This is a genomic window from Arthrobacter sp. NPDC093128 (assembly GCF_040683875.1).
In the GTDB taxonomy this organism is placed as follows: Bacteria; Actinomycetota; Actinomycetes; order Actinomycetales; family Micrococcaceae; genus Arthrobacter.
Genome location: NZ_JBFBEY010000009.1, coordinates 57550 through 113311, shown reverse-complemented (window position 1 = coordinate 113311; position 55762 = coordinate 57550). Strand labels below are relative to the sequence as shown.

At 66.6% G+C, this 55762-nt stretch carries 57 protein-coding genes (1 of these 57 cut by a window edge); 33 read left to right on the top strand and 24 right to left on the bottom strand.

All coding sequences use genetic code 11. The annotated features are described in order from the left end of the window. From AB0N24_RS12485 to AB0N24_RS12475, 3 genes are all read right to left on the bottom strand, one after another. Nucleotides 1–419, bottom strand: the 5' portion of a protein-coding gene (locus AB0N24_RS12485; protein WP_364124367.1) for a hypothetical protein. Its footprint begins 10 nt before the window's first position; only the first 419 of its 429 coding nucleotides appear in the window; its start codon is at nucleotides 417–419; its stop codon lies beyond the left edge, outside the window. A gap of 137 nt (nucleotides 420–556) precedes the next feature. Continuing rightward, nucleotides 557–1564 carry an NAD(P)H-hydrate dehydratase gene (locus AB0N24_RS12480; protein WP_364124364.1) on the bottom strand — a complete coding sequence of 336 codons (1008 nt, stop codon included), beginning with the start codon at nucleotides 1562–1564 and terminating at the stop codon, nucleotides 557–559. After that, a complete protein-coding gene (locus AB0N24_RS12475) occupies nucleotides 1548–2321 on the bottom strand; it encodes a histidine phosphatase family protein (protein WP_364124361.1) in 774 nt (257 codons plus the stop codon). Before AB0N24_RS12475 ends, AB0N24_RS12480 begins: the two co-directional genes overlap by 17 nt. Nucleotides 2322–2502: 181 nt before the next feature. Between AB0N24_RS12475 and AB0N24_RS12470 the strand changes: the two genes are divergently transcribed. The 3 genes from AB0N24_RS12470 to AB0N24_RS12460 all read left to right on the top strand — a co-directional run bounded on the left by AB0N24_RS12470 (nucleotide 2503) and on the right by AB0N24_RS12460 (nucleotide 4776). Continuing rightward, nucleotides 2503–2724 carry a DUF6480 family protein gene (locus AB0N24_RS12470; protein WP_364124358.1) on the top strand — a complete coding sequence of 74 codons (222 nt, stop codon included), beginning with the start codon at nucleotides 2503–2505 and terminating at the stop codon, nucleotides 2722–2724. Nucleotides 2725–2758: 34 nt separating this feature from the next. Continuing rightward, complete coding sequence (locus AB0N24_RS12465; protein ID WP_364124355.1) at nucleotides 2759–3571, top strand: alpha/beta hydrolase; 813 nt, start codon at nucleotides 2759–2761, stop codon at nucleotides 3569–3571. A gap of 80 nt (nucleotides 3572–3651) precedes the next feature. Continuing rightward, complete coding sequence (locus AB0N24_RS12460; protein WP_364124352.1) at nucleotides 3652–4776, top strand: glycerate kinase; 1125 nt, start codon at nucleotides 3652–3654, stop codon at nucleotides 4774–4776. Between the two features lie 13 nt (nucleotides 4777–4789). Here the strand turns inward: AB0N24_RS12460 and AB0N24_RS12455 are convergent, their stop codons facing one another. Together AB0N24_RS12455 and AB0N24_RS12450 are read right to left on the bottom strand one after the other, a co-directional pair. Beyond that, a complete protein-coding gene (locus AB0N24_RS12455) occupies nucleotides 4790–5452 on the bottom strand; it encodes a DUF6766 family protein (RefSeq protein WP_364124349.1) in 663 nt (220 codons plus the stop codon). 55 nt (nucleotides 5453–5507) lie between these two features. Then, nucleotides 5508–5999 (bottom strand): DUF6328 family protein, encoded by a 492-nt coding sequence (locus tag AB0N24_RS12450; protein ID WP_364124347.1) that lies wholly within the window; start codon nucleotides 5997–5999, stop codon nucleotides 5508–5510. A 200-nt stretch (nucleotides 6000–6199) separates the two neighbouring features. Here AB0N24_RS12450 and AB0N24_RS12445 point away from each other — a divergent pair, with 200 nt between their 5' ends. Beyond that, complete coding sequence (locus AB0N24_RS12445; RefSeq protein WP_364124344.1) at nucleotides 6200–7099, top strand: SDR family oxidoreductase; 900 nt, start codon at nucleotides 6200–6202, stop codon at nucleotides 7097–7099. A gap of 81 nt (nucleotides 7100–7180) precedes the next feature. Then, entirely contained in the window at nucleotides 7181–7696 is a 516-nt protein-coding gene (locus AB0N24_RS12440; RefSeq protein WP_364124341.1) for a hypothetical protein, read from the top strand. A 174-nt stretch (nucleotides 7697–7870) separates the two neighbouring features. Here AB0N24_RS12440 and AB0N24_RS12435 read toward each other — a convergent pair whose 3' ends face one another. Beyond that, a complete protein-coding gene (locus AB0N24_RS12435; RefSeq protein ID WP_364124338.1) occupies nucleotides 7871–9226 on the bottom strand; it encodes a solute carrier family 23 protein in 1356 nt (451 codons plus the stop codon). 203 nt (nucleotides 9227–9429) lie between these two features. Here AB0N24_RS12435 and AB0N24_RS12430 point away from each other — a divergent pair, with 203 nt between their 5' ends. After that, nucleotides 9430–10035, top strand: a complete 606-nt coding sequence (locus AB0N24_RS12430) for a malonic semialdehyde reductase (RefSeq protein ID WP_364124335.1) — start codon at nucleotides 9430–9432, stop codon at nucleotides 10033–10035. A gap of 208 nt (nucleotides 10036–10243) precedes the next feature. Then, nucleotides 10244–10768: a 2'-5' RNA ligase family protein gene (locus tag AB0N24_RS12425; protein ID WP_364124332.1), complete on the top strand. Its 525-nt coding sequence runs from the start codon at nucleotides 10244–10246 to the stop codon at nucleotides 10766–10768. Here the strand turns inward: AB0N24_RS12425 and pgm are convergent. Further along, nucleotides 10758–12419: a phosphoglucomutase (alpha-D-glucose-1,6-bisphosphate-dependent) gene (pgm, locus tag AB0N24_RS12420; protein WP_364124330.1), complete on the bottom strand. Its 1662-nt coding sequence runs from the start codon at nucleotides 12417–12419 to the stop codon at nucleotides 10758–10760. The two genes, AB0N24_RS12425 and pgm, sit on opposite strands and share 11 nt — an antisense overlap. A 260-nt stretch (nucleotides 12420–12679) precedes the next feature. Here pgm and AB0N24_RS12415 point away from each other — a divergent pair, with 260 nt between their 5' ends. Next, complete coding sequence (locus tag AB0N24_RS12415) at nucleotides 12680–13573, top strand: nuclease-related domain-containing protein (protein WP_364124327.1); 894 nt, start codon at nucleotides 12680–12682, stop codon at nucleotides 13571–13573. A 111-nt stretch (nucleotides 13574–13684) separates the two neighbouring features. Then, complete coding sequence (locus AB0N24_RS12410) at nucleotides 13685–14107, top strand: DUF4190 domain-containing protein (protein ID WP_364124325.1); 423 nt, start codon at nucleotides 13685–13687, stop codon at nucleotides 14105–14107. Nucleotides 14108–14114: 7 nt separating this feature from the next. Here the strand turns inward: AB0N24_RS12410 and AB0N24_RS12405 are convergent, their stop codons facing one another. The 4 genes from AB0N24_RS12405 to AB0N24_RS12390 form a co-directional block, all read right to left on the bottom strand. Next, complete coding sequence (locus AB0N24_RS12405) at nucleotides 14115–14987, bottom strand: phosphotransferase (protein ID WP_364124322.1); 873 nt, start codon at nucleotides 14985–14987, stop codon at nucleotides 14115–14117. Between the two features lie 4 nt (nucleotides 14988–14991). Continuing rightward, nucleotides 14992–16461 carry a peptide MFS transporter gene (locus tag AB0N24_RS12400; protein WP_364124320.1) on the bottom strand — a complete coding sequence of 490 codons (1470 nt, stop codon included), beginning with the start codon at nucleotides 16459–16461 and terminating at the stop codon, nucleotides 14992–14994. Nucleotides 16462–16599: 138 nt separating this feature from the next. Next, nucleotides 16600–18111, bottom strand: a complete 1512-nt coding sequence (locus AB0N24_RS12395) for an amidase (RefSeq protein ID WP_364124318.1) — start codon at nucleotides 18109–18111, stop codon at nucleotides 16600–16602. Continuing rightward, nucleotides 18104–18838: a peptidase E gene (locus AB0N24_RS12390; RefSeq protein WP_364124316.1), complete on the bottom strand. Its 735-nt coding sequence runs from the start codon at nucleotides 18836–18838 to the stop codon at nucleotides 18104–18106. Before AB0N24_RS12390 ends, AB0N24_RS12395 begins: the two co-directional genes overlap by 8 nt. Nucleotides 18839–18953: 115 nt before the next feature. Here AB0N24_RS12390 and AB0N24_RS12385 point away from each other — a divergent pair, with 115 nt between their 5' ends. The 3 genes from AB0N24_RS12385 to AB0N24_RS12375 all read left to right on the top strand — a co-directional run bounded on the left by AB0N24_RS12385 (nucleotide 18954) and on the right by AB0N24_RS12375 (nucleotide 20692). Beyond that, on the top strand, nucleotides 18954–19280 hold the full coding sequence (locus AB0N24_RS12385) for a rhodanese-like domain-containing protein (protein WP_364124314.1): 327 nt from the start codon (nucleotides 18954–18956) through the stop codon (nucleotides 19278–19280). 126 nt (nucleotides 19281–19406) lie between these two features. Then, nucleotides 19407–20390: a prephenate dehydratase gene (pheA, locus tag AB0N24_RS12380; protein WP_364124312.1), complete on the top strand. Its 984-nt coding sequence runs from the start codon at nucleotides 19407–19409 to the stop codon at nucleotides 20388–20390. A 92-nt stretch (nucleotides 20391–20482) separates the two neighbouring features. Continuing rightward, nucleotides 20483–20692: a hypothetical protein gene (locus AB0N24_RS12375; RefSeq protein WP_364124310.1), complete on the top strand. Its 210-nt coding sequence runs from the start codon at nucleotides 20483–20485 to the stop codon at nucleotides 20690–20692. A 36-nt stretch (nucleotides 20693–20728) separates the two neighbouring features. On the opposite strand, the gene AB0N24_RS12370 is transcribed toward AB0N24_RS12375, so the two are convergent. Continuing rightward, nucleotides 20729–21820 carry a diacylglycerol kinase family protein gene (locus AB0N24_RS12370; protein ID WP_364124308.1) on the bottom strand — a complete coding sequence of 364 codons (1092 nt, stop codon included), beginning with the start codon at nucleotides 21818–21820 and terminating at the stop codon, nucleotides 20729–20731. A 77-nt stretch (nucleotides 21821–21897) separates the two neighbouring features. Between AB0N24_RS12370 and serS the strand changes: the two genes are divergently transcribed. Continuing rightward, on the top strand, nucleotides 21898–23181 hold the full coding sequence (serS, locus tag AB0N24_RS12365; RefSeq protein WP_364124305.1) for a serine--tRNA ligase: 1284 nt from the start codon (nucleotides 21898–21900) through the stop codon (nucleotides 23179–23181). A gap of 15 nt (nucleotides 23182–23196) precedes the next feature. Here the strand turns inward: serS and AB0N24_RS12360 are convergent, their stop codons facing one another. Further along, nucleotides 23197–24288: a hypothetical protein gene (locus AB0N24_RS12360; protein ID WP_364124302.1), complete on the bottom strand. Its 1092-nt coding sequence runs from the start codon at nucleotides 24286–24288 to the stop codon at nucleotides 23197–23199. A gap of 280 nt (nucleotides 24289–24568) precedes the next feature. On the opposite strand from AB0N24_RS12360, the gene AB0N24_RS12355 reads away from it, so the two are divergent. Further along, on the top strand, nucleotides 24569–25429 hold the full coding sequence (locus tag AB0N24_RS12355; RefSeq protein WP_364124299.1) for an HAD family hydrolase: 861 nt from the start codon (nucleotides 24569–24571) through the stop codon (nucleotides 25427–25429). A 45-nt stretch (nucleotides 25430–25474) separates the two neighbouring features. Here AB0N24_RS12355 and AB0N24_RS12350 read toward each other — a convergent pair whose 3' ends face one another. The 5 genes from AB0N24_RS12350 to AB0N24_RS12330 are packed head-to-tail and all read right to left on the bottom strand — an operon-like array spanning nucleotide 25475 to nucleotide 28890. Further along, a complete protein-coding gene (locus tag AB0N24_RS12350) occupies nucleotides 25475–26074 on the bottom strand; it encodes a helix-turn-helix domain-containing protein (RefSeq protein ID WP_364124297.1) in 600 nt (199 codons plus the stop codon). Between the two features lie 13 nt (nucleotides 26075–26087). Continuing rightward, on the bottom strand, nucleotides 26088–26654 hold the full coding sequence (locus AB0N24_RS12345; protein ID WP_364124294.1) for a hypothetical protein: 567 nt from the start codon (nucleotides 26652–26654) through the stop codon (nucleotides 26088–26090). Between the two features lie 4 nt (nucleotides 26655–26658). After that, nucleotides 26659–27150 carry an RDD family protein gene (locus AB0N24_RS12340; protein WP_364124291.1) on the bottom strand — a complete coding sequence of 164 codons (492 nt, stop codon included), beginning with the start codon at nucleotides 27148–27150 and terminating at the stop codon, nucleotides 26659–26661. 1 nt (nucleotide 27151) lies between these two features. After that, nucleotides 27152–27934, bottom strand: coding sequence for a hypothetical protein (locus AB0N24_RS12335; protein ID WP_364124288.1), 783 nt, complete (start codon nucleotides 27932–27934; stop codon nucleotides 27152–27154). After that, complete coding sequence (locus tag AB0N24_RS12330) at nucleotides 27931–28890, bottom strand: hypothetical protein (protein WP_364124285.1); 960 nt, start codon at nucleotides 28888–28890, stop codon at nucleotides 27931–27933. Before AB0N24_RS12330 ends, AB0N24_RS12335 begins: the two co-directional genes overlap by 4 nt. Before the next feature lie 241 nt (nucleotides 28891–29131). On the opposite strand from AB0N24_RS12330, the gene AB0N24_RS12325 reads away from it, so the two are divergent. Next, nucleotides 29132–31618, top strand: coding sequence for a phosphoketolase family protein (locus tag AB0N24_RS12325; RefSeq protein WP_364124282.1), 2487 nt, complete (start codon nucleotides 29132–29134; stop codon nucleotides 31616–31618). Between the two features lie 5 nt (nucleotides 31619–31623). On the opposite strand, the gene AB0N24_RS12320 is transcribed toward AB0N24_RS12325, so the two are convergent. From AB0N24_RS12320 to AB0N24_RS12310, 3 genes are all read right to left on the bottom strand, one after another. Continuing rightward, a complete protein-coding gene (locus AB0N24_RS12320; protein ID WP_364124279.1) occupies nucleotides 31624–32376 on the bottom strand; it encodes a DUF429 domain-containing protein in 753 nt (250 codons plus the stop codon). 77 nt (nucleotides 32377–32453) lie between these two features. Further along, a complete protein-coding gene (locus tag AB0N24_RS12315) occupies nucleotides 32454–33779 on the bottom strand; it encodes a carboxylesterase family protein (RefSeq protein ID WP_364124276.1) in 1326 nt (441 codons plus the stop codon). 150 nt (nucleotides 33780–33929) lie between these two features. Further along, on the bottom strand, nucleotides 33930–34418 hold the full coding sequence (locus tag AB0N24_RS12310; protein WP_364124274.1) for an inorganic diphosphatase: 489 nt from the start codon (nucleotides 34416–34418) through the stop codon (nucleotides 33930–33932). Between the two features lie 150 nt (nucleotides 34419–34568). Between AB0N24_RS12310 and dacB the strand changes: the two genes are divergently transcribed. The 15 genes from dacB (at nucleotide 34569) to AB0N24_RS12235 (ending at nucleotide 50150) form a co-directional block, all read left to right on the top strand. Next, a complete protein-coding gene (dacB, locus tag AB0N24_RS12305; protein ID WP_364124271.1) occupies nucleotides 34569–36161 on the top strand; it encodes a D-alanyl-D-alanine carboxypeptidase/D-alanyl-D-alanine-endopeptidase in 1593 nt (530 codons plus the stop codon). Nucleotides 36162–36397: 236 nt separating this feature from the next. Then, nucleotides 36398–37513 (top strand): zinc-dependent metalloprotease, encoded by a 1116-nt coding sequence (locus AB0N24_RS12300; protein WP_364124268.1) that lies wholly within the window; start codon nucleotides 36398–36400, stop codon nucleotides 37511–37513. A gap of 69 nt (nucleotides 37514–37582) precedes the next feature. Then, complete coding sequence (gene tilS, locus AB0N24_RS12295; protein ID WP_364124265.1) at nucleotides 37583–38644, top strand: tRNA lysidine(34) synthetase TilS; 1062 nt, start codon at nucleotides 37583–37585, stop codon at nucleotides 38642–38644. 29 nt (nucleotides 38645–38673) lie between these two features. Further along, nucleotides 38674–39225 carry a hypoxanthine phosphoribosyltransferase gene (gene hpt / locus AB0N24_RS12290; RefSeq protein ID WP_011690021.1) on the top strand — a complete coding sequence of 184 codons (552 nt, stop codon included), beginning with the start codon at nucleotides 38674–38676 and terminating at the stop codon, nucleotides 39223–39225. Between the two features lie 206 nt (nucleotides 39226–39431). Next, a complete protein-coding gene (gene ftsH, locus AB0N24_RS12285) occupies nucleotides 39432–41501 on the top strand; it encodes an ATP-dependent zinc metalloprotease FtsH (protein WP_364124261.1) in 2070 nt (689 codons plus the stop codon). Between the two features lie 9 nt (nucleotides 41502–41510). Beyond that, nucleotides 41511–42164 (top strand): GTP cyclohydrolase I FolE, encoded by a 654-nt coding sequence (gene folE / locus AB0N24_RS12280; protein WP_214951803.1) that lies wholly within the window; start codon nucleotides 41511–41513, stop codon nucleotides 42162–42164. An 11-nt stretch (nucleotides 42165–42175) separates the two neighbouring features. Continuing rightward, on the top strand, nucleotides 42176–43111 hold the full coding sequence (folP, locus tag AB0N24_RS12275; RefSeq protein ID WP_364124258.1) for a dihydropteroate synthase: 936 nt from the start codon (nucleotides 42176–42178) through the stop codon (nucleotides 43109–43111). Between the two features lie 13 nt (nucleotides 43112–43124). Further along, nucleotides 43125–43484, top strand: a complete 360-nt coding sequence (gene folB, locus AB0N24_RS12270) for a dihydroneopterin aldolase (RefSeq protein ID WP_104175608.1) — start codon at nucleotides 43125–43127, stop codon at nucleotides 43482–43484. Further along, nucleotides 43481–44035 (top strand): 2-amino-4-hydroxy-6-hydroxymethyldihydropteridine diphosphokinase, encoded by a 555-nt coding sequence (folK, locus tag AB0N24_RS12265; protein ID WP_364124255.1) that lies wholly within the window; start codon nucleotides 43481–43483, stop codon nucleotides 44033–44035. Before folB ends, folK begins: the two co-directional genes overlap by 4 nt. A gap of 3 nt (nucleotides 44036–44038) precedes the next feature. Continuing rightward, entirely contained in the window at nucleotides 44039–44566 is a 528-nt protein-coding gene (locus AB0N24_RS12260) for a DUF3180 domain-containing protein (RefSeq protein WP_364124252.1), read from the top strand. Next, nucleotides 44547–45059, top strand: coding sequence for a PH domain-containing protein (locus AB0N24_RS12255; protein ID WP_364124249.1), 513 nt, complete (start codon nucleotides 44547–44549; stop codon nucleotides 45057–45059). Before AB0N24_RS12260 ends, AB0N24_RS12255 begins: the two co-directional genes overlap by 20 nt. A gap of 50 nt (nucleotides 45060–45109) precedes the next feature. Beyond that, entirely contained in the window at nucleotides 45110–46693 is a 1584-nt protein-coding gene (locus tag AB0N24_RS12250; protein ID WP_364124654.1) for a PH domain-containing protein, read from the top strand. Then, nucleotides 46686–47606 (top strand): DUF2520 domain-containing protein, encoded by a 921-nt coding sequence (locus AB0N24_RS12245; protein WP_364124246.1) that lies wholly within the window; start codon nucleotides 46686–46688, stop codon nucleotides 47604–47606. The genes AB0N24_RS12250 and AB0N24_RS12245 overlap by 8 nt, the downstream gene beginning before the upstream one ends. A 1-nt stretch (nucleotide 47607) precedes the next feature. Further along, nucleotides 47608–48537 (top strand): pantoate--beta-alanine ligase, encoded by a 930-nt coding sequence (locus AB0N24_RS12240; RefSeq protein ID WP_104175613.1) that lies wholly within the window; start codon nucleotides 47608–47610, stop codon nucleotides 48535–48537. A gap of 128 nt (nucleotides 48538–48665) precedes the next feature. Continuing rightward, the gene (locus AB0N24_RS12235) at nucleotides 48666–50150 is read left to right on the top strand and encodes a DHA2 family efflux MFS transporter permease subunit (RefSeq protein ID WP_364124243.1); all 1485 of its coding nucleotides are present in this window, start codon (nucleotides 48666–48668) and stop codon (nucleotides 50148–50150) included. A 59-nt stretch (nucleotides 50151–50209) separates the two neighbouring features. Here AB0N24_RS12235 and AB0N24_RS12230 read toward each other — a convergent pair whose 3' ends face one another. The 3 genes from AB0N24_RS12230 to AB0N24_RS12220 are packed head-to-tail and all read right to left on the bottom strand — an operon-like array spanning nucleotide 50210 to nucleotide 52965. Further along, nucleotides 50210–51046, bottom strand: coding sequence for an alpha/beta hydrolase (locus AB0N24_RS12230; RefSeq protein ID WP_364124240.1), 837 nt, complete (start codon nucleotides 51044–51046; stop codon nucleotides 50210–50212). Between the two features lie 60 nt (nucleotides 51047–51106). Then, on the bottom strand, nucleotides 51107–51961 hold the full coding sequence (locus tag AB0N24_RS12225; RefSeq protein ID WP_364124651.1) for an alpha/beta hydrolase: 855 nt from the start codon (nucleotides 51959–51961) through the stop codon (nucleotides 51107–51109). A gap of 26 nt (nucleotides 51962–51987) precedes the next feature. Beyond that, nucleotides 51988–52965 carry an alpha/beta hydrolase gene (locus tag AB0N24_RS12220; RefSeq protein ID WP_364124237.1) on the bottom strand — a complete coding sequence of 326 codons (978 nt, stop codon included), beginning with the start codon at nucleotides 52963–52965 and terminating at the stop codon, nucleotides 51988–51990. A gap of 183 nt (nucleotides 52966–53148) precedes the next feature. Between AB0N24_RS12220 and lysS the strand changes: the two genes are divergently transcribed. The 3 genes from lysS to AB0N24_RS12205 all read left to right on the top strand — a co-directional run bounded on the left by lysS (nucleotide 53149) and on the right by AB0N24_RS12205 (nucleotide 55395). Further along, on the top strand, nucleotides 53149–54678 hold the full coding sequence (lysS, locus tag AB0N24_RS12215) for a lysine--tRNA ligase (protein ID WP_364124235.1): 1530 nt from the start codon (nucleotides 53149–53151) through the stop codon (nucleotides 54676–54678). 2 nt (nucleotides 54679–54680) lie between these two features. Further along, nucleotides 54681–54899 carry a hypothetical protein gene (locus AB0N24_RS12210; protein WP_364124232.1) on the top strand — a complete coding sequence of 73 codons (219 nt, stop codon included), beginning with the start codon at nucleotides 54681–54683 and terminating at the stop codon, nucleotides 54897–54899. A 169-nt stretch (nucleotides 54900–55068) separates the two neighbouring features. Beyond that, nucleotides 55069–55395 (top strand): Lsr2 family protein, encoded by a 327-nt coding sequence (locus tag AB0N24_RS12205; protein ID WP_104175619.1) that lies wholly within the window; start codon nucleotides 55069–55071, stop codon nucleotides 55393–55395. Nucleotides 55396–55762: the final 367 nt, after the last annotated feature.

Sequence of the window (55762 nt, the reverse complement as noted above, 5' to 3'; positions counted from 1 at the left end):
CCCATGCTCGTCGAAGGGTCGCCGTCCGCTTCGGAGGGATCGGCCCGCAGGTCCCCGGGATCCGTGGCGGGAAGGCCCCCGGGACCCGGTACGTCCTGCTGGGCGGCGGCGGTTGTGCCCAGGTCCGGACTTTGACCGGGTTCCGGGTTTTCGCCCGGCGGGGTCCCGCGCGGGTCATCGAGCGGCGGAACGTCGTCCGGACGGGCCGGCGGCTGCTCCGGCGGCGTACCCGGCGGGTTTTCCGTCGGATCCACCGGGTCCGTGGCGTTGGAACCCTCGCTAATGGAGGAATGGACCCGGATTTCCTCATCCGGATCGCCGGGATCCGGCGCATGGCCGTCGTCGGTCCTCTCGGCGGTGCCAGCTAAGTCCTTCATGGCATTCCTGGCAGCTTCTTCGATGCTGTCTCCGATTCCCATCGGCCTACTCCTCCCTTTCGCCTCCGGCGCAAGCCTGAGGGCGCCAGTCATGCATCCAGATTAGTCAGTATGCTTATGATTAGTCCAGAGTCCGACGGCGGGTCGGGGCGGCGTTGCCCGCCGGCCCGCGGCGCCCCTCAGGTCCCGAGTTCCATCATCAGGGCCGGCAGCTCATCGGCGAGTTCCCGGGCCAGGTACCCGAGGCTCCCCAGGCGGCTCGCCAGCCGGTCGCCGGCGGCTGCATGGAGGTGGGTGCCCCAGCAGGTGGCCTGCGCATCCGTGGTGCCCCTGGCACGCAGTCCTGCGATGGCACCGGCCAGGATATCCCCGCTGCCGGACGTACCCAGGCCGCCGTACCCGGTGGTGATCTCCCACAGGCCGCCGTTCGCCCGGCCACCCTCATCTCTCGGGTTGCCGGTGGTGTGCCCGGCGGGGACGGCGATGACACCCTGGCAACTCACCACCGCACCGTAACGCCCGGCGATTTCCGCGACGTCCTGGTGCAGGTCGCCGACGTCCCGCCCCAACAGGACCCCGGACTCGGTGATATTCGGGGTCAGGATGAGCCGTCCCGCCCACGCGCCGAGCTCGTCGAGGAGCTCCGGAAGGCAGCCTAGAGCGTAGGCATCGAGTACAACAGCCGGTCTGTGGCCGGAGTCGCCGCTGCCGTCCCTTCCACGTCCGTCTCCTCCCTCTCCGTCTCTTCCCCTTCCGTCTCCGACGGCCCTCCCGGACTCCAGTTTCAGCAGCTCCCTGAGGAGGGACTCGGCTTCGTCCATGTCGTCCAGGCCCGGTCCCACCAGGACTGCCGCTGCGTTCTTCAGTTCTTCGGCCACGGCGGAAACTCCGGAGCCCTGGACGGCGCCGCGCTCCGTTTCAGCGAGGCCCACCACCCCCGCTTCCGGCAGTGCCACCGCAACCTGTACCGCCGTCGAGCCCGCCACTGCCAGCGTCAGGCGGCCTGCCCCCGCACGCAGCGCCGCCGTGCCGGCCAGGAGTGCGGCTCCCGGCGTCTTCCGGGCGCCCCCGATCACCAGGACCGATCCGCGGTCGTCCTTGCCGGACCCGCCGCCCGGAAGGGGCCAGCCCCGCAGCAGCGTGGGGGTGACGGGTATGGCTGCGTCGGCCCTACCTCGGGTGGACATTCGCGTCTCCCGCATGTTCGGTCACTGGAACGCCCTCGCTCACCAGATGGTCGGCCATGTTGAAGCTCTCCAGGATCCACGGCCCTGCTCCGTCCGGCCGGACGAACCGCGTGAGGGAGGCGTTGAGGACGGTGGATGTGGCGGCAATATCCAGGATTTCCGGTTCGGTGAGCCCTTCGAGAATGTAGCGGAAGAGCAGGATCAGGGCGTCGTGGCACACCAACACCACCCGGTCGGCGCCCGGTTGCCTTTCGAGGTCGGCCAGCAGGGAACGAAGACGAAGCACGACGTCGGCCCAGGACTCACCGCCGGGAGGCCGGTAGTAGAACTTCCCCAACCAACGACGTCGCGCCGCTTCCTCCGGGAGCCGGGCTTCCACACCCGCGGAGGTCAGCATGTCCAGGATGCCCAGTTCCCTGTCCCGGAGCCGTTCGTCGATGAGGATGACTGCGGGCCAGCCTCCGGTTTTCACGGCGAGCTCGGCCGTCTGGCGGGCGCGGACGTACGGCGAGGACCATACTGCCGCGGCACGCTGCTCCTCGGGAAAATCAGCGAACAACCGGCCTAGGGCCAGGGCCTGTTCACGTCCGGTGGCGGAAAGCTCCACATCGGCGTCCCGGGCCGGGACCTCTATGACGTGTACTCCGGCCTGTCTGGCCAGAGTGGCGGCCACGTTGCCCTGGCTCTCGCCGTGGCGCACCAGTAGAAGCTCGGTCAATCCGGTACTCACAGGACTTCGGTCATCGGATTGCGGCATTGCTACCCCCTTGGTCCGGGTCCGTTCCACGTGCGCAGTTCACGCACTGGTTGGCTGTTGATCGCTCGGGAAGGCCCACGTTACTACTGCGCGGGCGTCCTTGTCGCGGCAATCAGGGAAGGCTAGGCTGGCCATCCACCAGGTGCACGTCTCCACATTTCCCCGACGAACGGACGAAACCATGAGCAGCTATCACCCGGAGAGCGACCCCTCGAATCCGGACAAGCCCGGCGCGGACGAAACGGAAGAAAAAGACCGAACGTCCAAGGATCCTGCAGCCACCGCGAATCCTGACCCGTTGGAAGGCAACGTCACCGGGTTGGAGCCCGGCGGCGGTGTTCCGCCCGGCGAAACGCCTCCGGCTGAAGATTCGATGAGCGGGGATCAGGGCCACGAGGAATAGCTGATTCGCCGTCGGAGAGGGCTATCCTCGACGGATGAAGGGTGCCGTAGCAACAGACGTCGAGGCCGGAGGCTTCCGTGGACGAATGTATGCCTCGCGTGGCGGCGCAGCTGTCCAACCGGAGGGCCCTGCAGAGACCCCTACGATTGTCCTCATCCATGGGATTGGCGTCTCCCATCGGTACCTTGTCCGGCTGCACCAGGTCCTGGCCAGGAGCGCAGATACGATTTCACTCGACCTGCCGGGCTTTGGAGCCACGCCGCATCCCGAACGCCAGCTCACTGTGGCCGACCATGCGGCGTTCATCCATGGCGTACTGGACCGGGCCGGGGTGGGGCCGCGTGTCCTGGTTGGGCATTCCATGGGGGCGCAATTCGTCCTGGAGGCAGCTCTTCAGCGGCCGGACCAGGTGCCGCACGTGGTGCTGATGGGACCCGTCGTGGACGTCCGGCGCCGGACGGTGCTCCGGCAGATGCTTGCGCTGACCAGGGACGCACTGCTGTACGAAACGCCGCGGTCCAACGTTGTGGTGTTCAGCGACTACCTGCGCTGCGGCCCGCGCTGGTACCTCAAGCAGCTGCGCGTCATGATGAATTACCGGACCGAGGACCGGATCCGCAGTCTGAACACTCCCGTGATGATTCTCCGCGGCGCTTCGGACCCTATCGCAACAGGCGAGTGGTGCCGGATCCTTGCCCGCCGGGCACCGGCAGGGAAGCTGGTGGAGGTCCCGGGCTGCGGGCACGTGGTCCAGTACACCGGAACATCGCAGGTGGCCGACGCAATCACCGCCTTCACTGGGCTGCCCGGTTCCGGTACCGCGCAGCAGGCCCTGAACCGTCATTAGCCGTGGCCTGTCCGGGCCGTTTCATCACTGGTCCGCCATGTAGGCAAATGCTTTCCGATGGAGGCTGGCAGGATGGACCCATGCGCATTCTTATTGCTCCGGACAAGTTCAAAGGATCACTGACCGCGGCCCAGGCCGCAAGCGCCATCGCGGAGGGGGCGCTGCGCGTCTATCCGGACGCCGTCGCCACCCAGTTTCCCGTGGCCGACGGCGGGGAAGGCACCCTCGAAGCCGCCGTTGCCGCCGGATACGAGGAGCGGCTGAACGCCGTCGTCGGTCCCATCCTGGCCCCAATCGGCGCGGCCTGGGCCATCCGCAAGGATGCCTTCGGCGGTGCAACCGCTGTCCTCGAAACTGCCCAGGCCTCCGGTCTGGCGCACATGGAACCGACGCCAGCTAACGCGCTGCGTGCCCACAGTTACGGCTGCGGCCAGCTGATCGCCGCCGCCCTGGACGCCGGGGCTACGGAGATCGTGCTGGGCGTCGGCGGATCGGCAATGACCGACGGCGGCAGCGGCGCGTTGCGTGCACTGGGCCTGAAGCCGTTGGACGCCGCCGGAAACGTGGTTCCCCTGGGCGGTGGTTCGCTGGCGGACGTTGTGCGCGTTGACGTGTCAGGAGTCGATCCCCGGCTCGCCGCGGTAAAGATCCGGATCGCCGTGGACGTCCAGAACCCGCTGTTCGGCAACGACGGCGCAGCGCACATCTTTGGCCCCCAGAAAGGGGCTGATGCGGACGCCGTGGAACTTCTGGACGCGGGCCTCCGCAACTGGGCGTCCGTGCTCCGACAGGCCACGGGACGCGACGTCAACGTTCCCGGAGCCGGCGCGGCCGGCGGGTTCCCGGCGTCGTTCCTTGCTTTCAGCGGTGCCACGCTGGAAGGCGGCTTTGCCTTGGTGGCGGACCTGACGGGTCTGGCCGGTCAGTTGGCCGAGTCCGATCTGGTGATCACAGGCGAGGGTTCCATGGATTCGCAGTCGCTGACGGGGAAGGCTCCGATTGCCCTCGCGGATGCGGCACGCGAACGGGGCATCCCCGTGATTGTGGTGGCGGGGCGGATCCTGGTCACCCCGGAGGACCTCGCCAGGCACGGAGTGGTGGCCGCGGCGCAGCTGCTGGACATCGCAGTCAGCCCCGAAGACGCCATCGCCAATGCCGCCAAGTACCTCGCCTGGGCTACCAGCCAGGTCCTCGAAGGCGCCTGACGGTGCGAGGCCGCTAAGCCCCGGTTTCGTAGTGCGGTTCAGCCACGGGCTTGGACTCGGGCGAACCCCGTTCGCGCAGATAGACGGACGCGCCAACCAGGACGGCGACGGCCAGGAATTCGCTCTGCCAGTTCTGGAACGACTCGAACCAGAAGCGGCTGGTCGCGAGGTATCCGAGCAGCGTGACCCCGGGCTGGCCGTGGCTTTGCTGTTCCTCGCTGTACTCCTCACTGCCGCCAACGGCGTGGAGGGCGAAGGAGGCCAGGAACAGCAGTAGGAACAGGATGGATAGCGAGTGCTCGTAGAGCTTGAGCACCAGGCCCCCGCGGCGCACCGGCCAGGGAGTGGCGGCCTTCACCGTGGCGTCCCGCGGATCCTGGTCCTGCGGCGCCGTGCGGCCCATCGGCTTGGATTCGGAGGAGCCCTTTTGGAAAAGAAACACAGTCAAAACGACATACATGCCCATCTGCAGGAATTCCGATTCCCAGTTCTCGAACGTGGCTTCGAGGAAGGCCCCGGTGGCCAGGTAGCCCGCGATTCCCACCGCAGGCTGGCCGTGGGCCATCTGGTCTTCGCTGTAGTCGCTGGCACCGCTGATAATCATGCCGCAGAAAAACACGGCGAAAAGCCCGATGTTGGCCAGCAGCAGCCCGTGTTCCTTAGACCACTTCTTCATGATGCCTCCCGGTGGGATGAATAACTTTGGTGGAGTTCGGGTTTCGGCATACGGGCTACTTCTTCGTTGCCCGTTTGTGGAGCCAGATCGGAACGAAAACGAGAAGCAGGATCATCACCGCGAGGAGTCCTCCGCCTGCGAGGAGCCCGGCATTCCTTCCGGCGGTTACATCGAAGACGAGCGACGCCGTCCCCGCGCTGAGGAGCGCGACGCCGCCCAGTGCAACCTTCGCAATCCGGTCCGCGCTTGCCACGAGCGTTGATTTCAGCTGCTTCCGGAAGAGCCTGCGGTGCACGCTGACCGGGAGGAGGATGACGGCGGTGACGAGCGCGGCGAGCAGTACGTTGGTCAGGTACAGTCCCACCTGGTAGTCATCCAGTGACTCGAACCGTTCCTGGAAAGGAATGGTCAGGAGGAACCCCGCAAGGATCTGCACACCTGTCTGCAGTACCCGGAGTTCCTGGAGTAGCTCTCCCCAGTTGCGGTCCATCTGCTGATTGACGGACTCGTTCCTGCCGTCCCCGGCTACTGCGTCACCGTCTGACATGGGCTCACCTCCGGGCCTCGCACGCCACGGCGCGCAAACTAACTCTCAACCTAGGCTTGAAGCCTGACAATTACAAGCAATGCTAAGTTTGCTGACTAATTTTTCCAAAACGGTGGACTTGCCCATTCCGCTGGGATAGTTTCGAAGGGCCGGTTGCGCACCGGAACCGATGGAAAACCGACATGCAAGTGAGGTGGACTATGACTGATCCCGGTAAGAAGCAAGACCAGCCGAGGGACCCCCGAAACGGTTACCATTCAGGCCCTTTCCCGGAGCAGGTGCAGGAGCAGCCGGGACTCACGGCGCCCATGGAACCCCAGCCGGACCACGGTGAGGAAAGCTATGCCGGAAGCAATGCGCTCGCAGGCAAGGCGGCGCTGATAACCGGCGGCGACTCCGGCATCGGCAAGGCCGTGGCCATCGCCTTCGCCCGTGAAGGCGCCGACGTCGCAATCTCCTACCTCCCCGAAGAGGAAGCCGACGCGCAGGACACTGCCGCATGGATCCGCAAAGCCGGACAGCGCCCGTTGCTGCTGCCCGGGGACGGCCGCTCCGAGGAGTTCAGCATCAAAATCGTCGAGGACACGCTCGCGGAGTTCGGCCGGCTCGACGTCGTTGTGCTCAACGCGGCCTACCAGAAGAACCGGGACAGCTTCGAGACGCTACCCACCGAGGAGTTTGACCGGGTTTTCAAGACCAACCTCTACTCCTTGCTGTGGACAGCCAGGGCCGCCGTGCCGCACCTGAAGGCGGGCGCGTCCATTATCACCACCGCGTCCATCCAGGCTTTCAACCCGTCGCCGGGACTCATCGACTACGCCATGACCAAGGGCGCCCAGGTTGCCTTCACCAAGGCCTTGGCCCAGGAACTGGGGCCCAAGGGCATCCGGGTCAACGCCGTTGCCCCCGGCCCCATCTGGACGCCGCTGATCCCCGCCACGGAATGGCCGGAGAAGCTGCCAAAGTTCGGTCAGGACACCCCGTTGGGACGGGCGGGACAGCCCGCTGAGCTCGCGGCGGCCTACGTCCTGCTCGCCTCAGACCACGGCTCCTACATTTCCGGGGCGGTGCTTCCGGTGACGGGCGGTAAAGGCCTCTGACACGTTTGCGGTGCGTCGGGGCAACCCGGCACCCAGCGCTACTGACTTTCCATTCAGACCGAACCAGCCAGGAGGAATGAGATGACCAACGACAGCCAGGGAACCCCCATCGAGGAGGAAGGCGGTTACGGCACACCAACAGTCGAGCAGGAAACGGGCGGTGCGGACCCTAAGAAGTTCGCCCAGCCCCGCGAGGAAGAGGCCTTCGACGCGGCCGGCCTGAGCCAGGACAGCCCGGACGGCGAAACCTATCCGGCCGGAGCGCCGGACCTCAGCCAGTTCGGCGCCGAGGACCAGGACAGTGCAGGCGAACCCGGAGCAGGACGCTTCGGAGGTACGGAGGATCAGTTGAAGGCAGAGAACGAAAGCACCGACCCCGGCTTCGAGGACAGTGCCGAAGCAGATGCGGGCGACGCGGCAGTACCCTCCGCGGAAGCGGAAATGGACGAGTCCAACACCGAGGATCCGGACGCGGGGCGTCCTTTCTCCTCGGAACCCAACCAGGACGCGGCAGGGATCCCGGACGGCAGCGGCACTGATCTGCCGGACAGCCGGGCCCCCAAGGACCGCGACGACGACACGTTCGACGCCGGCTAAACGGCCGCCGTCGTCCGCCCGTCCGCCGTCGTACTTCCTGTTCCGCCGCCTTTCAGCGCCGCCGTCGTGGGGCACTATGGCCTAGGTTTCCGCGGAAGCAGGCTCAACAGACGGCGTGTCCGTGTCGAAGTGCCCCGGGTTGACCGCGGGCAGTCACTGTTCCGGCGATTACCCCTACGGACGCTTCTTCGGGGTCCGCTTGGCGGCGGCGTTGATCGCGGCCTTGACAGCGGGCGGCAGCCCGGCCTGCTCGGTCTCCGGTTCAGCAACGCTGCCGCGGGCCTTGGCGATCGCTTTCATGCCGTGGTAGATCACCAGCGCGGCGGCGGATCCCAGGGCGATGCCGGTGAACGTCAGTTCGCCGATGGTCCAGGTGTAGTCGGCGATGCCGATGATCAGGGCAACCGCGGCCGTGGTCAGGTTGACCGGGTTGGAGAAATTCACCTTGTTCTGGACCCAGATCTTCACGCCCAGGATGCCGATCATGCCGTACAGCATGGTGGCGGCACCGCCCAGCACCCCTGCGGGAACCGTGGCTATCAGTTCGCCGAACTTCGGGGAGAAGCTCAGGACGATCGCGAAGACGCCGGCTACCCAGTAGGCCGCCGTCGAGTACACCTTGGTGGCCGCCATGACGCCAATGTTTTCGGCATAGGTGGTGGTTCCCGAACCGCCGCCGAAGCCGGCCAGCACGGTTGCGGCGCCGTCGGCCATCAGGGCCCGGCCTGAGACGCCGTCGAGGTTCTGGCCGGTCATCGCGGACACGGATTTCACGTGGCCGATGTTCTCGGCAACCAGCACCAGCACCACGGGAACAAAGAGGCCAACCACGCCGAGGTGGAACTCCGGGGTCTGGAAGTGCGGGAGGCCCACCCACGCGGCCGCGTCCATCTTTGCGTAATCCACCTCACCGCGGACGATGGCAACGAGGTAGCCCACCACCACGCCCACCAGAATGCTCAAACGGCCCAGGATGCCCTTGAACAGCACGCTGACCAGGATGATGGTGGCCAGGGTGATCACCGCAGTGACGGGAGCTGCGTCGAAGTTGTTCTTGGCGGCCGGCGCCAGGTTCAGCCCGATCAGCGCCACGATGGCGCCGGTGACGATGGGTGGCATGAGCCGGTTAATCCAGCCGGCTCCGAACTTCTGCACCACGGCGCCGATGATGGCCAGCCCGACGCCGGCGAGCACAACTCCGCCCAGGGCGCCGGGAACCCCGAACTGCTGTTGGGACGCCATGATCGGGGCTATGAACGCAAAACTTGAGCCGAGGTAGCTGGGCACCCTGCCCTGCGTAATGACCAGGAACAGCAGGGTTCCGATGCCGGAGAAGAACAGCGTGGTGGCCGGCGGCATGCCGGTGATGATGGGCACCAGGAACGTGGCACCGAACATGGCCACCACGTGCTGCATTCCCACTCCGATGGTCAGCGGCCAGGTGAGCCGTTCGCCGGGGGCCACCACCTCTCCGGGGCGAACCGACTTTCCATTGCCGTGGAGCTTCCATTTGGTGCCGAGCATGCTCATGGCCGGGAGCCTTTCAAGAGAAGGTATCGCGGGAGGGGGAAGGAATCTTCCGGAGCAACATTACCGCGCAGGACGCCCCGGACACCGCTGTGCCGAAGGTCACGCGCAGTCACGGGAAGAGGAAAGCTTCGCTTGAAGTTGCAACTATGGATAGCAGAACCGCCGGCCACCCCGGGTGGGCGGGTCCAGCGAAAGGTATGCAGATGACAGTCGCACATGAAGAAGCAGTGATCGACGCGGCCGCAGTGGACGCGATTTTCGCCGAAGCCCGTACGGCCAACGCCTTTACCGGCGAGGTCACGGATGACCAGGCCCGCGCCATTTACGAGCTCACCAAGTTCGGCCCCACAGCCTTCAACTCCCAGCCGCTGCGCGTGACCTACGTCCGCTCCGAACAGGCGCGCAGCCAGCTCGTGGAGACCCTCTCGGCGGGCAACCGGGCCAAGACGGCATCAGCCCCCCTGGTTGCCGTGCTCAGCTACGACACCGCCTGGCAGGAGCAGTGGGACAACTTCCTGCCCGGCTACAACGCACCCAAGGCCATGTACGATTCCGCGCCCGAGCTCGCGGCAACCACGGGCAACAACAACGCCCACCTGCAGGCCGGGTACTTCATCCTGGCAGTCCGCTCGCTGGGCTTCGCCGCCGGTCCCATGACGGGCGCGGACTTCTCCGCCATCGATGCGGCGTTCTTCCCGGCGGGGGACCAAAAGAGCTTCCTGGTGGTGAACATCGGCCAGCCCGGCCCTGACGCCTGGGGCGAAGCAAAGCCGAAGTTCGCCTACGACGACGTGGTGCGCACCGTCTAGTCACGGGTTTAACCCGCTCAGTAGCCCGCGCGGTTACTCAGAGAGGCCCCCGGCACGATGGGGGACACGCCGGAGGCACTCTGGGCAACATTTCTGCAGGTATCTGCACGGCATGTGTCCGGGGCCACTTCCCATTTTAGTCGAAATTGCCACTCTGGCTACTGTGCCCGGCCGCCCGCGCGGACGGGCACAGTGGCACACTGGCCCTATGCGGAACCTGATTCTGGTGGCCTTTGTCGAGCCTGTCACCGACGGGCTTGTGTTCCCCCGCGACGACTGGCCCCTGCACATCACGCTCGTGAGATTCGATGTGGAGGAGGAGTCCGACGACGGCGTTAAGTCCGACGACGGCGGCCAGGCGTCCGGACTCGCCGAACGGATTGCCGGACTCATCGACCTGCCCGTGCGGGCGGCCCTCGGCACCAGGCTCACCATCGGTGACGACGCCGGCTTCGGCCGGCTGGGATCCGTTGCGGTCAGCCTGGTCGAGCCGAGCCAGCCCCTGCAGGACCTTCACGAGTCACTGATGGGAACCGTTGCGGGTTTGCCGGGGCGCGTGCCCACGCCGGATTACACCCTGGACAACTACCGGCCCCATGTGTCGCACCACGGCGACAAGCGCACCCGGCCGGGGGACGTCGTCGTGCTGGACCGCGTGGCGCTGGTGGATATGGCGCCGGACGGAAACCATTCCGTCCGGCGCATCCTCCGTCTGTGGGAACTTACGAAATAACCCCGTCCACCAGGGCCTTGGCTTCTGCCTGAACCTGCTTGAGGTGATCGGCGCCCTTGAACGACTCGGCGTAGATCTTGTAGACGTCCTCGGTGCCGGACGGGCGGGCAGCGAACCAGGCGTTCGCGGTGACCACCTTCAGGCCGCCGATGGAGGCACCGTTGCCCGGAGCCTCGGTGAGCTTGGCCGTGATGGTTTCCCCGGCCAGCTCAGTGGCCGTGACGTCGGACGACGAAAGCTTGCCGAGGGCGGCTTTCTGGTCCCGGGTGGCTGCGGCGTCGATGCGGGCGTAGACGGGGTCGCCGAACTGGTCCGTGAGGCCCTTGTACAGCTGCGACGGCGACTTGCCCGTGACGGCGGTGATTTCCGAGGCCAGCAGCGCCAGCAGGATGCCGTCCTTGTCGGTGGTCCAGACGCTGCCGTCCATCTTGTTGAACGAAGCGCCCGCGGATTCCTCGCCGCCGAACGCGCCTTCGCCGGACAGCAGTCCGGGGACAAACCACTTGAAGCCCACGGGGACCTCCACCAGTTTGCGGCCCAGGCTTTCGGCCACCCGATCGATGATCGAGGAGGAGACGAGCGTCTTGCCGATCACGGACTGCGGGTTCCAGCCGGTGCGGTGGCGGTAGAGGTAGTCGATGGCCACGGCGAGGTAGTGGTTCGGGTTCATCAGCCCGCCGTCCGGGGTGACGATGCCGTGGCGGTCGGCGTCAGCGTCGTTGCCCGTGGCGACGTCATAGGCTGCGGACCCGTCCGCACTAACAGACATCCGGTTGATCAGCGAGGCCATGGCGGACGGCGAGGAGCAGTCCATCCGGATCTTCTCGTCCCAGTCCAGCGTCATGAAGGCCCACTGCGGGTCAACAGTGGGGTTGACCACGGTGAGGTTCAGGTGGTGCCGTTCGCCGATCTCGCCCCAGTAGTCAACGGACGCGCCGCCCATCGGGTCGGCGCCGATCCGGACGCCGGCTTCACGGATGGCGTTCAGGTCAAGGACCGACGGGAGGTCGTCCACGTAGCTGCTGAGGAAGTCGAATTTGCCGGTGGTGTCCGCGGCCAGGGCGTCCGCCACCGGGATGCGCTTGACGCCGCGGAGCCCGTTCTCGAGGAGCTCGTTGGCGCGGTTGGCGATCCATCCGGTGGCATCGGTGTCTGCGGGTCCGCCGTGCGGCGGGTTGTACTTGAAGCCGCCGTCGCCGGGCGGATTGTGGCTGGGCGTGACCACGATGCCATCAGCCTGCGGGGCGCCGGCCGGGGCATTGTTGTTGTGCGTGAGGATGGCGTGGCTCAGGGCCGGGGTGGGTGTGTAGCCGTGGCGGGCGTCGATGAGGACGTTCACGCCGTTGGCTGCCAGCACTTCCAGTGCGGAGTTCTGCGCCGGTTCGCTGAGGGCGTGCGTGTCCTTGGCCATGTACAGCGGGCCGGTGATGCCCTGGCCGGCACGGTATTCCACGATGGCCTGGGTGATGGCCACAATGTGGGGCTCATTGAACGAAGCCTTCAGGCTGGACCCCCGGTGCCCGGACGTGCCGAAGGCAACGCGCTGGCCCGGATCGCTCAGGTCGGGAGAAACATCGTAGTACGCGTCCAGGAGCGCAGTGAGGTCAACAAGGTCTTGGGGTTGGGCAACTGTGCCCGCGCGGCTAGCCATGGCACCAGCATGCCAGACGACGGCGGGCCACAACACGGTTTGAACCGGAATCCGGCCCCTATGACGCCGAATTTCACCGGGCATTTACCAATTCATTCCTATTGCCATTTAAATCGGGCAGTATTTGGAAGCGAAAAAGCGAGTGGTGGCGCCAAAAGTACCTATATACCCGCCGCCGCGGGGCTGCTAATTTCAAAAGAAATTACGACGGCGGACCCTCCTCCGCCGGGAGCGTTGCGGCGAATCCAAGGGGACACTCAATGGCGGCAGGGGACGGAGCGGCAGAACAATCACGGCTCGCGGCCGAGCGGATAGCCCGGCTGAAGCGCCAGCTGGACCACGCCGAGCGCGCGGCCGACACCTGGGGTGCCGGTGCCGACGGGGAGCGCCGCACCGCCAACATGCTCAGCGAGCTGGCTCCGCACGGCTGGTTCCTGCTGCACGACGTCCACTGGCCCGGCCGTCCGCTGGCCAACCTGGACCACGTACTGGTGGGGCCGGGCGGCGTTGTAGTGGTGGATTCCAAGAACTGGTCGGGGAACGTCGAGGTCCGGGACGGGGTGCTCAGGCAGAACGGCTACACGAGGAACCCCGCCGTGGACGGCGCCCTGGGGCAGGCGGCTGCAGTGGCCGCATTGCTCCGTGCTCCCCACCGGCACCTGGTCCGTTCCATCATCTGCCTGACCGGCCAGCCCGACCTTGGCGAGGTGACGGATTCCGGCGTCGAAGTGTTGGGCATCAACCGTGTTGTTGCCCGGATAGCGGCGCTTCCGGCAGTGCTGGATCCGGAGACGGTAGTGGGCGTCTACTCCCATCTGGGACAACAGCTGACGCAGCCCCAGCAGTCCGCAGCCCTTAACTACCGGGGCATGCCCATTCAGGGCCCGGCGCGCTGGCCGGGGCTGAACCCGGGCCAGGGTGCGCACCAGGGGACCCGGTATCCGTCGCCCCTGCCCAGCCGCTATCACGGACCCGTGGCCGGCAACGCCGCGGGCCGGTTGTCCCCGGCGGATTCACCGCGGCCCCCGCAGTACCTCAAAAGCCAGTACGGCGAACGCCGGTTCCGCAAAAGCCGGGCGGTCGGCGTCCTTTGGGGCCTGCTGATCCTGGGGATCGTGGCATTGGCACTCTCGGCGCCGCTGTGGATCCGGTAGCCACATTTTCGGGCGGCCGCATCACAGGTGCATTACGGGTGCGTACGTCGACGGCACGTCCGGGCGGCGCGTTGGTAGGCTGGTTAAAACCACGCAAAAGGGGATTTTCCCATGACCAACCAGCCTGCCGCCGGCGACGAGGGGACACCACAGGGCTACCAGCCGCCGTCGTACATTCCGCCGCAGGGGTCCCAGCCCGCGCCGCCCAGTAATCCCTATGGCCAGCCGTCCGGGCCATACGGCATTGTGTATGGCCAGCCGTCCTACTACGGGATGCCGCCGGAGCCCAAGAGCCTGAGCATTGCCAGTCTATGCTGCGGGATCGCGGTGTTTCTGGGGCTGGGAATTTTCATCCTTCCGCAGATTGCGGCCGTCGTCCTGGGCCACCTGGCATACCTCCGGGAACCCGCAGGCAGGGGACTGGCCACTGCCGGGTTGGTTCTCGGCTACCTCGGGCTTGCGCTTACGGCCATCGTGCTGACGTTCATCGTGGTGGCAATCTTCGCTGCAGCCAACGCCGGCTACGGCTTCTAACGCATTGTCAGTCCGTCAGCGCCCGCATCAGGCGGGTGGCATTCGCCTCCAGCCAGGCGGCCCGTCGCTCAATGACTTCGCCCACGCCTTCTGACCACATCCGCGCCCAGCCGCCGCCCACCGTCCGGGCATTGTGCTCCATCCGCTCGTACGATAAGCGGACGGCGTCCACGCCGAAGCCCGGCAGCCGCCGTCGTTCGTCTCCGGTCCAGCCGTAGGCGTCCGCGAAAATCCGGAGCCGCCGGAACGGATCCAGCGGCCCCCAGCCGGGCCAGGCATCGGCCGGGTCCCTGAGCGGCACCCAGTGCATCGCAGTGTTAAAGGAGTCCTTGAGGGCGGTGCTTGGCCCCGCGAGGTCGAAGTCCACCAGGCCGGCGGCCAGCCCGCCCCGGACCACCACATTCTGCGGGGTCACATCCAGGTGGCACACCAGGGCTGCGGGATCGCCTTTCACGGTGTCCTGCCGGACGGGCCGGAGCGGGAACGGATGTGCCACCGGCACGAACCCCTCCGAAGCGTGGTGCAGGCGGCGGACCAGGCGGCCCACGGACGCGAGGAGGTCCTCCGACTGCACCCACGGTTCGGGCACCGCCCCGGCGCAGTCCCCAGGCACGAACGAGAGGACATCCCGACCTTCCGGGTCGCGCCCCAGGAACCGCGGCGAGCCCTCGAAACCGGCCTTCTCCAGCCAGTCGAGATAGTCGGCCACCGCGAAACTCTGCGGCTGGTGTGGGCGGCGGATCGTTCCGCCCACCCGCACCACGCCGTCGGTGACGTCGCCCGCGGGCATGGGTTCGACGTCGGACGCCTCGCCGGCGGCGGGCCGGTAGAGGCGGGACTCGACCGGCCTCTGCGCAGCCGGCGGGCGGTGGTTGCTCACCCGGTCAGCGTACGCCGCCCATGAGCTTCTTGATCCCCGGCGAAGCCACAGCCAGGCCGACGGCGAGGACCATGGCCGTGCCGCCGATGCCCGTGAAGTACGGCAGCTCATCGGCGGGGTTGTACAGGCCGGCGAGGATGCCGGCCAGGGTGGTGCCGAGCGAAACGGACAGGAAGAACAAAGCCACCATCTGCGTGTGGAACGCCTGCGGTGCCAGTTTGGTGGTGACGGAGAGCCCGATGGGGGAGAGGAAGAGCTCCGCGAGCGTGAACAGGAACAGGATGCCCACGAGGGCCAGGAGCGGTGTCTTGCCGCCGCCGGACAACGGGATGAAGGCCAGGAAGGCCAGGCCCATCACGAACAGGCCGATGGAGAACTTCAAGGCCGATCCTGGCTGCTTGTGGCCGAGGCGGGTCCACAGGGCCGCCATAACGCCGGCGAAGATGATGATGAACACCGGGTTGATGGACTGCACCCAGGCCGCCGGCATTTCCCATCCGAACAGGTTTCGGTCCAGCTTCTCCTCCGAGTAGACGGCAATGAACGTGAATTGCTGTTGGAAGAGCGCCCAGAATGCTGCCGAGGCGATGTACAGCGGGATGAACGCGATCACGCGCTTGCGCTCCGTCCCTGTCACCTTTTTGCTGCGGAAGATCAGGCCGAAGTACAGCACGGACGCGCCGATGGCCGCGTAAGCCATGGACATGGCCAGGTTATCGGCGTTGACGGCACCGGTGGCCAGGAGCACGGCCACTGCGGCGGCGATCCCAACGAAGATCAGCCCGTACCGGGTCCGCTCCGCGTCCGGCAGCGGATTGGGCACGTAGTGTGCCGCTTCGGGAAGATTCTTGCGTCCCATTGCGTAGATGCCAAGGCCCAGGGCCATGCCGACGGCGGCTGCGCCGAAGCCCCAGTGGAACCCCTGGCTTTCCTGCAGCCAGCCGGTGACCAGCGGGCCGATCAGCCCGCCCGCGTTGATGCCCATATAGAAGATGGAGAAGCCGGCGTCGCGGCGTTCGTCCTTCTCTCCGTACAGGCTGCCCACCAGTGCGGTGGCGTTGGCCTTGAGCCCGCCGGAGCCGACGCCCACCAGCACCAGGCCGGCAATGAGGCCGGGAACGCCCGGGAGGAGCGCCAACGCAATGTGGCCGGCCATGATCAGGACGGCCGAGCCGAACAGGACCCGTTCCGAGCCGAAGAGCCGGTCAGCCAGCCAGGCGCCAAGAATGGTGGAGAGGTAGACTCCGCCGCCGTAGGCGCCCACCAGTCCTGCGGCCAGGCCCTGCTCGATTTCGAGGCCGCCCTGCGCAGCGGTGAAGTACATGTAGTAGAGGAGGATGCCCTGCATGCCGTAGAAGGAGAAGCGCTCCCACATTTCCACGGAGAAGAGGCTGGCCAGCATCTTTGGGTGGCCAAAAAAGGAAGTATCGCCCGGCGTTGTAGCGGGGCGATCGGATAAATGAGTTGTGCTCATTTACTTAAGAGTGGCACCGGATCGCGCGATTGTCACATTCCAGCGGGCAGGAAGCAAGGCAGACACGCGGCGCCGCGGGCCATTGCGGGCGTTGCCGAGTCGTGCTGCCGCGTCTTGCTGCCGGGCGCGCCGCCGGCCCTAGTAGCCGATCTGGGCGGCCACTTGTAGCAGCAGGGCCTCGGATCCCATGGGTCCCACCAGCTGGATCCCCATCGGCAGGCCGGCGCCCGGTGAGCCGCCGGTCCAGTGCACGGGAATGCTGATGGCGGGCAGGCCGCACACGTTGACCATGGAGGACCAGGGCGCATATTCGCACTGCTTCCGGTAATCGCCGTCGGCGTCGCCGGCCCACTCCGACGCAGGCCAGTAGCCGTCCCCATGCGAGGAACCCGTGAACCAGCCCACGGGTCGCGGCGTCTGTGCCAGTGCCGGCATCAGGACAAGGTCCCAGTGGGCGTACTGCGCAATGGTGTCCCGCTCGAACTGCCGCAGGAAACCCAGTGCCTCGTTCAGCTTGGACACACTCCGCTGTTGCGCCCGCCGCCGGAAAGTGCGGGTGAGCGGGGTCAGGAGGGCTTCGCGCTGCGGGGCTATCCTGGCACTTCCCACGCCGGCAGTCCACGCAGTGGTGAAGGCGTCCGGGTACCGGTTGTCGTACCGGACGGCGGCTTCCGCCGTGAAGTGGCCTGCCGCCTCGAGCAGCCGGATACCCGTGTCGAGGGCGTCCATGGCTTCCGCGTCCGGAGTAAACGGGAAAATTGCCTGCCAGGGGCTGTCCAGGCTCACGCCGATCCGGAGTTGCCGCGGCGGCCGGGACACGGCCGCGAGGTACCGGCCTCCGCCTGGAAGAGCTTTGTGCCCGGACGTTCCCGGGTCCGTTGCCGCTGATGCTGCCGCTTGCGCCGATTCCGGTGATTCCGGTGATTCCGGTGCGGACACCAGTGCGTCGAGCATCAGGGCCGCATCCTCGGCGGACCGGGCCAACGGGCCGGCCACTACCAGCCGGGCCGGGTCCCCGGTGCTTTCACCGGCCGGGACGAGTCCGCGCCCCGGTTTCAGGCCCAACAGCCCGCAGGCCGCCGCAGGAATCCGGATGGAGCCGCCCCCGTCGGACCCGGGTGCAAACGGTACGAGGCCTGCGGCAACGGCCGCGGCACTGCCGCCCGAGGATCCCCCCGAGCTGCGGCTCAGCGCATGGGGATTGCGCGACGGCGGGGCGATGAGGTTCTCGCTGTAGGCAGTCAGGCCGAATTCCGGAACCTGGGTCTTACCCAGGGAGACGACGCCTGCCCGCTTCAACACCGCCGCCAGCGCACCGTCCACGGGTGCAGGCTTTTGGTCCAGGGCCGCGCTGCCGTGGGTCGTCACCACACCGGCAACGTCGGTCAGGTCCTTGAACGCCACCGGCATGCCGTGCAGCAGCGGAAGCTCCCCCGGCGAACGGGAGTGCCGGGACCGGGCGTACAGTGCATCCGCGCGTGCGGCGTCGGCTCGGGCCTGCTCCGCCGTCACCGTGATGAACGCCCCGAGGCCCGGATTCCGCGCCTGGATCCGGGCCAGGAAATGCTCGGCCGCCTCCCTGGCAGAGAGCTTTCCCGAGCTCAGGGCGTCACGTAGCCCAACCGCGGACAATTCGTGGATTTCAGCCAAGGAAACGTGGCTCCAGCCGCTCTTCCGCCGCAGCTGCTGCGCCTGGCTGCCGCGTGACGCGGTACGCCGCCTTGCCGCGCACCTCGCTGACCACATCAACGAGGTCCGTGCCGAAGTAAACCAGCCCCACGCCGTCGTCCGTGCAGTGGGTTTCGCCGAGCGTGCCGTCAGCCACCAGCCGGTGCACCGACGGTCGGCGCTGGTCCTCGGAGTCGTAGTGCACGCCGTTGGCATAGGGCAGGAATCCCAAGGCGTTCGTCACCGGACGCAGCTGCGGGCCGAACGAATCCGTGGTGCCGCCCTGATACCAGCAGATGGACCCTGCCGAGACGCCGGCCAGGACCACGCCGCCTTCCCACACCCGCCGCAGGATTCCGTCGAGGCCGTGCGCCCGCCAGACGGCCAGCAGGTTCACCACCGAACCGCCGTTGACCCACACCACGTCCTGCTCCATGAGGTGGGCTTCCGGATCGTCGATGCTGGGCATGGTGAACAGGTTCAGGTGGCTGAAATCGAAGCCGGCGATCCTCGCGGCCTGGTCCATTTCCGCGTTGAACCAGCGCTGGTCGCCCGCGGCGGTGCCGATATGGGTGACGCGAGGGGCGCGCCCGGTAATGCCGGAAAGCTCGACGGCGTGATGCAGCAGTGCGTCGAACTCCAGCCGTGAACGCCGGCCGGCCTTAAGTCCGCCGGACGTTGCCAGAATGGTGGGCTGTTGGGCTGCCATCGAAGATTCTCCTTTGCGGTCCCCTTGAAGCGTAACGTGCCTCCGGATTCGGGGCCGCCGCCTCCGGTGGAGGATACGCTGGAGACAGACCTTCATTCCCCCGGAGAGGACTTCCATGAGCGACTTCGAAACCGTGACCGTGACCGACGTTCCCGCCGACGCCAAGATCCTTGACGTGCGCGAGGACTACGAGTGGGCGGCCGGGCATGCCGAAGGTGCCCACCACGTTCCGCTGGACCAACTGCCGGCCCGGCTCAGCGAACTGGACCCGGACGAGGACCTGTACGTTATCTGCCGGACGGGAGGACGGTCCTTCCGTGCAGCCAAGTGGCTGGTGGGCCAGGGATATTCCGCTTTCAACGTGGCCGGCGGGATGGACCAGTGGCTTGAGTCAGGAATGCCGCTCGTCTCGGACAACGGCCTCAAACCAGTCATCCTCTAGCAATGCGGCCGGTGCCGCCCCTCAGCGCAGGGTTGCCGCCCGGCGTTGCCGCCCCTCAGCGCAGGGTTGCCGCCCGGCGTTGCCGCCCGCCGGGCGGCCCTGACATAAAAACGACAAGGACCGTCCATGCCTGCTTCGCCCGTCACCTATACGTTCCTTGGCCCGGAAGGCACGTTTACCGAGGCTGCGCTGATGCAGGTGCCCGGCGCCGTGGAGGCTGTCCGCATCCCCTCCTCCAATGTGAACACCGCGCTGGACAAGGTCCGTGACGGATCCGCCGATGCCGCCATGGTGCCCATCGAGAACTCCGTCGAGGGCGGCGTGACGGCGACCCTGGATGCCATCGCGTCCGGCCAGGAGCTGAGGATCATCCGAGAGGCGCTCGTCCCCATCAGCTTCGTCCTTGTTGCCCGCCCCGGGGTGGAAATCGCGGATATCCGCAAGATCTCTACCCATGGCCACGCCTGGGCGCAGTGCCGGCTCTGGGTCGAAGCGAACATGCCTGATGTGGAATACATTCCGGCCTCTTCCACCGCGGCGGGAGCCATGGGGCTGCTGAGCGAGGACGGCGTGCACTATGACGCCGCCATCTGCGCCCCGATCGTGGCCACTGAGCAGCCCGGGCTGCATGTGCTCGCGGAGAACATTGGTGACAACCCGGGCGCGGTGACGCGTTTTGTCCTGGTCAGCCGGCCCGGAGCGCTGCCGCACCGGACCGGAGCGGACAAGACCACGGTGGTGGTCCCGCTGCCCGAGGACCGTCCGGGTGCACTGATGGAGATCCTGGACCAGTTCGCCACCCGCGGGGTGAACCTCAGCCGGATCGAATCGCGGCCCACGGGGCAGTACCTGGGCCACTACTTCTTCAGCATCGACGCCGACGGCCACGTGGAGGACGCCCGTGTGGCGGACGCCCTGGCCGGGTTGCACCGGATCAGCTCCGCCACGCGCTTTCTTGGTTCCTACCCGCGGGCTGACGCACAGAGCCCCGAAGTGGAAGCACACACGTCCGACGAAGCATTCCAGGCCGCACATGAATGGGTCGCAGGGATACTCAAAGCGGCATCCATCGAGCCGGTCCAAGCTCCGCAAGGTTCGCCAACAGCTTAGACAAATGCCCTACCGGGTACTTCCCCGCCTGCACCGCAGTGCGTATGCTTGCCTGATCCATTGGGGACGACCTCTACCGGAAGGAGCGGGTCATGTCAGCATCCAGTACCGACAATGACGGCCAGGGAATGATCGTCAATCCCAAGCCGACTGCCGATAACCAGGACTGGGACGGCGACGATGCGGACCGCGCGGATCGCCTGCGCTTCGAAGAGGAACAGGCCATGATCCGGGAACAGTCCGAAGCCCGCGCGGCGGCAAAAGCAGCAGCTGAGGCGGAACAGAAGAAGGCCAGCGCCTGACTCCGGAGTCTCCGGGCAGGCTGCCTTCCCGGAAGCCTACTGCGGGGTGCATTCCCTTGGGGCCGTTTCGCCGCCCTTGCTTTCCGTAACCCGAACCAACAGCGATCTCGGTTCCACCTGGACGGTCACGTCGGTGGCCATTCCTGAGGGGTCTCCGTCGACCTGGGTGGCTACCGGCTCTGCGCACTTGATGACGATCTTGCCGGAGCGGTAGTAGCTCATGACCGGCAGGTTCCTTTTGTGCTTGAACATGATCTTTGCGTACATCGCGATCCACCCGATAGCACTGCGCGGGCTCATCACCACGACGTCCAGCATGCCGTCGTCGATCATTGCCTGCGGGATGAAGTCGATGCCGCCCGGGATCAGGCCGCAATTGGCGAACAGCACGCTGCGGATCTTCCGTGACTGTTCCGGCTGGTCGTCCAGGGCGATGGACACTTTCTTGCGCCGTCCGGGCAAATGCCTGACCCCAGCCTCGGTATAGGCGAGCCAGCCCACTGCCTTCTTCAGTCCGTCATTGGTGTCGCCCACTACCTCGGCGTCCATGCCCATGCCGGCAATTACCAGGAACGCATGCTCCGACGAGGTACCCGTCCGCGAGTTCCGGATGGCCATGCGGGCCATGTCAATGTGCCGCTGGTGTCCGAACAGTGCTGTCTGGACGTTGCCGTGGAGATCGTAGACGTCGAGATCGATGTTCCTTGCCAGCAGGTTTCCCGTGCCCAGCGGAATCAGGCCCATGGGCACGTTCGTACGCGCAAGCTTCTCAGCCACAACGCGTACCGTTCCGTCCCCGCCGCCCACGAGGACGACGTCGGCGCCGCTCGCGAGTGCCGCTTCGGCCTGCGAATATCCGGGGTCCTCGGCGGTTGTTTCGAAAAATACCGGGGCGTCCCAGCCTGCGGAGAGGCAAGCGCGCTGGATCAGGGCGGTGGCTTCCGCGGACTTCGCCTTGACCGGATTCATCACCACGGCCACTGTCTGACGGGACAGGCCCGGGTGGTACGTGTCCTCTTGGACAGCGCTGCGCGTATGGAGTGCCTTGAGGCTCCGCACACCCCACCAGCTGGAGACCGCGAAAGCCAAGGCCGCAGTGATGATGAGGTAAAGCAGCCAATCGTTCATGGTGCTCCAACACTATCCCGCGCAGGAGCCCGCACGGCCCACCGCCTCATGGCGGGCGGATTCGATACTCTTGTCTGGTGATCGACGTAAAAGACCTCAGCGAAAATCCGGACAAGTTCCGTGCCAGCCAGCGCGCCCGCGGCGCCGACGAGTCCGTAGTGGATGCGATCATCTCGGCAGATGCGGCGAGGCGCGCCGCACTGATCCGCTTCGAAAACCTGCGCGCCGAACAGAATGTCTTCGGCAAGAAGGTGGCGCAGGCCAAGGGCGACGAAAAGCAGGCGCTGCTGGCCGAGGTCAAGGTCCTGGCCGCGTCGGTCAAGGCGGCCTCCGCCGAAGCTGACGTCGCGCAGGCGCAGCAGGAAGAGCTGCTGCGGGCCATCCCCAACCTGATCGTGGACGGGGTTCCGGAAGGCGGCGAGGACGACTACATCGTGGTCAAGACCGTCGGCGAACCCCGTGAGTTCCCTGATTTTGAGCCGAAAGACCACCTGGAAATCGGTGAGCTGATCGGTGCCATCGACATGGAGCGCGGCGCCAAGGTGTCCGGTTCACGCTTCTACTTCCTCCGCGGCGTGGGCGCACGGCTGGAAATGGCACTCCTCCAGATGGCCATGGAGCAGGCAATCGACGCCGGCTTCGTTCCCATGATCACCCCCACGCTGGTCCGCCCCGAAACGATGCAGGGCACCGGTTTCGACGTCAAGCACGACGCCGAAATCTACCGTCTCGCCGAAGACGACCTTTACCTGGTGGGCACGTCGGAGGTGGCCCTGGCCGGGTACCACGCGGACGAGATCCTGGACCTCTCCGCCGGCCCCATCCGCTATGCGGGCCAGAGTTCCTGCTACCGCCGCGAAGCGGGCTCGCACGGCAAGGACACCCGCGGGATCATCCGCGTCCACCAGTTCAACAAGGTGGAAATGTTCATCTACACCACAGTGGAGGAGGCCGCAGCCGAGCACGAGCGGCTGCTGGCCTGGGAAGAGGAGATGCTGGCCAAGTGCGAGCTCCCTTACCGGGTGATCGATACTGCCGCCGGCGACCTCGGCAACTCCGCCGCCCGCAAGTTCGACTGCGAAGCCTGGGTGCCCACGCAGGGTGCGTACCGGGAACTGACGTCCACCTCGAACTGCACCACGTTCCAGGCGCGCCGCCTGAACATCCGTGAGCGCGTGCTGAACGAGGACGGCGCACCCAAGGGGACCCGCGCCGTCGCCACCCTGAACGGAACGCTGGCCACCACCCGCTGGATCGTGGCCATCCTCGAGCACCACCAGAACGAGGACGGCTCGGTGAACGTCCCCCGGGCGCTGCAGAAGTACCTCGGCGGCCTGGAAGTCTTCCCGGTCCTCACCTGACTCGAGAAATCCCCGTCACGTGGTCGATTCCCCGGGTAACTCCGGGAGGATTGGGCCACGCGGCGGGGATTTCTGCGCCGTGATCCCCGCAGCCGCGAGCTTACGCCTCAGCAGCTCCGGGTTGGTTGCGGCTTTCCAGTCCCAGCGGACCACCTTGTAGCCGAGTGCCCGGAGCCTGTCCTCACGTTTCTTCTCGGCCAGAACGGCTTCGCGGGTGCTCATTGCGCCGAGAAGCGCGTCGTCGAGATACTTTGCGTCGCCGTCAAACTCCCCGATGACGCCATGCTCGGGCCAGAAGAAATCCGTCCGCGCAATGAAGCCCTCGCTATCGCAGAAGGTGCGCTGCAGGACGGGTGCGGGGAGCCCCAAAACATGGATGAGTGCCCTGCTTCTGGACTCCCCCACGGATTCTGATTTCTCGTCCGCCAGCGCGAGTACCTCCAGGACCCGGCGGTGCTTGGCAGCCGATGCTAGAAGGGATGATGCCTCCTGCAGCTCGATCCGGGTGAGGCCCTCGCCCTTGGCGCGCCGGCTACCCATGACTGCATCGACAATGGCTACCGCTTCCGGTAGCTCCAACCGGACAAGGCAGTCAATAACCGTCTGCACGAGCGACGTGACGTTGACGCCCTGGCATTCCACGATGTCAGCCGCCCAGTGATGCCGGGAGACTCCGTAGCCTCGCGCTTGTTCCAGCCCGGTGAGGCCGGTCTTGGGGTCTCTTGCTGCCCGGGTGGTCGACGGGAGCCTGCCGGCCTTGTGTGGTGACTGCGTGATGACGTGAACGTGCTCCGGTACCCGCGGGAGGGGCAACCGCCAGATCCGAAGAGCGGTCAGGTAGCAGAAGATCTCCGACGGATCACTGCACGCCACCGCCGCTACCGTGGCGGAATACCGCTCCCAGGCTTTGAGCGCGAGCCATTCGGGCTTGCTGTAGTAGACGCCAAATCTGATCCGGACCAAGTCGCCCCTGTTGTACGCGCGGCTCAGGCCACGGCTACTTCCGGTGAGGGCGCGCCTGCGCCTGGCCAGTATGAGGGCGGGGTGGGCGGCTTCCATGGTTTCCATGCTGGGGTGGTCATCCCGGCGCAGCCACACGGATTCCACCGGATGTGGATAAGTCCCAACAACTCCCCACTAATCGGACCCTTCCCCCGGGAACGCGGCGGGGAGTTGACCACGTGGCGGGGATTCTTAGCTGCCACCTGCCACCTGCCACCTGCCACCTGCCAGCTGCCACCTGCCACCGGCCGGCAGCCGGGGCGGCAACGTGACGCGGCGGTAAACACTCACAGTGTGGACAACCCTGTGGGTGTTTACCGGAAGTTCACAACGGGCTGTGGCGTGCGTCCTAGCGGCTGTCGGGGGTGTCTGCTGTACTAGGTGAATGACAACATTGACTGAAACCTCAGTCGCTGGCAACGATGACCAGCGAAACAACGGTAAGAACAACTCCACTCAGAAGCTCATGGTTGCACTGGATGTCGACGGCACCCTGGTCAACCATGACGGCCACATGTCGGCCCCCGTCCGTGAGGCCGCCCAGGCTGTGGTCGCAGCGGGCCACGAGGTCATGATCGCCACCGGCCGATCCCTCAACGCAACCCTGCCCATCATTGAGCAGATCGGAATCGAAACCGGCTACGCAGTCTGCTGCAACGGCGGCGTGACGCTCCGGCTCGATCCTGCGCACCCCGACGGCTACGAGGTCATCCGGAAGGCAACGTTCGATCCCGGGCCCGCGCTCCGTGCCCTCCGCAAGCGGCTTCCACTGGCCAAGTACGCGCTGGAGGACGAGGACGGCAATTTCCTGTCCACCGAACGTTTCCAGGACGCCAGCTTCGGCGTGGAAGCAATCGGCGTGGACTTCCAGACCATGCTGGAGGCCACGGCCGTGCGCGTGGTGGTGTTCAGCTCCGAAAATACGTCCGAGGAGTTCAACGAGGCCATCAAGCACATCGGCCTCGCCGGCGTCACGTATTCAGTGGGCTGGACTGCATGGCTGGACATCGCCGCCGAAGGGGTCACCAAGGCCAGCGCCCTGGAACACCTCCGCGGCCACCTGAGCATCGGGTCGCACCTCACGGTGGCCATCGGTGACGGCCGCAACGACATCGAGATGCTCACCTGGGCCCGCCGGGGCGTTGCCATGGGCCAGGCTCCTGACGAAGTGGTGGCCGCCGCGAATGAAGTCACCTTGTCCGTTCACGACGACGGCGCCGCGCACGTTCTCCGCAGCCTGCTCTAAGGCGGGGCTGCTTGGGGTCCGCATCCACATGGGGCGGCCAACCGCCTAACGGACTTCGAGGATCAGCCGGAGCAGCCGGGCCGCAGCCGGACGGGCCGCGTGTTCCTCGTTCCATTGCGCCCTGGCCACGGCCTTGCTGACGGCCTGGGTGGTGATGCCGAGCTCCTGGGCGACTGCTTTTTGCTGCCCGCGGACGCCGGGTGTCAGCAGATCCAGGACACGCCACTCGGCCGCGCTTCGCCCGTGCACAATGTGGCCGAGCAGCTTCAGCACAGACTCTGATTCCGCGGCGAGGTCGGCAATCGGGCCGTCAACCGCAACGGGGATGCGTTCCTTGCCGTTGCGCAGGCGGTCCACAGCCCGGCGCGCGTAGATCAGGCCGTGTCCGGTGGCGTCCTTAATCTGGTTGGGCAGCGGCTCGTTTATCGGCCCCACACCGATCCCGACAAACCAGCTCCCTGAGCGCAGGGCCACCAGGGCGGCGTCCACGGCCTGGTGCGGACTGTCCACGATGCCCTGGACTTCGTCCTCCACGGACCGGTCGAAATCGAGGCGCGCGGGTATGTGCCGCAGGTCCTTGAGCAACTGCGGTACCCGGTCACCGTCGCGCCGGCTGTCCGTTTGGTTGATGGTCAGCGTGAACATTCTGGATGACAGACTACCCGGTGGCAGGGCCCACGGGTTCAGCTCCTTGGGCGACGCCGGACCGGAGGTCTACGGCGGTGAACTTTTCGTCGAACGTGTCCCCGCTGCCTCCGCCAAGAGCGGCGGCGAAGGCGACCAGGAGGTAGACGGGTGCGAAGGACCAGCAGACGGCGCGCCAGCCGCCGAGCCAGGCTCCCGACGTGGTGCCGTCCGCGATTCTGACGGAACGCATCCCGGCGGCCACGTCGCCCAGGCTGCCTGCGGTGCCCATGATCATGCCGTAGGCAAAGAGGACCAGGAACCAGATTGCGGTCAGTGCGGCGGCGAACAACCCGTCGTTGGAAAACAGGGCCAGCGAGAGCGGGCCCAACGCCAGGTTCCGGACCAGGGCGTTCAGTACGGCCATAAGCGCGCAGGCAACCAGGATTACGACGAGGGCATCGAGGCACCGGCCCCAGAAGTGCGGCCAGCCGGCCATTCGTACGTACCAGGCACCCGAGGCTGTGTGACGGCGGACGGGGCGCCCGTTGGCAGGGTCGATCAATCCGGGGCCGCCGGACCCGTTCTCAGGTGTGGCCACGGACTCAGCGGATGGGGGCAGGTACCGCGGGGTACCGCTGGTCAACGGTGAGATGGCGGGCCTTGGGTCCGTTCATCGTGGGGCTGGATCCCCCTGCCGCGGCGAGAAGCAGGAACAGGGCGACTATCGGAAACAGCACAGTGCGCGAGAATGTGACCCAACCGGACCGCCAGAACCCCGGCTTTCCGCCTGAGGAGGACCGCACAATGCGCGTGCCCGCCGCCAGCCCGCCCAGGGAGCGGCCGCGGGGGAAACAGAAACCGTACAGCCAGGGCGTGACCAGCCAGGCGGCGATGGCAGCAACTACGGCTTTGCCTGTGGTGCCCGTGTCGGATCCGGCAACCGAGACATACGCTATGGCTGCCACTACGGCGACAATGCCGAAATCCACGCACCAGGCCGCGAGCTGCTGCCAGGCGCTGGCTTTGACCACGGGCTGGCCGTTGCCGAGATTCGTGGTTCTTTTGCGGACGCTTTCCATCAGCTTGGCATCCACGTTATACGCCCAAATCCACGAGGGCGCGGACCTTGTCCACGGCGGTCCGGTTGGAGATCTTGGTCAGTTCCAACTGCGCCTCGCCGTCTTCATCGTGCGCCGTCAGCCCGTGGAGTTCCGTTGCGGACGTGTAGATGGTCAGGGCGCTGAACGTGCTGACGGCCAGACTGATTGCCCTGATCATGGTCACTCCAAGTGTGCTGCCCAGAACCTGTGGCGCGAGCTTTTCAAACTCCGGGCCCGTAACCTTCCGCGTGGCCTCATCGGCGGACTCAACCTTGGCCGCATTCGCCAGTTCCATGATCCTCGCGGGGAACTCGGAACGGTCCACCACAGTGAAAGTGTGCGACCCGCTGGAGTCCACGAGTTCTTCCAGCACTTTGTCGTCATGCACGTAGCCGTACAGCCACACCTTGTCTGACTCCTTTGTCAGTTCCGCAGTGACAACACGTTCGCCGAGCCGGCGGAGCGCCATGATCCCGGTGATCTCTTCGGTTGCGCCCAGCTTGGACGGCACGTTGTCCCCTTCGGCGACGAGGGGGATGGCGAACCCCTTCGACAGGAGGCTCCGCAGCGCCACGTTGCACAGAAGCTCCTTCTGGTCCGGATGCCGGGACAGCCAGGGCAGCTCCACGGCCTGGTGCTGGTCAATGCCGTCGAGGGCCACAATTTCCTCGTCGGTCAGCACCGGGAGGGTGAACTCTTCCTCCTGACCGCGGCTGAGTACGGTCTTGGCGCACTCCACATCATGCTGAGTCAGTCTTGAGATGATGCTTTCGGTCATGAGAAAAGCCCTCCTAGGCTCTTAACGGGATTGCTAAAGACTTCCTTGGCGCCGTTCCAGGTGTCGCCGGCGAGGTCCTTGGCGCCATTCCAGGCGTCGCCGGCGAGGTCCTTGGCGCCGTTCCAGGCATCGCTGGCCGTGTTCCCGATCCACTTCCCGGCGGCCTGGCCCCACTCACTGTCGGCAATCATGTTGCCCAATGCCCAGCCCCCGGCCACTAGACCTGCGCCCACCACGATACCAATGCCCACCGGGTTGGTCAGGAGCCCGGCTGCCATGAGGAGGGACCCGCCTCCCGCTATCACACTGAGGCCGCCGCCGATGCGGTCGCCAGTTCCGCGCCAGCCGTCGTGTTCCGGGTTGAACATGTCATAAATGCCGCCGCCGATTGCGAACGGGGCGAGGGCGGGACCGGCGAACCGTCCCCATTTGGAAACCATTTTGGTGGCGCCGAGGAAGTCGTCGGACAGCTTGAAGGCGGGCTTCAGGAGCGTCCCCGTGGAGTCAAGAATCTTCTTGCTGGACAAGAGTCCCCGCCAGTCATTGAGCATTCCGGCTGCGTCCTTGATTTTGAAGAACATGCCTACTCCGGCGGCGCCCCAGTCGAACGCGTCCTGGAGCCAGTTTCCGTCGTCGCCGTTGCCGGCCCCGCCAGGGCCGCCGCCGCTACCCGTGCCGCCGGCACCGCTGGTGCTGGCGCGTTCCTGATCGTCTGCGTTGGCGCGCAGTTCCTTGGAACCCTTCTCCAGGAGCTGGGAGGCGGCCAGCAGCGTTTTGCGGTGGGAGGAGTTCCACTCCTCCTTGAAAGAGTTGGCATCGTTTCCCGTCCATGCCGTGGACGAGCCGATGAGGTTGCTCAGGGTCTTGCCCTGAAGCTGCAGTACCTGAGAGGCCCGCTGGAAGTCTTTGGCCAGCGAACGCAGTTGTGCGATGTCCGCACCGTAGAGTCCTGCCACAGTGTTCCCCTTTTTCCAGCGCCGAATCAAAAACAGCATGAACTTACCCCGCGGCGGTTGGCCCCGCGATGGGCAGAACAGCCCATGCCGCCCCATCGGTGCGCTGCGGAGACCGAAAGTGCAGCGGCGCGGGGCGCCTTGAATCAAACCGCACTCGCCGCCGTCGTGCAAGTCAAAGACATCCGGGAGGTCATCCACGCGACCGGTTGGGTGGTTGTGAACCTGCCGCGAAGATGTTGCGATGGGGGAGGACGCTGCCGACGGCGGCACTGACGGAAGCGGAGGACGGGCCATGGCGAACGCCCCCAGGACGAAAAGAGTCAGCGCGGCGGGAAACGGCGGCGCCGGCGAGAGAGCGGCTGACAAAGCCGAACTGGAACTCGTGGACCGCTGGTGGCGGGCGGCCAACTACCTCTCAGTGGGTCAGATCTACCTGCGCTCCAACCCGTTGCTGCGCGCACCCCTCCGCGCTGAGGACACCAAGTCCCGGCTCCTGGGCCATTGGGGCACCACGCCCGGACTGAACTTCGTCTACGCCCACCTCAACCGGGTCATCCGCAGGGACCGGCAGCAGATGCTGTTCATCGCGGGTCCCGGCCACGGCGGCCCCGCAGTGGTGGCGAACGCCTGGCTCGAGGGCACCTACTCGGAGATCTACAGCAACGTGGGCGACGACGAGCCCGGGCTGGCAGAACTCTTCCGCCAGTTCTCCTATCCGGGCGGTATCCCCAGCCACGCAGCCCCCGAGACTCCCGGATCCATCAGCGAGGGCGGCGAACTCGGGTACTCGCTAGCCCACGCCTACGGATCCGTCTTCGACAATCCGAAGCTGATCACCGCCGTCGTGATCGGTGACGGCGAGGCGGAAACAGGGCCGCTGGCGGCAAGCTGGCATTCCCACAACTTCCTGGACCCGGTGGCCGACGGTGCGGTGCTGCCCATCCTGCACCTGAACGGCTACAAGATCGCCAACCCCACTGTCCTGGCACGGATGCCGGAGGCCCAGCTGGAACAGTTGCTCCGCGGGTACGGCCACAAGCCCCATTTCGTCACCGTGGCCAACCCTGATGACACGGCGGCTGCGCACCGTGACTTCGCCGCGGTCCTGGAGGCCTGCCTTGCGGAGATCCGCGCCATCCAGGCGGAGCGCCGCGGCGCCGGCACGCCGTCGGCCGATGACGCCGGTGCGGCCCAGTGGCCCATGATTGTGCTGCGTTCGCCCAAGGGCTGGACCGGCCCCAAGCGGGTGGACGGCAAGCAGGTCGAGGGGACGTGGCGGAGCCATCAGGTGCCGCTGTCGGAGGTCCGCACCAATCCGGAGCACTTGGCCCAGCTGGAACAATGGCTGGAATCCTACCGGCCCGGGGAACTCTTCGACGACCACGGCCGCCTCCGGCCCGACGTCGCCGAAAACGCTCCGGCAGGGGAGCTGAGGATGAGCGCCACGCCCCATGCCAACGGCGGCACCCTGCTGCGCGACCTGAAACTGCCGGACTACCGAAAGCACGCCGTCGAGGTGCCCAGGCCGGGTGCGGACCGGGTCAGCGCCATGATCACCCTCGGCGCCTGGATGCGTGACGTTATTTCCCAAAATCCCGAGACTTTCCGGCTTTTCGGCCCCGACGAGACTGCCTCCAACCGCCTGCAGGACGTCTATGACGTCACCGACAAAGTGTGGCAATACCGGATCGACGACGCCGACGAGCACCTCGCGCGGGCAGGTCGCGTGATGGAAGTGCTCAGCGAGCACCTGTGCCAGGGCTGGCTGGAAGGCTACCTGCTGACCGGCCGGCACGGCGTATTCAGCTGCTACGAGGCCTTCATCCACATTGTCGACTCCATGTTCAACCAGCACGCCAAGTGGCTCAAGGTCCACCGCGGGCTCGCCTGGCGCCAGCCCGTGGCGTCGCTGAACTACGTGCTGTCCTCGCATGTCTGGCAGCAGGACCACAACGGCTTCTCGCACCAGGATCCGGGCTTCATCGACCACGCGGTGAACAAGAAGGCGGAGGTCATCCGCGTGTACCTGCCGCCGGATGCCAACACGCTGCTGTCCGTGATGGAGCACTGCCTGGAGTCCCGGGATTACGTCAACATCGTGGTCAGCGGCAAGCAGCCCTCACCCACATGGCTGGGGCCGGCCGATGCCGCCCACCACTGCCAGCGCGGGCTGGGGATCTGGGAATTCGCGGGATCCGAGGTGCCCGGTGAGGAACCGGATGTGGTGCTGGCCTGCGCCGGCGACGTTCCCACCGTGGAGACGGTCGCAGCCGCCGAACTGCTCAAGGAAGGCGCGCCAGGGCTGAAGATCCGCGTGGTCAACGTGGTGGACCTGATGCGGCTCCAGGATGCCAGCGAGCACCCCCACGGGCTGACGTCACAGGACTTCGACGGCATTTTCACGGCGGACAAGCCGATCATTTTCGCCTACCACGGGTACCCATCGCTGATTCACCGTCTGGCCTACCGGCGCACCAACCAGGAGGGCCTGCACGTCCGCGGCTACAAGGAAGAGGGGACCACCACCACGCCGTTCGACATGGCCATGCTTAACGGGATCGACCGATTCCAGCTGGCCATTGACGCCATCGACCGGGTTCCCGGACTGGCGGAGCGGCACTCCCTGCTGCGGCAGGCGCTGCAGGACAGCCGTATCCGGGCGCACAACCACACGCGCAGCCACGGCGAAGACATGGAGGAGATCCGCGACTGGACGCTTGGCGGCTAATCCGGCTACCCCGTAAGGTCGGCGAGCAGGCCGGACGGGACATGGATCCACCCTTCGCTGAGGGCCGCAGCGCCCTGATCCGCGGCGGGCCGCAGCGTTTGGCCGAGGCTGACGGCCCGGGCTGTGAGGGAGGCGATGACGGCGTCGAACATGTCGTCCGAGGCTGCCAGGTCATCCCGGTGCCCGGCAAGGTCCAGCCAGGGCGCCGCAGTCTCCAGGTTGTCCAGGATAAGGCGCAGCCGTTCCGACTCCGGGGCGCCCCGCCCTTTGTACCCGCGGGCGTGGATCCCCCAGAGCTTCAGGGAGGCTGCGGGGTAGACCTCCGCCAGCCGGCCCGAGCCGTCCCTGGGCTGCCGCCCGTGATCCCGGGCGATCTTGGCTTGGATCACGGCGCAGCGCATCGCGGGGTGTGCCAGCCGGTCCGCGGAGACGCTGAGCGGGATCAGCCTGGTCCTGCCGGTAACGAACCGGTCGGTGTCCCGGTAGGCCAGGAGCCGGCGGCCTTCGATCCCGTCATGGTCCAGCACCGGATGCGCGTCGAATTTCAGGTGCCCGGCAAGGAAGGGAAGGAAGGCGTCCGGCCAGCCCACCGGGCAGTCGATGCCGGTCATGCCTGTGCTGCCGAACAGGTCCACGATCTCCTCGTCGGTGACATCCAGGGAGAGGTGAACCAGCTGCGCACCGCCGCCGGTCCAGTCAATCACCGCCGCCGCCGTTTTCCTCGTGGCGGCGGCAAGGTCCACACCCAGCGTCCTCATGGGTGTGCCGGGGCAGAGGTCCGCTGGCTCAGTTGCATGAAAACAATCTATTGGACGCCGGCCATTGGAACACCGGCTCAGACGGCGCGGAACCGGAGCGCACCGGGAAGCTCTCCCCGGCTTTCGAGGCCTTTCCCGTAGGCGAACCGCGCCCAGGTGGCGCGGAGGGCCCGGCCCTGGGCATTGATTTCGTCCCAGGTTGCGCCGTCGAGCAACCCGGCACCCTCCCAGGTCCGCTGGTTTCCGAACAGCAGGGGCAGATCAACGGTGTGGGCGGCGCCGTAGAAGTTCCCCGGGGCCGCCCAGGACAACACGTAGCTGTACGCTTTGCCGCCGGCCCGGGCATGCCGGCGGGCGAACCTCCGGGCCGGCCGGCCATAGAACGCTTCGGTCACGGCGCGGCTGATGCCGTTAACCACCGCGTTGCCCAGGACCGGGATCTTCGCCAGCCGGCTGGCCAGGGGACTGCTCGGCAAGAACAGGCGCGCCTCGTCCGAGGTGTGGCCGATCAGCACCTCGATGTGCGGCGCGGTGGTGTTCCACGCTGCCTCGATACCGTGTTCCGGCGGCAGCGGGGCGTGCCCGTACTGGGTGCCGAACGGCATGGCGGCCATCAGCCCGTACTTTCGGGCCACTTGGGAGACATGGTCCTCGATGGCGACGACATCCATGGCCGGGGTGTCCTCGGTGACGGCTTCAGCTGCGACGCCCATGGCGGCGTTCATTTTCGCCCGGCCCCTGGCGATTCCCAGGGGCGCGCTTTGGATGATGGCGCGCTGGAACAGCGACGGCGCCTCCGGTGTCGCCATGAGGTGGGCGACGGCGTCGCCCCCTGCTGACTGGCCGAAGGCGGTGACGCGTTCCGGATCGCCGCCGAAGGCGCCGATGTTGCGCTGTACCCACCGGAACGCCTCAAGCTGGTCCAGCAGGCCCAAATTCGCGGGCCGGCCTGTTCCGGTTGCCAAATACCCGAACAGTCCCAACCGGTACGTTACGGAGACGACGATGACCCGGTTCTCGGCCACCAAGGCCGTGGGGTCGAAGATCGCCAGGTCCCCGGAACCGGAAGTGTAGGACCCGCCGTGGAGCCAGACCATAACGGGCACTTGCTCACCGTCGGCGAGGTCGGCCGGAATAGTGATCGAGAGGCGCTGGCAGTCCTCACTGCCGGGGAGCTCGCCGTAACGGGTGCCCAGGATGTCGTCCAGGAACGGCACCGGACCCTGCGGGCAGGCCGGGGCGGGCGACGAAGCTTCAAAAGCCGCGGTCCGGTCGGGTGCACTTGTCGGCGGCTGGAAGCGGCCGGCCGTGGCGTAGGGGATTCCGGTGGCGCGCAGCACCTCGCCGTCGCGCCAGCCGGTGACGGGACCGCACGGAGGATTAAAGGAAGGCTTGGAAGTCACAAGCCCAACAATTTCACAAATTCCTGACACCCCCCTGAAACTACGGCGGGTGCCGGGTTCACACGAACCAGGCACCCGCCGTCGAACTGCTGGGCCCACGCCGTCAGGGTTCCCTGAACGGGCGAAGCGAGGTGAGGGAGACGGTGGGGACTAGTGCGCTGTCGGAACGTAGCGCTTGATGGAGGCCTCCAGCTCGGCTTCGGCAGCGGCGCGGTCGCCCCAGCCTTCGGCCTTGACCCACTTGCCCGGCTCCAGGTCCTTGTAGCGCGTGAAGAAGTGCTCGATTTCCTTGATCAGGAATTCGCTGACGTCGCTGACCTCTTTGATGTGGTCGAAGCGGACGTCGGTGGGCACGCAGAGGACCTTGGCGTCCCCGCCGCCGTCGTCCGTCATGTTGAATACGCCGATGGGGCGCGCTTCAACGATGACGCCCGGGTGCAGATCGAAGTCCTGCAGGAGCACCAGTGCGTCCAGCGGGTCGCCGTCTTCGCCGAGGGTGTTCTCGAAGAAACCGTAGTGGGTGGGGTACTGCATGGAGGTGAACAGGACGCGGTCCAGGCGGACGCGGCCGGTCTCGTGGTCGACTTCGTACTTGACGCGTGACCCCTTGGGGATCTCGATTGTCACGTCATGCTTCATGGAATGCTCCTCGACTTCAGGGTGTTCGCGGCACACAGGACCATCGACTGAAGGAGTGTCGGTGCCGCCGACTACTATTGAGGATATAGCGATAGGCCCAGGTTTCATGAACTAGTGGGGACATTTCAGGACTAAAGGACCAACAGCAGCATGAAACGCATGATGAGCCGCGCGGCCAGCCATCCCTGGTTCGCCACCATCAGGCGGCACCTGCCCCTGGCACTTCTGACCATCCTGATCGTCGCGCTCGCCGTCCCGGCAGCCATGCTCGTCGTGCCCGCCTTCACCGGCCGGGGCACGGAACCGGAAACCACGGAGTCCGCTGCTCCCGCCTGGCAGCAGGTCCCGCGCGACCTCTCCCTTCCCCAGGGCATCTCGCCCCTCAAAGACTCGGCGCCAGTCCCCTGGCCGGACACCCTCGCCGCCCAGCTCAACGCCACCCTGAAAACCGACGGCGGCGGAACGTTCACCGGCGTGGTGCAGGACGCCGCCACCGGCCAGGTGCTCTTTGACCGTGGCCGGGCCGAAAGCAGGGTGCCTGCCTCCAACATGAAGCTCCTGACCGCCGCCGCCGCTGTCCGCGTCCTAGGTCCCGACCATCGCTTCAGTACCAGGGTGGTGGCCGGCGCCGAAACCGGATCGGTGGTCCTGACCGGCGGCGGCGACGTGCTGCTCGGCGCGGGGGAGTCCTCCCAGGACGATGTGATGGGCCACGCCGGGCTCGCAACCCTTGCCCGGCTCACGGTCAAGTCCCTGCAGGAAAAAGGCATCAAGGGCCCGGTGCAGGTGCGGCTGGACGACTCCCTGTTCACCGGTCCGGCCCTCAACCCGACCTGGAGCCCGGAAGACGTGGCTGCCGGCGAGACGGCCCCGCTGTTCCCGCTGGCCCTCAATTCGGCCCGGTACGATCCCGCTGTCACCACCGGGCCGCGCCCGCAGGACGCCGCGATGACCGCCGCCGAGGCGTTCTCCGCGCAGCTCACAGCGGCCGGCGCCGCCGCCGGACTGACCGTTACTCCCGGCGTCGTGCGCGGCAAGGCGCCGGATGCCGCGGTACCGGATGCCGGCGCAGAACCGGATGCCGCGGAAGCTGCCGACGGCGGTGCTGCTGACGGGGATGCTGCTGACGGCGGCGCAGCAGCAGGCGGCCGTTCTGGTTCAACCAGCGCGGGCCAGGTGCTGGCCGAAGTCCAGTCCGCCACATTGCGCCAGCAGGTGGACCTGATGCTGCAGACCTCAGACAACTATCTGGCCGAAGTCCTGGGCCGGATGGCAGCCGTCGCCGCGGGACAGCCCGGCAGTAACGACGGCGCCACCGCCACCGTGTACCAGCAGGTCAAGGACCTGGGAATCCCCACGGACGGCCTCCGCGTGGCGGACGTCTCGGGCCTGTCCCTGGGCAACCAGGTCTCGGCAGGGCAGCTGTCCGAAATTGTCCGGGACATTACCTCCGGCTCCGAGCCCGGCCTGCGGGCCGCAATCGGCGGCTTTCCGGTGGCAGGACTCACCGGCACGCTCGGCAGCAGGTACACCGACGCGTCCACAGAGGGGGGCGCGGGACTGGTGCGGGCCAAGACCGGGACGCTGAACTCCGTGATTGCACTGAGCGGCTATGTTGTGGACGCCGACGGCCGCCTCCTGGTGTTTTCCTTTATAGGGAACGGCCTGGCGCCGGGCGCCGCGGGGAACAAGGCGGCGCTGGACCGCACGGCGACGGTCCTGGCTTCCTGCGGCTGCCGCTAGCTGCCAGCCGCTGCGTCGCCGGCGCTCGCGGCATCACCCGAGCCGGAATCATCCAAGCCGGCATCGGCAGCGGAACTCAGCTGCACCTGGACTTCGGTACCAACTCTGGCCCGGAACATTTGCGTTCTTCTGTTCCGGTCCTGTGCCGCGCCTGTGCGTTGCGTCCGGGCTGCCGCTGGTTCGCCGGACAGCGAACTTAAGGCGCAACCGCAGGGTGCTGTGATCTGATGGACGCTATGGAGTCAACTGGCGATTCATCAGCACAGGCCCAGGCACTGATCAACTGGGAGCTCGCAGCGTCAACAGCCGCCCGCCTGGCTCCGGCGGGCCCCTCGCTGGGGTCCTCCGAAATCGGGGCGGCCGTGGAGAACCTGCGCCTCATGGCGGACATTTCCGTGCCGCACGTCCACGACATCACCGGGCTTGAGGCGGCGCGCGACCTCCGCGATTCCTCGGTGCTGGTGGTGGACCGCGCCTCCTGGGCCAGGGCCAACACCCAAAGCTTCGCGGTCATGCTGAAACCAGCCATGGAAAAGATGCTGGAAAGCCGGCGCGGGGCCATGAGTCCCGGCGCGCTGGCAGTGAGCGGAGCCATCACCGGAAGCCAGCTGGGCGCCGTGCTCGCCTTCCTGTCCAGCAAGGTCCTGGGCCAGTACGATCCCTTCTCGGCGCTCGCCGAAGACTCCACCGCCCCCGCTGCCGGACGCCTCCTGCTGGTGGCACCGAACATCGTCCACGTGGAGCGCGAACTCAACGTTGCCCCCGAGGACTTCCGGCTGTGGGTCTGCCTGCACGAACAGACCCACCGGGTGCAGTTCGCCGCCGCACCCTGGCTGCGCCACCACATGCTGAACGAAATCGACAACCTCAGCGAACACCTGCTTGGCAACGTCGACTCCCTCCTCGAGCGGGCATCGGCCGCCGCACGGTCGCTCAAGGACCGCACGGCCACCGGAACAGCTCCGGGGCGCGGCGCCATACTGGACCTGCTCCAGGACCCGGAGGAAAAGGCCTCGCTTTCGCACCTGACGGCCGTGATGAGCCTGCTCGAAGGCCACGCCAACGTGGTCATGGACGCGGTGGACGCCAGCATAGTTCCGTCCGTCAAGACCATCCGGCAGCGCTTCAACGCCCGCGGCAAGGACCGTGGCGTCGTGGAGAAATTCATCCGCAGCCTGCTGGGCCTCGACGCCAAGATGCGCCAGTACACGGACGGCGCCAAGTTTGTCCGGGCCGTGGTGGACGTGGCCGGCATGGAAGGCTTCAACCGGGTCTGGGAATCCGCCGGGAACCTCCCCACGGAACCGGAAATCCATGACGCCAAGCTCTGGCTCGAGCGGATGGGGCTCTAGTTGTCCCAGCCTGCAACCGGACGACGGCGGCCCGGCCGGCTGTCGCCCGTCGTTGGCAAGGCGCGCAAAATGCTGCAGAACGCCCTGGCCGACGCCGGCTATCCCGAACGCGTTTTGGTCGCCTGCAGCGGCGGCCCGGATTCCCTTGCCCTCGCGGCCATCGCGTCCTACTTCGGCCGCCGCGGCCACGTGGACGGCCACCCCGTATCGGTGGGGGCCGTCGTCGTCGACCACCAGCTGCAGCCCGGCTCCGCCGGCGTGGCCGCCCAAACCGCCGCCGTCCTCCGGGACCTGGGGCTCTCCCCGGTGGAAGTGCGGCGGGTAGACGTCGCGTCCACCGGGATTGGCCCCGAAGCCGCGGCACGGGATGCCCGGCACGCTGCCCTGGAGGAGGCTGCCGCCCACGCCGGGGTCGGCGTGATCCTCCTCGGCCACACCCTGGACGACCAGGCGGAACAAGTGTTGCTCGGCCTCGCCCGCGGCTCCGGGACACGCTCGCTGGCAGGAATGCGGCCGGTCCGCGGGCTCCTGCTGCGGCCGTTCCTGGGCCTTCGCCGTGCCGACACCCTCGGGATCTGCGACGTCGAGGGGCTGGATCCGTGGCACGACCCCAGCAACTCCGACCCGTCCTTCGCCCGCTCCCGCACACGGGTGGAGGTCCTGCCCATGCTGGAGGAAAAGCTCGGTCCCGGGGTCGCTGAATCCCTCGCCAGGACGGCAGCCATCCTGCAGTTGGACGCCGACTACCTCGACGACGTGGCGAACAGCACGTATGAGCAGCTGGCGGAGCAGTCAGGCACTGAAATCAGCCTGCCCGAAACAGCGCTGGGCGAACTGGCCCCCGCCATCCGGTTCCGGGTCATCGCCAAGGCGGCCGCCGCCGTCGGAGGCCAGCAACCCAGCTATCAGCGGCTGCTCGCCGCGGAGGCGCTCCTGCGCCGGCAGGGTTCCGCCGGCCCCGTTGAACTTCCCGGCGGAGTGAACGCCTACCGGCTTTCGCTGGCGCAGATCCTCGCCGGCGAAGGGCAGAATCAGCCGGACCCTGCGCGGGATGCTGCCACCGGCGGTCCCCGCGGAGCCGCCCGCTGTGGGAAGCTAGTATTCCGGCCTCAACAGCCGCCCCAAATATAGTCGCACCCGCATCTACACAGGAGCCATTGGTGGATTCAAACGACGTCCAGGCAGACCTCAAGCACGTTCTCTACACCAAGGATCAGATCCAGCAGCGGATTACCGAGCTCGCTGCACAGATTGACAAGGACTACGAGGGCCGGGAGCTCCTCATCGTCGGCGTTTTGAAGGGCGCAGTCATGGTCATGGCAGACCTGGCACGGGCACTTCACAGCCACGTTTCCATGGACTGGATGGCAGTGTCCTCCTACGGTTCCGGGACCCAGTCCTCCGGCGTTGTGCGCATCCTCAAGGACCTCGACACGGACCTCATGGGCAAGGACGTGCTGATCGTCGAGGACATCATCGATTCCGGCCTGACCCTGTCCTGGCTCAAGACCAACCTGGAATCCCGCGGCACCGCCTCGGTGGAAATCTGCACCGCCTTCCGCAAGCCCACGGCCGCCAAGGTCCAGATCGACGTCAAGTACGTCGGCTACGACATCCCGAACGAATTCGTCGTCGGCTACGGCCTGGACTACGCCGAGAAGTACCGCAACCTGGACTTCGTGGGCACGCTGGCGCCCCACGTCTACGAATAGGCGCATTACCCGGGCTCCCTCCCGGCCCGGCTGGACCCCGCAACGGGCCGCGGCCCCGCCCCGCTACGCCTAGAGGGAACTTTTGTCCTGCATCGTGCGTGAATCACTCCGAACGGTGTATAGCTAGAAGCTGACGCAGCACCACACGCGCGCAGACCAGTCGCCGTGCAGCACTACCAGGAGGGACGGGGCCAGCCCCCGATCAGATGAAAGCTAAGAGTTTCTTCAAGGGCCCGGGCATCTGGATCGTAGTTGTGGTCGGAATGCTCCTGCTGGCCTTTGCCACACTCGCTCCCGGCGGGTCCACCCGGATTGACACGAAACCGGGCCTCGCGCTCCTCGCGGACAGCGGCAAGGTGGAACAGGCCAAGATCTTCGACGCGGAGAACCGCGTTGACCTGGTCCTCAAGGACAACCTGGTCATCGACGGGCAGGACAAGGGCAAGAACGTCCAGTTCTTCTTCGTCAATGCCCGCGCCGCGGACGTGGTCAAGGCAGTCACGGACGCCAACCCCTCCAGCGGCTTCACCGACCAGCCGATCGAAAACAACTGGTTCTCCGGGCTGTTTTCCCTGCTGGTCCCCGTGCTCCTACTGGGCGTCCTCTTCTGGTTCCTGCTCTCCCGCATGCAGGGCGGCGGATCCAAGATCATGCAGTTCGGCAAGTCCAAGGCCAAGCTGGTCAACAAGGACATGCCCCAGGTGACGTTCAACGATGTCGCCGGTGCGGACGAGGCCGTGGAAGAACTCCAGGAAATCAAGGAATTCCTCCAGGAACCGGCCAAGTTCCAGGCCGTGGGCGCCAAGATCCCCAAGGGCGTGCTGCTCTACGGCCCTCCCGGTACCGGCAAGACCCTGCTGGCCCGCGCCGTCGCCGGTGAAGCGGGTGTGCCTTTCTTCTCCATTTCGGGTTCCGACTTCGTCGAAATGTTCGTCGGCGTGGGTGCGTCCCGTGTCCGTGACCTCTTCGAGCAGGCCAAGGCCAGCTCACCGGCCATCATCTTCGTGGACGAGATCGACGCCGTCGGCCGTCACCGCGGTGCCGGCATCGGCGGCGGCAACGACGAACGCGAGCAGACCCTCAACCAGCTGCTGGTTGAGATGGACGGCTTCGACGTCAAGACCAACGTCATCCTGATCGCCGCCACCAACCGTCCCGACGTCCTGGACCCGGCCCTCCTGCGTCCGGGCCGCTTCGACCGCCAGATCACCGTTGAAGCCCCGGACCTCGTGGGCCGCGACCAGATCCTGCAGGTCCACGCCAAGGGCAAGCCGATGGCTCCCGGCGTAGACCTCAAGGCCGTTGCCAAGAAGACTCCCGGCTACACCGGCGCGGACCTGGCGAACGTCCTCAACGAAGCCGCGCTGCTGACGGCCCGGTCCAACGCCAACCTGATTGACGACCGCGCCCTCGATGAAGCCATCGACCGCGTGATGGCCGGCCCGCAGAAGCGCAGCCGGGTCATGAAGGAACACGAGCGCAAGATCACGGCTTACCACGAAGGCGGACACGCCCTGGTGGCTGCCGCCCTGCGGAATTCCGCCCCGGTCACCAAGATCACCATCCTGCCCCGCGGCCGTGCCCTGGGCTACACCATGGTGGTTCCGGAGAACGATAAGTACTCCATCACCCGCAACGAGCTGCTGGACCAGATGGCGTACGCCATGGGCGGCCGGGTGGCCGAGGAGATCGTCTTCCACGATCCGTCCACCGGTGCCTCCAACGACATCGAGAAGGCCACCTCGACCGCCCGGAAGATGGTCACGGAATTCGGCATGAGCGAACGCGTCGGTGCCGTCCGCCTCGGCCAGGGCGGCGGCGAGCCGTTCCTGGGCCGCGACGCCGGCCACGAGCGCAACTACTCGGACCAGATCGCCTACATTGTGGACGAGGAAGTGCGCCGACTGATCGACCAGGCCCATGACGAGGCGTACGCGATCCTCACCGAAAACCGCGACATCCTGGATTCGCTGGCCCTCGAGCTCCTTGAGCGTGAAACCCTGAACCAGGCCGAGATTGCGCACGTCTTCCGGGACATCCGCAAACGCGATTTCCGTGAAGTGTGGCTCTCCAAGGAAACCCGTCCGGTGCAGACCGCAGGTCCCGTGGAATCCCGCCTCGAAAAGGCCGAACGTGAAGCCCAGGAAGAGGCCAAGGAAGCCCGGCTGGAGGAACCGCTGGACGCGCAGCCGCCGCACCCGCAGGGGGTCGCAAGCCAGGAGAGCTTTGAGGGCGGTGTTACGGACGTCGGCGCCGACGGACCGCATCACGGATAAGCTTCTGCTGTGAATCATTTCGACGACGACGACGTTTCCGCCACCGCCGATCCCTCAACTGGCAGTTCTTCCCGCAGCTCCTCGCGGCGTTCGGACAACAAGGTTGACCGCCGGCGGATCGAGGCGGCCGTGCGGGAAATCCTGCTGGCCATCGGTGAGGACCCGGACCGCGGAGGGCTCCTGGACACCCCCAAAAGGGTGGCCAAGGCCTACGCGGAGGTCTTCGCGGGCCTGCACCACGACCCCGCGGAAATCCTGTCCACCACCTTTGACCTGGACCACGAGGAACTGGTCCTGGTCAAGGACATTCCGTTCTACTCCACCTGCGAGCATCACCTGGTGCCGTTCCACGGAGTGGCGCACGTTGGCTACATCCCGTCCCATGACGGCAAGGTCACCGGGCTGAGCAAACTGGCCAGGCTGGTGGACATGTTCGCCAAGCGGCCGCAGGTGCAGGAGCGTCTCACCACCCAGATCGTCGAAGCACTCGTAACGCACCTCAAGCCGCGCGGTGCGATCGTGGTCATCGAATGCGAACACCTGTGCATGTCCATGCGCGGTATCCGCAAGCCCGGCGCCAAGACCGTCACCAGTGCCGTGCGCGGTCAACTGCATGACCCGGCCACCCGCGCCGAAGCCATGAGCCTCATACTCGGAAGGTAATAAAACAGACTATGGACTCCCTCGCTGCAGCACCTGGAACCGGACCCGCAACAAACCCCTTGCCAGTCCTGCGTAAACCGCGGCCGGCAGCCAAGTTTGAAGATCTCCCCACGGACCGCACGCTGGTGATGGGCATCCTGAACGTCACCCCCGATTCCTTCAGCGACGGCGGCAAGCACCCGACGCCGGACACCGCCATCGCGGCCGGCCTCCGGATGTTCTACGCCGGCGCCGACATCATCGACGTCGGGGGTGAATCCACGCGCCCCGGCGCGGAGGAAGTCAGCCCCCAAGAGGAACAGCGGCGCGTGCTGCCGGTGGTAGAGGCGATGGTCAAAGCCGGCGCCCTGGTCAGCATCGACACCACCCACGCTGCAACCGCGGCAGCTGCCCTCAAGGCCGGCGCAACCATCATCAACGACGTCTCCGGGCTGACGGTTGAGCCCGAGATGGCCGAGCTGGTGGCGCGCACCGGTGCGCCGTACGTCCTGACCCACCGCCGCGGCGACGCCAAGACCATGAACTCGCTCACTGACTACGGCAACGTGGCGGAGGAAGTCGCCGCCGAACTGGTGGGCGTGCGGGACAAGCTGTATGCGGCCGGGGTGGCACCGGAGCAGATCATTGTGGACCCGGGCCTGGGCTTCTCCAAGAACGACGGGCAGAACTGGGAACTCCTGCGGAACATGGGACCGCTGGAGGCCCTTGGCCACAGGATCCTGGTGGGGGCGTCCCGGAAGCGCTTCCTCGGCACGCTCCTGTCCGTTGCAGGCAAAGCTGCGGCCCCGGAGGAACGGGACCACGCGACTGCCGCCATCACGTCCATCAGCGCCGCCCGCGGCGCATGGGCCGTCCGGGTGCACGACGTCGGACCCAGCCTTGACGCCGTCAAGGTTGCCGCACGGATGTCTCCCGGACCGCTCGGCGACACCAGCCCCACCAACTAGGCAGGCAGCCACGATGGACACAATCACGCTGAGCGGTGTTACCGCCGTCGGCCATCACGGGGTGTTCGATTTCGAGCGCCGCAACGGCCAGCCGTTCATCGTTGATGCCGTGCTGCACCTGGATTTCACCAAGGCCGCCGCGTCGGATGACGTACTGGACACCGCGCATTATGGCGAGGTGGCCGAACGCATCAAGCACTGGATCACCGGCGAGCCCCTGAACCTGATCGAGGCACTTGCCGTGCGCATCGCCGACGACCTCCTGCAGGAGTTCCCGCTGGCCGCTGTGGACATCACGGTGCACAAACCCAAGGCGCCCATCGAGGTTGAGTTCGGCGACGTCTCCGTCAGCGTCCATCGGCGGCGGTCATGAACCCCCCGTATTCGAACAACCCGTATGTCCGTGCCGTCCTGGCGCTCGGCAGTAACCTGGGGGAGCGGAACGACACCCTGTCCACCGCCGTCGCCGATCTCGTGGACCGGCCGGAAGTGCGGCTGACCGCGGTGTCCCCGGTGGTCCAGACCAAGGCCGTGGGCGGCCCCGAGGGCCAGCCCGACTTCCTGAACATGGTGATCACGGTGGAGACCTCGCTGCCGCCAATGGAACTGCTGCGCCATTGCCAGGCCGTCGAAAACAAGCACCACAGGGTGCGCGAGGTCCGTTGGGGACCCCGGACCCTGGACGTGGACATCATCACCTACGCCGATGTGGAGAGCTCCGATCCCACCCTGACCCTGCCGCATCCGCGCGCGGCGGAGCGGGCCTTCGTGCTGTACCCCTGGTCGCTCATCGACCCCGCCGCCGAACTCAACGGCGTGCGGGTGGCCGAGCTGGCGGCCAAGGCCGCCGATTTCCCGGACCTGGCGCTGTTTGACGGCTTCGGGGACTTCGACGGCCTGCCCACTGCGGGAGCGGTGGAGTAGCCCGTGAAACCAGTCAATCCCTTCCTGCTGATCGTTGTGGGACTGATCCTGGCCATTGCCGGGTGGTTCGCGGCGGTCATGACCACCCGCTACGGTCTGGCCACCCCGGTGCTGCCCCAGACCGGCCTGGTGACCATGGGAGTGATCGTGGCCCTCACGCTGATCCTGGGGATCCGCGTCCTGCGCTGGCGGAACGCCAAGAAAAAGAAAATGCTGAACCCCATCCTGGCCGCATGGACCCTCGTCCTCGCCCAGGCCTGCGCCTACACCGGAAGTGTGCTGCTGGGCTGGCATGCAGGGATCTTCCTGGACCTGCTGCGGCTCTGGAACCTGCGCAGCGACCAGGGAATCACCTGGCTGGCCCTCTCCATGGCCGGCGGGGGACTGGCCATGATCATTGTGGGGCTGGTCGTGGAACGCTTCTGCCGGATTCCGCCGGAAGACGGCGACGCCGACGGTGCCCCGGGCATGCCCGGCAGGGGCGCCCGCAAACCCAAGGGGGAAGGCGAATATGCCTACAGAGGCGATTGATCCGCCCGGAATTTCCTGGCTCCGGGTGTCGCCCAAGTATGTGACGGTCCGGCTCGTTGAGTGGGCGATCGGGAACCTGATCGCCGTGGCGCTGCTCTCGCTGCCGCTGGTGTTCAGGCTGGTGGGCTGGTGGGACTGGCTTCCGCTCTGGCTGGCCATCACCGTCCCCGCGTTCATGCTGCTTTTGGCTGTCTGGCGGCTGCTGCTCATTCCGCGGCAGGTGCGGGCCATCGGCTACGCCGAGCGCGACGACGACCTCCTGATCCGCAGCGGCATCTTCTTCCAGCGCACGTTGGTGGTTCCCTATGGCCGGATGCAGTACGTGGACATCGGCGTCGGGCCGGTGGAACGCGGCCTCGGCCTGTGCACGCTGAAGCTGCACACCGCCTCTGCCGGCACCAACGCGGAGATCCCCGGCCTGCCGTCTGACGAGGGGGCGCGGCTCCGCGAGCAGCTTTCCGCCCGGGGCGCGGCACGGCTGGCCGGGCTGTGACCTCTGACCGCGCTGTGACCTCTGACGGAGCCGGAACAGCCGGCGGGCCCGTGGGAGGAAGTGCTCCCGCCGGCGATGGACCCGCCGGGCAGGCTGCCATTAAGCCCGACGGCGAGTGGCTGCGCGTACATCCCGCGTCGCCATTCATCCGGGGCTGGGTGGCGCTGGCCGCCATCGGCTTCTTCTTCGGCCGCGACACCTTCGAACGCATGCTGCAGGGCCGCCCCCTCATGGATGAGATGTATTCCGGGCGGGTGCCGTTCCTGATCGCCGGCGGCGGGCTGATCCTCGTCCTGTCCGTGCTGGGGTTCATCCTGACGTGGTACTTCACCCGCTACCAGGTTGCCGAGGGCTACGTCCGGGTGAACACCGGCTTCCTGTTCAAGCAGCAGCGCCAGGCGCGGCTTGACCGCGTTCAGGCCATCGACATCGTGCAGCCGCTGCTGGCCAGGATCTTCGGCCTTGCCGAACTCAAGTTCGAGGTGGCCGACGCCGGCGAATCAGCCGTGCGCCTCGCCTACCTCCGGACCGACGACGCCCGCCAGCTGCGGGCCACCATCCTGGCCCGGGCGGCGGGGCTGGAACCCGACCCGGAGCGTCCCGAAGAAGCCCTGCCCGAGGCTCCGGAATTTCCCGTCCTGTCCGTGCCGCCGTCGCGCCTTATCGGCTCGTTGCTGCTGAGTGAGCAGAGTTTCTTCGTGGTGGTCGGCGCGGTGGCGTCCGTGGTGCTGTCAACCATCACGGACAACCGCGGGTTCTACTTCTACCTGATCCCGGCCGCCCTTGGCCTGGCCGCTGCTTACTGGGGATCGTTCAACAAGGGCTACAACTTCACCGCCGCCATCTCGCCGGACGGCATTCGGCTCCGCTACGGGCTGCTGGACACGCAGGCGCAGACCCTGCCGCCCGGACGGATCCAGGCCCTGAAGGTGACGCAGCCGCCGTTGTGGCGGATCTTCGGCTGGTACCGGATGCAGGTGAACGTGGCCGGTTACGGCGGTCCTGGCAGCAACGGCGAGGGCGCCTCACGCACCACGCTTCTTCCGGTGGGCGTCCTGGCCGATGTGATGAGGATGTTGTCGCTAGTGCTCCCTGACCCGGGAACGCCGGACCCGGCACGCGTCTTTGCAGCCGGCCTGACCGGCATTGCTCCGGCCGAACGGCCAGGTCCCGCAGGGCCGCCGGCCGCCCCGGAGGCTGGCGGAGCGGGGGAACCGGACAGCGGGTTCGTCACCAGTCCGCGCCGAGTGCGGCTGCTGGCCCCGCTGGGCTGGCGCCGCAACGGCTTCACCGCCACTGACACGGCGCTGCTGATCCGTTCCGGCCGCCTGTGGCGCGAGCTGGTGGTGGTTCCCCATCAGCGCACGCAGTCGATGGCCCTGCACCAGGGTCCGCTGGCTCGCCGCTTCCGTGTGGCGGACCTGGTCCTGCACACAACAGCCGGCCCGGTGTCGCCCCGGGTCATCCAGGCCGGACTGGACGAAGCCCGTGCGCTGTTCGACGCGCAGGCCGCCCGCGCCAGGGAAGCCCGCAAACGGCAGACCAGCGAGCAATGGCTGGCGCAGGTCACCCCGGCGGCGGTTGTTGAGCCTGATCACCCACAGAACCACCAGGAGGGCCCGCAGCATGGCTAAGCCAGGACGCCTCGGCGTCGGAATCATCGGTGCCGGCAAGGTGGGAGCAGTCCTCGGTGCGGCGCTCCGCGCTGCCGAGCACGCCGTCGTCGGCGTTTCTGCGGTCTCGGACGCGAGCCGGGAACGCGCCGAAACCCTGTTGCCCGGCGTTCCGGTGCTCGACGTGCAGGACATCGTGGAACGGTCCGAGCTGGTGCTGCTGGCCGTGCCCGACGACGCCCTCGGCGGACTCGTGCAGGGCCTCGCAAAGCTAGGGGCCTGGCAGCCCGGGCAGCTCGTGGCCCACACCTCGGGCCGCTTCGGCGTGGGGATCCTGCACCCAGTGCGGGCCGCAGGCGCGGTCCCGCTCGCCCTGCACCCGGCGATGACCTTCACCGGCATGAGCCTGGACCTCACGCGCCTGCTGGACTGCACGTTCGGCGTCACGGCGGATGCCGCCATGCTGCCGATCGCCCAGGCCCTGGTGGTGGAGATGGGCGCCGAACCGGTGGCCATCGCCGAAGGCGACCGCACCCAGTACCACGCGGCCCTGGCCCACAGCTCGAACCATTTGGTCACCCTCGTCGCCCAGGCGGCGCAGCTGCTCCGCGAAGTGGGCGTCGAAGCCCCGGAGCGTATGCTGGGGCCGCTCCTCCGGGCCACGCTGGAGAACGCGCTTGCCTCCGGCGAGACCGCTCTGACCGGGCCGGTGGCCCGCGGCGATGTTGGCACGGTTGCCGCGCACGCCGAGGCGTTGCGGGAACACGACGCCGGTGCCGGCGGCGATATTCTGGAGGCATACCTGGCCATGGCGCGGGCCACCGCGCGCCGCGCCGGAAACCGGGGGCTGTTGAAGCCGGATCAGCTGGATGCGATCCGCGCGGCCTTGGACGGCACGGACAACGACGGGCCGCAGGCCCCTGGAGGAAACTGACTTGACGATCAAACTCGTGACCACCGCGGCGCAGCTGCGGGCCGAAAGCGCACGGCTGCTGACGGAAAAACAGGGTTCGTCGCAAGGCCTCGTTCCTACCATGGGCGCCCTGCACGAAGGCCACGCCAGCCTGGCGCGCACCGCCGTCGAAGAAAACGACGTTGTGGTGGCCAGTATCTTCGTCAATCCGCTGCAGTTCGGCGAGGCCGTGGACCTGGACCGGTACCCGCGGACCCTCGAGGCGGACATGGAACTCCTCGACGCCGAGGGGGTGGACCTGGTGTTCGCGCCGTCGGTGGAGGAGGTCTATCCGGGCGGCGAACCCCTGGTACGTGTCACGGCGGGGCGCCTGGCCGAGAAATGGGAAGGCGCCTCCCGCCCCGGCCACTTCGACGGAGCGCTGACCGTGGTGGCCAAGCTTCTGCATTACGGGTTTCCGGGTGCCGGGCTGTCGGGCGGCGGCGCCTTCGTGACCGGCGCCGGTGCGGGACTGCCCGCCTACCGCGCCTACTTCGGCCAGAAGGACGCCCAGCAGCTGACGCTGGTGCGCCGGATGGTGGCTGACCTGAATTTCCCGGTGGAGATCGTTGCGGTTCCCACGGTGCGGTCCGCGGACGGCCTGGCCCTGAGCAGCCGGAACAGGTTCCTTTCCGGGGAGGAGCGCGAGGCCGCCCTGGTGCTGTCCCGGGCCCTGCGGCTCCTCGAAGAGCGGGCCAATGCCCATGAACCGCTGGACCTTGAGTCCGCCCAGGCCATGGTGGAATCCCAGCCACTGGTGGGCCTGGACTACTTCGACGTGGTGGACCCGGACACCTTGGATCCCCTGGCCGAGAACTGCAAGGAGACGCCGTTCCGTGGCGAAGGCCTGGCAATCATTGCGGCCAAGGTGGGGCCGGTCCGGCTGATCGACAACGTGCCGCTGAACTCCTGACCCGCCGCATTTCCCGGTCCTGATCCGATTTTTTCTAATGACGGGAATTACCCCGGGGGCTACACTGTTGGAATCTGCAGCGATGACGCTCGCCGGAAACCACTTCGCATCTCCCTGAGGGAATCCCCATGTCTACAGACGTCTCTTCCAACGCCCACGGCGATCCCGTGACCCCTGCCACCGCGGCAGCGCAGGCCGCGGGCCCGGTGAAGATGTCCCGTGAGTCCGTCACCATCATCGTCACCCTGCTGGTTGCCACCTTCGTGGTCATCCTCAACGAAACCATCATGAACGTCGCGATGCAGAGGCTCATGGTGGACCTCGGGGTTGACGCACCCACGGTGCAGTGGCTGTCCACAGGCTTTATGCTCACCATGGCCGTAGTCATCCCCACCACGGGGTTCATCCTGCAGACCCTGTCCACCCGCGCCGTGTTTATGCTGGCCATGGGCCTGTTCTCCGGCGGCACACTGCTGGCCGCGCTGGCCCCCGGATTCGAAGTACTGCTGCTGGCCCGCATTGTCCAGGCCGGCGGTACAGCCATCATGCTTCCGCTCCTGATGACCACGATCCTCACCCTGGTCCCGATCGAACGCCGCGGCGCCGTCATGGGCAACGTGAGCATCGCCATCTCGGTGGCGCCGGCCATGGGGCCCACTGTCTCCGGGCTGATCCTTGAGCACTTCACCTGGCGGTTCATGTTCGTCTTCGTCCTGCCGGTTGCCCTCGCGGCCTTCGCCCTCGGCGCCCGCTTCCTCACCAATGTCGGCGAGTCCGAGAAGACCAAGCTGGACTTCCTGTCCGTGCTGCTGACCGTTCCGGCATTTGGCGGAGTTGTCTATGGCCTCAGTCAGATCGGCGGCGGCCATGGCGGCCAGAGCGGACCCGGCGCCACCGCCATCGCGGCGCTGGCCGTGGGTGTAATGGCCATGCTGGCCTTCGTGTTCCGCCAACTGAAACTGCAGAAAAAGGAAATGCCGCTGCTGGACCTGCGGGCATTCAACTTCCGCATGTTCACGGTGTCCGTGCTGCTGATGGTGGTGGCCATGATCGCCCTGTTCGGCGCCGTCATCCTGCTGCCGCTCTACCTGCAGGAAATCCGCGGCCTGAAGTCCCTCGAAACCGGCCTGGCGCTCCTCCCGGGCGGCCTGGCGATGGGTCTGCTGGGTCCGGTCATCGGCCGCTGGTTCGACAAGGTGGGTCCGCTGCCGCTGACCGTCACCGGTTCCGTCATGATGGTGCTCTCACTCTGGCAGTTCTCCATGCTGGACGCCGGGACAGCCGTCTGGTGGATCGTGTCCCTGCACGTGGCGCTGAGCCTCGGCCTGGCGCTCCTATTCACCCCGGCCTTCACCACCGGGCTGAACCCGCTGCCGCCGCACCTGTACTCGCACGGATCGGCAATTATGAGCACGCTGCAGCAGGTGGCCGGTGCCGCCGGGACGGCGCTGCTGGTGTCGATCTACGCCGTGGTGGCTGCAGGATCGGGCATCGTCGCGGGCATGCACGCGGCTTTCCTGACGGCAGCCGTCATAGCCGTCGCCGCCGTCGTGCTTTCCGCCATGATGCGCAAGACGGCCGGCGCGGAGCACCCGGCACCGGCCGCCCACTAACAACCCACTTGGGACGCGGTCCGGACGTCCCCCCCGTGCCCAACCGGGGTCAGCCGCGGTCAGCCGGCGAAGAAATCGCTGAGTTCGCTGATCAGCTTGTCCGGCGCCCGGTTGACGCCGTCGTGGCCCGAGCCGGGCAGGATGGTGTAGCTGGAACCGGACAGCACGTCGTGGATCTGGCCGCACGCGATGCCGAAGTAGGCCGGGCTCTTTTCGCCGACAATGATGAGGGTCTCGAGCGGCAGTGCCAGGAACGGCTCGGCCGGCATGTCCGCGGCGATGATCGCCTTGATCTCCCGGACGCCGGTCTTCATCAGGTCCCGATGCTGCTTGCCGATGGGTGTCCCGGCGATGAGTTTGTTGGCGAGCGTGAGCATCGACAGCGGCATCCGCGAGGACAAGGCCCCGCCCGTCTCTAGCCCCCTGACCAGCACGGCAAGGGCGCGGTCGTCGTCGCCGGCCGCCGTCGCGCGTTCGTATTCGGAGATCCAGTCCGCCTTGACGCTGTGGTTCACGGACACGGCGGGATCGTAGACCGCCAGCCGTTCCACCGGCAGGGTGCGGGCCGCGTGGAGCGCCACGGCGCCGCCGAAGCTGTGGCCGAAGACGTCCGTGCTGGCCGTGTGCTTCATTACGGTGTCCAGGTCGCGGATGTCCACATCCAGCGTGTAGTCGTCCGGCTGCGCCGAGGATTCGCCGCGTCCGCGCCGATTGAACGTGTGCACCGGCCGGCCCAGCGACGCACTCAGCTTCTGGGCAAAGCGCGTGTAGTCGGCGGCGGTGACCATGGAGGCCTGCACGACGACGACGCCCGAGCCAGCCGAGGCCAGTTCGGCTCCTGTGGTGTAGAGCTCCAGCGTTCCGCCGTCGGGCGTCTTGATGTTCTCGCGCGTCATGTTCCGAGCCTACCCGGGGCGGCAGGAACCGAACAGCAGCTTGGGACCGGCATCACCATGTCAGCCCTTGAAGTACGCGGAGATGTCCTCCACCAGCTCTTTGACGGCCGCGGGGATGGAGGCGTGGACGCACTTGGGCGAGACCTGAAGCTCGCTGCCGGGTACGGCCCGGTGCAGTTGTTCGGCCGTCGCCTTGTAGTAGTGCGGGCTTTTGGCGCCCACCATGAACCTGGTGTTCGGCGGCAGGACGGAAAAGTCCCGGACGTGGTCGTCCTCATCGAACACCGCTTTGAGCTCGCCCACGCCGCTGGGCATCAGCTCCTTGAACACCCGGTTCACCTTGGTCCGGGACACCAGCGCCATCAGGCCGGCCAGGAGCGGTTCCGGAATCCTGGCCAGGGGCGAGCCGGGCTGCATGCCCTTCTTGAGCTTGGCCAGGGCGTGCGGGACGTTTCCGGCGTTGACGGAGCGTTCGAAACTGTCCAGCCAGGACATGTCCACCTTGCCGTCGATATTCACCGCGGCGTCATAGACAGCGAGCTTGTCCGGCTGGTGCCCGGTCCCGGCGAACTCCTGGACCGCATTCAGCGCCACGGAACCGCCCAGGCTGTGGCCGAAGAGGTTGCGCGCGCCGGTGGCGTCAATGACGGCCCGGACATCGGCAATCTCGGTGGCCATGGAATAGTCTGCCGGCTGCGGCGTTGAGTCGCCGCGGCCGCGCCGGTCATAGACGTCCACGGCCCAGCCCTCGCCGAGGCCCTTGGACAGTGCCTCGGAAAACGGCCGGTAGATCAGTGCGGTCAGGAAGGCCCCGCCGATCACCACGACCCGCCGCTGGCCAGGGGCGTCCACGGTGCCGTAGCTGTATAAAGCCAGCCGGCCGCCGTCGTGCGTGGTGATGAACTGCTGCTCCACTGATCCCTTGTCTTTGAAGTCTTCCTTCACTGACCAATCCTAAAGCGGCTGCCCAGCGGGTGCCTGGCGGCGCGGATCCGCTGGAGCCGCAGGCCGACGTCGTTGGCCAGGAACCGTGCGGTGGTGAGGGCCAGGCGGTGCCCCGGCCGGAGCGGCCCCTCGTGGAGCTGGCCGGGGACCAGGGCGAAGTCAATGGCCGGCACCGCCGCGGCGAGCTGGCGGCCCGTTTCGGCGAAGTACGCCGGGCTCCAGCCGCCGCTGAGCATCAGTGTGGGTGTGGTGACGCCGGCGAAGTCGGCGAGCTCTGCGTCGGCTTTGAGCACGGCCCGCATCTCGGCGACGGCGGTGGGCAGCAGCTGCCGCATCTCCGCCCCGAGCCGCGTCCGGGCGGACAGGATGCTCAGTATGCGCAGGGCACCGAGCGGGAGCTTGGAGACCGGGCCTGCCGTTTCCAGCCCCTGGACCAGATGAGCCCAGGCATGGTCGAGCTGGCCGGCGGCCATGGAATGCTCCAGTTCCGGACGCCACCGGCGTTCGAGGCTGCCGGAGAGGGAAACCGCGGCGTCGTAGGTCACGAGCCGCCGGATGGGCTCGGTCCGGGCTGCCTGCAGGGCCACAAAACCGCCGTAGCTGTGGGCCACCACGTCCGCGGAACCGGTGGCCCGCATCACGGCCGCGAGGTCGCTGATCTCCGTCGCCGCCGAGTAGTCCTCGCGCTGGCCGGCGGAACCGCCGCGGCCGCGGCGGTTGTAGGTATGGACCGGCCGCCCTAGGAGGCGGGCAATCTTCACGGCGAACGGGCGGTAGAGCGCGTCCGTCACCAGGGTTCCGTGAATTACGACGACGCCGGGTTGCCCCGCGTCGTCCGGTTGACCGTCCAGGCTGCCAGCCAGGGTGCCGTCCGGGCCGCCAGTTGCCGGCAAAGCGGGGGACACCACAGGCCTGAACGAGTGCACCTCAAGGTGACCGTCGCCGTCGTCCGTCCTGATCGTCCGAGTCTCCACAGCCCCGAGTCTATTCCCCTCACCGCAGCAGCCTCCGCCCCTCCTCCTCCTCCAGAGTTTTTGTCCAGATAATGAGGGATAGACGGGCCGTAGAGGGCATTATCTGGACAAAAAATCCCCGGTGAGTGGAATCATGGCCGGCAGGAAAAACGTGCCGCGGAACTCCCGGTAAACTTAGGGATTGTGACTTCCCAAAACACCCCCACCCCGACCAATGCTGCCGAACCGGCGGACGCCAGCGAGCAGATGCGCATCCGCATGGAGAAGCGCGCCAAGCTGATTGAACGCGGCGAGGCGTACCCGGTGGGTGTTGAGCGCACGCATTCCCTGAGCGAGGTCCGCGAAAAGTACGCCCACCTCGAGGCCGACGAGACCACCGGCGACATTGTTGGCGTCAGCGGCCGCATCGTGTTCATCCGCAACACCGGCAAGCTCTGCTTCGCCACCCTCCAGGAAGGCGGCACGGACGGCAAGGGAACCCGCCTCCAGGCCATGCTGAGCCTGGCCAACGTGGGTGAGGAGTCCCTGGCCGAATGGAAGGCCCTGGTGGACCTGGGCGACCACGTCTTCATCAAGGGTGAGGTCATTTCCTCGCGCCGCGGCGAGCTGTCCGTGATGGCCGATTCCTGGTCCATGGCCTCGAAGGCGCTCCGCCCGCTGCCTGTGCTGCACGCCGGCCTGAACGAGGAAACCCGCGTCCGCCAGCGTTACGTGGACCTGATGGTCCGCGACGAGGCCCGCGAGATGGTGTACACCCGCGCCGCGATCACCCGCTCAATCCGGGAAAGCCTGCACCGCCGCAACTACGTCGAGGTGGAAACCCCGATGCTCCAGCTGGTCCACGGCGGTGCCCTGGCCCGGCCGTTCGAAACCCACATGAACGCCTTCGACCAGAAGATGACCCTGCGCATTGCCACCGAGCTGTACCTCAAGCGCGCAGTGGTGGGCGGCATCGACCGTGTCTACGACATGGGACGCGTGTTCCGCAACGAGGGCGTGGACTCCACGCACAGCCCGGAATTCACCACACTGGAATGCTACGAGGCCTGGGCCGACCAGTTCGTCATGGCGGACCGCATCAAGGAGATCATCCTTGACGCCGCCGACGCCGCCGGTGTGGGTCGCACCATCCAGACCGAGGCCGGGGAGATCAACCTCGACGGCGAGTGGGCCTGGCTGGCTGTATACCCCGGACTGTCCGACGCCGTGGGCCAGGAAATCACGCCGGACACCACCGTGGAGGAACTGCGGGCCGTGGCGGCCAAGCACGACGTCAAGGTCGATCCCAAATGGGATGCCGAGAAGCTGGCAGTTGAACTGTTCGGCGAAATCGTGGAACCAACGCTGCTGAACCCCACGTTCGTCTACAACTACCCGCCGTCCGCGCAGCCCCTTGCGCGCCAGCACCGCGACGACGACCGCCTGATCGAGGCCTGGGACCTGATCATCGGCGGCATGGAACGCGGTACGGCCTTCTCGGAGCTCATTGACCCTGTCATCCAGCGTGAACGCCTCACCGAGCAGTCCAGGCACGCCGCTGCCGGTGACGTGGAGGCCATGCAGCTGGACGAGGACTTCCTCCGCGCACTCGAGTACGGTGCCCCGCCCATGGGCGGCATCGGGCTGGGCATTGACCGCCTGGTGATGCTCTTCACCGGGGCCGGCATCCGCGAAACCATCCTCTTCCCGCTCCTGAAGCCTGAAGGACACTGACCGTGGAGTACGTTGCCGTCCTTCTGCCCTCCCTTGTGGTCGGGTTGCTGTTTTGGTTTGCCATGAAGTCGATCTTCAACGCGGACAAATCGGAGCGCCAGGCCGAGGCACAGGCCCACGCTGAGGCAAAAGCCCGCGATGCTGAATCAAAGCAGGAGACGAATGGTGCCCCGAATACGGGAACCAATCCCGGCGACGGCATCGGCAACAGCACAAACTAATACTTCCGGCTTATTCCTGCCCACCATTCACAGGAACCTTTTGCCGCTTTGACGCGTTGCCATAAAGCGAGAGATACTTGCTTTGACGCGTTGCCATAAAGCGAGAGATACTTTATCTGATACATCCTGCTTTTCTGCATACCCGTCCTTTCCAAAAGAGAGAATTTTTATGGCACAGAAAGTAAAAATCATCCTTGTCGATGATCTGGATGGGGGAACCGCGGACGAAACTGTCCGATTTGGCCTTGACGGCGTCAGTTACGAAATTGACCTGTCTGCTGCCAATGCTGCAGAACTACGCTCCTCCGTGGAGCGGTTTGTTTCAAGCGCCCGCAAGACGTCCACCGGCCGCGCCACCCGCACAAAGGTCTCAAGCGGTCGGAACCAGGACTCTGCACAGATTCGTCAGTGGGCCAGGGAGAATGGCTATGCGGTTAACAGCCGCGGCCGTATCCAGGCTGAAATTCAGGAAGCCTACCAGAAGGCAAATTCCTAGCACTGCCGCAGTTTTGCGTGGAAAAGCAATGCCCCTGCCAAACGGCGGGGGCATTGCTCATTTGAATACCCGGCAGGTCGCCGGAGGCGGTTGTGGTAAAGCGCCCCGGTTATTCCGGGGTTATTTGCGGCCCGGAGCAGGTTCCGGGGGGTGCAGCGCAAAATGGAGTCCCTCCGGTGAACGGATTCCGTGTGAACAACAAAGTCATTGTTTGTCGGGTTTCCGGTGCGCCGGTGCGTCTTCGCCGGACGGCGGTATTGGGGGCCGGTTTGCCGGTCATCGGGCACACGGCGGCAGTTCCGGCGGGCGGTATCAGCCCGTGGCGTCAACCCGTGAATCGGGTCCCGGGTTTCCCCTGTGGCGAACA

Bases quoted from the DNA above. Each gene is read 5' to 3' on its own strand.
- AB0N24_RS12430 (WP_364124335.1), top strand. From the start codon at position 9,430: ATGACAGTCGCACATGAAGAAGCAGTGATCGACGCGGCCGCAGTGGAC.
- ftsH (WP_364124261.1), top strand. From the start codon at position 39,432: ATGAAAGCTAAGAGTTTCTTCAAGGGCCCGGGCATCTGGATCGTAGTT.
- AB0N24_RS12350 (WP_364124297.1), bottom strand. From the start codon at position 26,074: ATGTTCACGCTGACCATCAACCAAACGGACAGCCGGCGCGACGGTGAC.
- AB0N24_RS12385 (WP_364124314.1), top strand. From the start codon at position 18,954: ATGAGCGACTTCGAAACCGTGACCGTGACCGACGTTCCCGCCGACGCC.
- AB0N24_RS12375 (WP_364124310.1), top strand. From the start codon at position 20,483: ATGTCAGCATCCAGTACCGACAATGACGGCCAGGGAATGATCGTCAAT.
- AB0N24_RS12235 (WP_364124243.1), top strand. From the start codon at position 48,666: ATGTCTACAGACGTCTCTTCCAACGCCCACGGCGATCCCGTGACCCCT.
- pgm (WP_364124330.1), bottom strand. From the start codon at position 12,419: ATGGCTAGCCGCGCGGGCACAGTTGCCCAACCCCAAGACCTTGTTGAC.
- AB0N24_RS12230 (WP_364124240.1), bottom strand. From the start codon at position 51,046: ATGACGCGCGAGAACATCAAGACGCCCGACGGCGGAACGCTGGAGCTC.
- dacB (WP_364124271.1), top strand. From the start codon at position 34,569: ATGAAACGCATGATGAGCCGCGCGGCCAGCCATCCCTGGTTCGCCACC.
- AB0N24_RS12410 (WP_364124325.1), top strand. From the start codon at position 13,685: ATGACCAACCAGCCTGCCGCCGGCGACGAGGGGACACCACAGGGCTAC.
- AB0N24_RS12450 (WP_364124347.1), bottom strand. From the start codon at position 5,999: ATGTCAGACGGTGACGCAGTAGCCGGGGACGGCAGGAACGAGTCCGTC.
- AB0N24_RS12400 (WP_364124320.1), bottom strand. From the start codon at position 16,461: ATGAGCACAACTCATTTATCCGATCGCCCCGCTACAACGCCGGGCGAT.
- folB (WP_104175608.1), top strand. From the start codon at position 43,125: ATGGACACAATCACGCTGAGCGGTGTTACCGCCGTCGGCCATCACGGG.
- AB0N24_RS12415 (WP_364124327.1), top strand. From the start codon at position 12,680: ATGGCGGCAGGGGACGGAGCGGCAGAACAATCACGGCTCGCGGCCGAG.
- AB0N24_RS12310 (WP_364124274.1), bottom strand. From the start codon at position 34,418: ATGAAGCATGACGTGACAATCGAGATCCCCAAGGGGTCACGCGTCAAG.
- AB0N24_RS12465 (WP_364124355.1), top strand. From the start codon at position 2,759: ATGAAGGGTGCCGTAGCAACAGACGTCGAGGCCGGAGGCTTCCGTGGA.
- AB0N24_RS12425 (WP_364124332.1), top strand. From the start codon at position 10,244: ATGCGGAACCTGATTCTGGTGGCCTTTGTCGAGCCTGTCACCGACGGG.
- folK (WP_364124255.1), top strand. From the start codon at position 43,481: ATGAACCCCCCGTATTCGAACAACCCGTATGTCCGTGCCGTCCTGGCG.
- folP (WP_364124258.1), top strand. From the start codon at position 42,176: ATGGACTCCCTCGCTGCAGCACCTGGAACCGGACCCGCAACAAACCCC.
- AB0N24_RS12355 (WP_364124299.1), top strand. From the start codon at position 24,569: ATGACAACATTGACTGAAACCTCAGTCGCTGGCAACGATGACCAGCGA.
- AB0N24_RS12460 (WP_364124352.1), top strand. From the start codon at position 3,652: ATGCGCATTCTTATTGCTCCGGACAAGTTCAAAGGATCACTGACCGCG.
- AB0N24_RS12300 (WP_364124268.1), top strand. From the start codon at position 36,398: ATGGAGTCAACTGGCGATTCATCAGCACAGGCCCAGGCACTGATCAAC.
- AB0N24_RS12335 (WP_364124288.1), bottom strand. From the start codon at position 27,934: ATGACCGAAAGCATCATCTCAAGACTGACTCAGCATGATGTGGAGTGC.
- AB0N24_RS12390 (WP_364124316.1), bottom strand. From the start codon at position 18,838: ATGGCAGCCCAACAGCCCACCATTCTGGCAACGTCCGGCGGACTTAAG.
- AB0N24_RS12325 (WP_364124282.1), top strand. From the start codon at position 29,132: ATGGGGGAGGACGCTGCCGACGGCGGCACTGACGGAAGCGGAGGACGG.
- AB0N24_RS12455 (WP_364124349.1), bottom strand. From the start codon at position 5,452: ATGAAGAAGTGGTCTAAGGAACACGGGCTGCTGCTGGCCAACATCGGG.
- AB0N24_RS12435 (WP_364124338.1), bottom strand. From the start codon at position 9,226: ATGAGCATGCTCGGCACCAAATGGAAGCTCCACGGCAATGGAAAGTCG.
- AB0N24_RS12320 (WP_364124279.1), bottom strand. From the start codon at position 32,376: ATGAGGACGCTGGGTGTGGACCTTGCCGCCGCCACGAGGAAAACGGCG.
- AB0N24_RS12370 (WP_364124308.1), bottom strand. From the start codon at position 21,820: ATGAACGATTGGCTGCTTTACCTCATCATCACTGCGGCCTTGGCTTTC.
- AB0N24_RS12255 (WP_364124249.1), top strand. From the start codon at position 44,547: ATGCCTACAGAGGCGATTGATCCGCCCGGAATTTCCTGGCTCCGGGTG.
- AB0N24_RS12440 (WP_364124341.1), top strand. From the start codon at position 7,181: ATGACCAACGACAGCCAGGGAACCCCCATCGAGGAGGAAGGCGGTTAC.
- pheA (WP_364124312.1), top strand. From the start codon at position 19,407: ATGCCTGCTTCGCCCGTCACCTATACGTTCCTTGGCCCGGAAGGCACG.
- AB0N24_RS12480 (WP_364124364.1), bottom strand. From the start codon at position 1,564: ATGTCCACCCGAGGTAGGGCCGACGCAGCCATACCCGTCACCCCCACG.
- tilS (WP_364124265.1), top strand. From the start codon at position 37,583: ATGCTGCAGAACGCCCTGGCCGACGCCGGCTATCCCGAACGCGTTTTG.
- AB0N24_RS12475 (WP_364124361.1), bottom strand. From the start codon at position 2,321: ATGCCGCAATCCGATGACCGAAGTCCTGTGAGTACCGGATTGACCGAG.
- AB0N24_RS12205 (WP_104175619.1), top strand. From the start codon at position 55,069: ATGGCACAGAAAGTAAAAATCATCCTTGTCGATGATCTGGATGGGGGA.
- AB0N24_RS12245 (WP_364124246.1), top strand. From the start codon at position 46,686: ATGGCTAAGCCAGGACGCCTCGGCGTCGGAATCATCGGTGCCGGCAAG.
- AB0N24_RS12470 (WP_364124358.1), top strand. From the start codon at position 2,503: ATGAGCAGCTATCACCCGGAGAGCGACCCCTCGAATCCGGACAAGCCC.
- AB0N24_RS12445 (WP_364124344.1), top strand. From the start codon at position 6,200: ATGACTGATCCCGGTAAGAAGCAAGACCAGCCGAGGGACCCCCGAAAC.